Raw genomic sequence first — 57671 nt, forward strand, 5'->3', positions numbered from 1 at the left:
TAATAATTTAATTTATAATTATTCTAAATAATATTTTTTATATTGGTAATAATTTGTTAAAAAAAATAACAAGCATGAAAAAATAATATTTATACAAATAAAGCTGATATAATTATTTAAACTATGCTATTTCGCTAAATCTTTAAAAACACTATTAAGAAAAAAGCAAATTTTTATATACATGAAAGACTTGCGAGTGTTAATATTTATTAACATATTTGCGAATTAAATATATTAAAATTTGTTAATATGAATGTTAAACTACGTGTATTAAGTGCAGGTGCCTTGTTCTTTCTTGGGCAAGCTGCTTACGCACAGCAGAAGCCTGGAGATACAGCAACTACAGAAACAGCAATTGAAGAAGTTGTTGTAATTGGTTATAGCCAGGTTCCAAAGGAAACTTATGTGGGTACTGCATCTAAAGTAGATGCTAAGTCGATTGATTCAAAAAACGTATCTAGTGTTAGCCAGGCACTTGCAGGAGAAGCTGCTGGTGTTAGAGTTATTAACACTTCAGGACAACCTGGTACAGATGCAACAATTCGTATCAGAGGTTTTGGATCCGTTAGTGGAAACAGAAGTCCACTATATGTATTAGATGGAATGCCATATACAGGGAATGTTAGTGCAATCAACCCTGAGGATATTGAAAATATGGTGATCCTTAAGGATGCTACTGCAACCTCTATCTATGGAGCAAGAGGTGCTAATGGTGTTGTAGTTATTAATACTAAAAAAGGAAGATCTAATAAATCTGTTATCCAGCTTGAATCTAAAGTAGGTTTCAACATGGCATTGCTTCCAAGATATGAAACAATAAAATCTCCAGAGGAGTATATTGGATTAAGCTGGCAAGCTATGAGAAACCGTGGTAGATTATTAGGCAATGCTGATCCAACTGCATACGCAAATAATAACCTTTTTGGTAATGCGGGTATTAGCCCAAATTATAATATGTGGGGAGTTTCAGCTGCTCAGTTGATTGATCCAACTACAGGACAGGTTAGACCTGGAACTAATAGATTATACGATCCGGAAAACTGGGAAGACTATGCTTTTCAAACTTCTGCAAGAACAGAAAATAATTTAAGTATTAGTGGAGGTACAGGTAAAACAACATACTATACTAATATTGGTTACCTAAGTGATAAAGGGTATTCTATAAATTCTGACTTTGAAAGATATACCGGAAGATTAAACCTAAGCCACCAGGCAAGACCTTGGTTGAAAGGGGATTTTAACTTAGGATATGCCTATTCAAAAGCAAACAGAAATGGACAAAGCAGTGACTCAGGAAGTATCTTCTGGTTCGTAGATAACATCCCTTCAATTTATCCTTTATTCTTACGTGATGCAGCAGGAAATAAAGTTCCTGATCCTCATTTTGGAGGGAATCAGTTTGATTATGGTGAAGGAGGAAGAGGTTTTGGAGCATTAACAAATGCAATAGCAGATGCAACGAACAATCTTAACAAATTCTACAAGCACGAGATCAATGCTAACATGTTCTTGAAAGCTGACATCACTAAATTCTTAAGCTTTGAAACAAGAATTGGGGGTCAGTATTATAACAATAGTAATGATCAGGTAGATAATCCTTTCTATGGTAATGCAGCTAGTCAAAATGGGTATATCTATAAAACTAAAACAGAATTGATGTCTTATAACTGGTTACAGTTGTTAAGATTCAGTAAAAAGTTTGGTGATCATAATATTATGGCTTTTGTTGCTCATGAAAATAACAGCTGGGAACAGAAGTTCATGTCGGCAGGAAGACCAAATATTATCGATATGATTCCTGAATTAAATTTAGGAATTGGTGAATCTTTATCAAGCTCATATCTGAACAGCTATGCTCTTGAGAGTTTCTTTGGTCAATTAACATATGATTACAAAGGGAAATATTTCTTTAACGGAACAGTAAGAAGAGATGGATCTTCAAGATTCTTGAATGACAAATGGGATACATTTGCTTCTGCAGGTTTAGGATGGTTAGTAACCAAAGAAAATTTCTTATCAGATAACAAAATCATCACTAACTTAAAGTTAAAAGGAAGTTTTGGTACGGTAGGGGATCAGGCCGGAGTAGGTTACTATCCTGGATATAATGTATATAACCCTGGAAACTTTATGGGGCTTCCTGGAGCTACATATGACAGAAGTGGTTACCCTGAGTTAACTTGGGAAAAAGCTAAAATCTTCCAGGCAGGTGTGGAATTAGGATTGTTTAAAAACAGAGCAATTGAACTTGACGTTGATTACTACCACAGAACTACTGATAACCTGATTTTTGATAACAGACTTGCTCCATCTACAGGTAATGCAATTTTGAAAGTTAATGATGGAAACCTAGTAAACCAAGGTATTGAGTTTACTTTAAAAGCTCATATCATTAATAAAGAAGATATGTTCCTTGACTTTGGTGTAAATGGAGAGCTCTTACGTAATAAACTTACAAGAATGCCAATGGATGCTGGTTCAGGACAAAGAAAAATTCTTGATTTATCTGAAGCAGGCTTTGGTAGAGCTGAAGGAAAGTCTCTTTATGATTATTATATGAGAGAATATGCAGGAGTTAATTCTGCGACTGGTGCTGCTCAGTGGTATGTAAACTATACCGATAATAACGGAAATGGAACTTTTGATGTTGGTGAGCAAATTACATCACTTTATGAATACCAATCTCAAAATCCTAATGCAGATATAAGAACGGGTGTTACTGAAGTGTATTCTCAGGCGACTCAGAAATTCTTAGATAAATCTGCTATACCAGATGTAAGAGGAGCATTTAATCTTGATTTCGGATATAAATCATTTACATTAGGCGTACAGTTTTTATACAGCTTAGGAGGTTATTCATATGATGGACTATATGCTGGATTAATGGGTAACGGTGTAATCGGAACTAACAACTGGCATAAAGATATTTTAAACAGATGGCAAAATCCTGGAGATATTACTGATGTTCCAAGAATGTCTTCAAACTATGCAGCTGATGTTAATACTGCATCAAGATCAAGCAGATTCTTGGTTAAGTCAGATTATCTTGCTCTTAATAACGTTCGTTTAGGATATAATCTTCCTCAAGATTTTGTAAAATCAATCGGTATTACAGGTTTCAACTTATTTGTGAGCGGGGATAACCTATGGATTGCAAGTAAGAGAAAAGGGTTTAATCCAAGTGTTTCAGAAACTGGAAGTAGTAGTACTTACGCTTATGCACCATTATCAACTATTACATTTGGAGCAAAAATTAACTTCTAACAAGAAAATAAAATGAAAAAGATATTATTATTAAGTATAGCATTAGCGACCCTAACTGTTTCATGTCGCGAAGAATTTCTTGAAAGTACACCAACTGAGACTGTAGGAGATGCACCTGTACAAACGAAATTAAACGGTTTGTATTTGATGATGATCAATACAGGAACTGGGGGAACTGATTTGGATCATGATGATTTTGGTCAGAAAGGGTATGATATTTATAGTGACCTACTTTCACAGGATATGGCACTTGAAGCAACAAGCTACGGGTGGTATGTAAATATAGCTAATATGGCAGCTCAGGCTGACTTTACCAATACAGTAAACTATAAGCCATGGAGATATTATTACAGAGTTATTGCAGGAGCAAATGATGTAATTGATGGACTTGGTGGAACAGACTCTGTGCCAGCTAGTGATGAGGATAAGTACGCTATGGGACAAGCAAAAGCTCTTCGTGCTTATGCTTACTTCTACCTAATGCAGTTGTACACGAAAGGGTATAATCCATCGGAAGCTGCAATACCAGTATATACAAAGTCACAAATGCCAGCAGCTCCTAAATCTTCTCAACAGCAAGTATATGATCTTATTATAAGTGACTTGAATAAGGCTGTTGAATATTTGGAAGGTTTCGAAAGAGCGAATAAAGGAATGATTGATCAGGGTGTTGCCAAAGGTCTTTTAGCTTATGCTTATGCTGCTACAGGACAATCAGCACAGGCTGCTACCGTATCTAAAGATATTATTGCTAATTATGGATACCCTGTAACTTCTAAAACTCAGGCTGTAAGAATGGTTCAGGCTCCAGGTGCAACGCCTAGTGGTGGTGGATTTAACTCTTTAGAGACTCCAAGTTGGATGTGGGGCTTCGATATCGAGGTTGTTAATGGTTTAGACCTAGTAAGCTGGTGGGGGCAGGTAGATGTTTTCACATATAGTTATGCTTCTGTTGGAACTAGAAAAGGAATGGATCTAGGGTTATATAATAGCATGAGAGCTGATGATATCAGAAGAAATCAATTTGTTGTAACAAATCCAGCACAAAACTATCCAGGGAATAAATTCTTTGATCCAAACAGAGTTGTACAAGGACAAAGACAGATTACTTCAGACTATATCTATATGAGAGTTGATGAGTTCTACTTACTAGCAGCAGAATCACTAGCTAAATCAGGTCAAGAAGCTGAAGCTAAAACAATTCTGAAGAATTATTTAACAAATAGAATGACAGATGTTTCATATATTGATGCATTAAGCGGAACTGCTTTACAGAATGAGATTTATAAAAATACTCGTTTAGAATTCTGGGGTGAAGGTAAATCTTACTTAGCATTCAAGAGAAATAAAGCTACAGTTACAAGAGGATCAAACCACTTGTTCTATGTAGGTCAGTCATTCCCTTATAATGATGACAGGGTATCTTTAAAAATTCCACAAGAGGAAATTTTAAATAATCCTAACTTCTAATAAATATAAAGAGGCTGTCTAAAAGACAGTCTCTTTTTTATTTAAGTAAAAAGCAGTCTCAAAATTGAGACCGCTTTTTTTTTATTAAATTTGCCATACAAAAATGAATAATGAAGTACATCCTCTTTATAATAATCTTCTTAGGTTTTGTAGCGAAAGCCCAGGTCGTTAATAAAACAGATATTAAAAGCCCGCAAAAAGAAGAAGACACCCTTGTCATAGACACCGGTAAAAAAGATTCACTGAAAATCTTTAAGCCTACTATTAATGATTATCAGTATCAGACCCAATTTTCTGAGAAGAAGATTTTTGATACCGTACTGACTTTTGATAAGACCCATATCTTTTCACAATATAACAATACAGATAATTTTGGTCGAGCTCAGGTAGCCAATATAGGAGCAGGATTCAATCCTTTGGTGTATGAAGTGAATCCGGAGCAGAACCTGGCCTTACTTCCTTCCAACAAGTCATATATGATCATCGGAGCTGATGATGTAAAATATTATGATGTAAAAACACCTACTGCCGCCTTCATTTACCATACTGCCATGAAAAATGGTGCCGCATTGAAATCTACCTATACCCAGAATATTGGGAAAAGGTTTAATTTTGCTCTTGAGTATATGGGACTTCGTTCCCAGGGATTTTATAGAAATTCATTAGCGTCGAATAACAATACTTTATTTTCCGGACATTATGTTTCCAAGAGTGGAAATTATGAATTGTTTGCTCATTATCTTCATCAGAATGTCAACAATCAGGAAAGTGGAGGAATCACAGAAGATGAGCTTTTTCAGAATGGTGACAGCAACTATAAGAACAGGCAAAATGCTCAGGTTAATCTGGCTTCATCAAGTTCTCAGTACTCATACAGAAGATACTATCTGAGTCATCAGTTTACACCGTTCAATTCAGAAAAATTTCCATTCAGTATAAGACATACGTTGTCTCATCAGGGTAATAAATATTTTTATAATCAGGGAGCAGTAGAACCTTACTGGTATGATAACGTTTCAGAATTAACCAACGGTTTTCCTCTTACCACAAAAAAATATTCGGATAACTTCAGCAATACATTAAGTCTTGTTTTCAATAATGAAAAATTCAAGCTTGATGGTGGAGTACGTTATCAGATGCTGAAATTTGGAGTGAGAGACATTGCGATTGTAAATGGAGTTGCTCTTCCTGGCGAATTTAAAGAAAATAGAATTGGAGCGGTAGGAAATCTTCAGGTGAAACTTTGGGATAAGTTCCAGCTGAAATCCTTTTTAGAATTTTCCAATGGAAGCCAGTTCGGGAGTTATCTAAGAACTGCCAATAACATAAAGTTTGAGCCGGTGAAAGATTATTTTGTGAATGCAAAAGTAAATTTTCAAAGTGCTTATCCGTCATTTAATTATCTTTTAAATACTTCCGTTTACAATAAATACAACTACTATCTGGAGAATGCAAAGAATCAGACTGTAACAGAGATTGGGGGAAGTGTTAATCTAAAATGGTTCAAAACAGAAATTTTTGCCAACTATTTCAGAATAGATAATTACACCTATTTCAATGCTGATGGAGCGCCGGAACAAAGTAGCAATTCATTGAACATTTCCCAAATCGGGGGAGATGCTACATTTAGTTATGGTAAATTTCATCTTAATACAAGGCTTCATTTCCAAAATGCTTTGACGAATAAAGAACTTCTTCCAATGCCTAGTTTTATAGGAAGAGCCAATTTCTTCTTCCAAAGCCAGGCATTTAAAAAAGCGGCGGAAATTCAGGCAGGTTTGAAGGTATATTATTTCTCAAAATTTGCCTCAAGAGATTACTTCCCGATTTTAAACGAATATATTCTGCCAGATGCCAATTCATTTTCTATCGGAGGACAGCCTATTGTAGATCTGTATATTAACATGAAGGTTAAAAAAATGTTCTTCTATGTAGAAGGCCAGCAGATAGGAACGGTAATTTCCAATAATAAAGCTTACGCATTTCCACACTATCCGGTTTACGATTTTAGATTGAATATTGGTATTGTGTGGTATTTGTTCAACTAAAAGCAAAAACAACGTTGAAAACAATAAATAAGATATCATTTAATGATATAGAAAGCATTCCACAACTGGTAAAAGATTTCCTGAATCAGAAAATTGAAGGCTTTGAAAAAAATACCTTTTCTTTAGATCACTTTAAAGATCAGATTCATCTCAAACAGAATTCTTTTACACAGGATCAGAGAAATATTCTTTCTGATGTTTTGGAAAAGCAGCTTTCAGAACTTACCCTTTCTTCAAAACAGAAAGGAAATCTGGAAAATCTAAAATTGCCCAATACATTTACTATTACCACGGGACATCAGCTGAACCTTTTTTCGGGACCTGTTTTTTTCGTCTATAAAATTTTACAGACCATTAAAACCTGTACTTATCTTAAGGAAAATTTCCCGGATTTTAATTTTGTTCCTATATATTGGATGGCCTCGGAAGATCATGATTTTGCAGAGATCAACCATTTTAAAACAGAACACAATTATTACGAAATCAACGAGAAGTCCGGTGGACCGGTAGGTAGGATAACGATCAGCGATACATTCTTTATTTCTGAATTTGAAAAAGAATTTAAAGATTCCGTATTCGGAACAGAGCTGATTTTAATGATGAAAGAAGCTTATAAGCCTGGGAATACATTGACAGAAGCTATTAAAATTTTAGTGAACAGACTTTTTTCTGAATTTGGACTGTTGATTATTGATGGTGATTCCAAAGAACTTAAAAGCCAGATCAAAGATATTTTCAAAGATGAGCTGCTGAATTTCAGCTTACAAAAGAATTCAAAAGAAAAAGTAAGTTTTCTGACAGAAAAGTACGGAAAAGTACAGGTTAATCCCCGTGATATTAATCTTTTTTATCTTTCTGAAACCAGAGACAGAATCGATTTTGACGGTGAAAAATATATTGCAGTAGACACCAATAAAAGATTTACGCAGGAAGAAATACTTCATGAGCTGGAAAGCCATCCTGAGAAATTCAGCCCGAATGCTTTAATGCGGCCGGTTTATCAGGAAAAAATACTTCCTAACCTTGCTTACATCGGGGGAAATGCAGAAATCATGTATTGGCTGGAACTTAAAGACTATTTTGCAGCAGTCAATATTCCTTTTCCTGTTTTAATTCCAAGGAACTCCATGCTTTTCATTAAAGAAAAAACAGTTGGGAAAATTGAAAAACTGGACCTGAATATCGAAGATTTTTTTGGGAATTTCACTGCTATTACCAATCAGAAAATCCTAAAAGACAGCAATGTATTATCAATATTGGAAGAAAAAGAAAGATTTTTAGAAAAAAGCTTTTCCGAACTAAAAACGATAGCAGAAACTACAGAACGCTCTTTTGGGAACATGGTAAAAGCAGAAGAAGTAAGACAGTTGAAATCATTTAAAAGAATGAAAAAACGTCTTTTGCATGCAGAAAAAATAAAGCAAGGGGAGCTGCTCGAAAGACTGGAAAACCTGTTTTTAGATGTTCATCCTTCAAAAACATGGCAGGAAAGAGTCTATAATTTTAGCGTATTCTTTTCAGACTATGGTTATTCATGGCTTGAAAATTGTTGGGAAGAAATGGTGGTTCAAGAATCCAAATTAATAATTGTTGCCATTTAATTTTAAAGAAGTATTTTTGTAAATTATAATTATCGAGTATGATAAAAAGGTTTTTTATTTTGTCCAGTTTATGTATGGTTTTGGGGGTATCTGCCCAGAACTCGCACACCGTTGTAAAAGGAGACAATCCTTATAATATTGCAAAAAAATACGGGATTACTGTAGATGAACTGCTAAAGCTGAACCCAAAATTCAAAGACGGTAAGCTGGCCATAGGAGACGTGGTTATGGTAAAAGCTGAAAAGCATACTGCTCCGGCTGCCAAACCTGCAGTCGTGGAAAAAGCAAAACCAGGTCATGCAAATGCTCAGGTTGGAAAAATTATTCTTCAGCCTAAACAAACGATTTACGGAATTACAAAACAATACCGTATTTCTGAAACCGATTTAAGAAAGCTGAATCCGGAACTTGACGCCCATATGAAAATAGGGGATGAGATCACTTTACCTCTTGAAAGTATCAAAAAGTATGGCGGAGAACAGCAGGCGGTTCCTGCGGCTGTAGTTACTAAATCTACAGAAACTCATACAGAGACATCCGCGGCAGTTACAACACCTGCAGAAGGAGAAGCGTATGTGATCCAGTCAAAAGATAATTATTACAGAATTACAAAACAGTTTGGAATTAGCCAGCAGGAACTTTTTGTCTTGAATCCGGGATTGGAAGAAAAAGGCCTTAAGCCGGGCGAAACCATCAAAATAAAAAGAACAAATACGGATGCAGCTGTGGTTTCCGAACCCGTAAATCCGAAAACAAAAATAGATTCAGGAAGCGAAAAATCTACAGCAACTGTAACTGCTGTGGCAGATGATTACGTTACCTACACCGTTCAGCAGGGAGATACTGTATTCTCTATCGTTAATAAATTCGGTGTTTCAATCGATGAGCTGATTGCTCTGAATCCCGATCTTTCCAAAGGACTGAAAACCGGAATGGTCTTAAAGATCAAAAAGCAGGATCCGGCTTACGTGAAAAAGAGTGGAGATGCATTGAGCGTTGTTTTAATGCTTCCTTTCGGATACAGTACCAACGAAACCCAGTACAGAGCAATGGCGCTGGATTTCCTTACCGGAGCTAAACTGGCGATTGAAAGAAATGCAAGAGGCGGTCAGAAGCTTGATATCAAAATTGTGGATTCAGGAAACGAAGCCTCATTTAAAAATTCAATGGCGCAGATCAATCCGGATAATACAGACCTTATCATCGGCCCATTCTTTAAATCCAATGTGATTGATGTTCTTGATTTTACCAAAAATCAGAAAATACCGGTTGTAGCACCTTTTGCGAATTCTCCCGAACTCTACAATTATAATAACCTGATCATCGTTGAAACCAATGACCAGACCTATGCAGATAAAATTGTTGAAGAAGTAAAAGCGGTATATTCGGATCAGAAAATATATGTAGTGGCAGACAGCAAAAAAGAAATTGCAAACTACATTAAAGGAGGTCTTGAAAAAGCAGTTAAAAATCCAAATATAATGGTAGTGAACTCTCCCGCAGAAATTCAGTTGGATCAGAATATGATGACAGGACAATCCGCTCCGGTTATTGCAATTCTGGCCAGCGATAACGATGCTGCCGGAGAAGCTTTTGCCAATAAAACAATTGCTCTTTCCAAAGAAGTACAGGGAGTAAAAGCATTCAGCATGTACTATTCTCCTGTTTTCGAGAAGAAAGTAGATGAGCTGAGCCAGGCAAGCCTTGTGTATCTGATGGACAGAAAGATTAATGCAGATGGTAGTTTCGAGAAAGAAATCTTAGCTGCCTATAAAAGTAAATACTGCAAAATACCTCCAAAATATGCCATCGTAGGCTTTGATGTCGTGAATGACATGCTGACCAGAGAAAATAAAAAAGGAGAAATCTTTAAGCAGATGAATAAAGTTCAGACCCAGCTTGCTACCAAGTTTGAATTTGTAAAATCTAAAGCAAACGGGGCCTATGTAAACACCGGTTACCGAGTGATAAGATTAGTTCCTTAACCGATTTATGCCTTTTTAAAAGGATATTTTTAACATTATCTTTATATTTGCATAATATTTAATTCAATACATGAAAGCACTTGTATTTCCTGGGCAGGGTTCTCAGTTCGTAGGAATGGGAAAAGAATTGTACGATTCTAGAAAAGACATAAAGGACTTAATGGAATCTGCCAATGAAATTTTAGGTTTCGATATTCTTTCCTTGATGTTCAATGGTACGGATGGAGATCTTAAGAAAACAGAGGTTACCCAGCCTTCAATCTTTATACATTCAGTAGCTGCTTTAAAAGCAGTGAACGGTCTTGGAGCCGAAATGGTTGCAGGACATTCTTTAGGAGAATTTTCAGCTTTAGTCGCCAATGGAGTTTTATCCTTTGATGACGGCCTGAAATTAGTATTCGAGAGAGCAAAAGCAATGCAGGAAGCCTGTGATGCCAATCCAAGCTCTATGGCTGCAATTTTAGGTCTTGAAGACGCTAAAGTTGAGGAGATCTGTGCACAGATCAGCGGTATTGTGGTACCTGCCAATTACAACTGTCCCGGACAATTGGTAATTTCAGGAGAAACGCCAGCTGTAGAAGAAGCATGCATAAAGCTTAAAGAAGCAGGAGCAAAAAGAGCTTTGTTACTTCCTGTAAATGGAGCCTTCCATTCTCCGTTAATGCAACCGGCACAGGAAAGACTGGCAGCAGCCATTGAAAAAACAAAATTCAGAAAAGCAACTATTCCGGTTTACCAGAATATTACGACTACAGCCGTGATTAATCCTGAGGAGATCAAGCAAAACCTGATCGCTCAGCTTACAGGTCCTGTAAAATGGACGCAGTCTGTTCAGAATATGATCAAAGACGGAGCCTCTAATTTCGTAGAAGTTGGTCCTGGAAAAACCCTACAGGGATTGATCAAGAAAATTGACGCTTCTGTAGATGTTGCTTCTGCAATCTAATTAAAAAAATATGAGCGGAATATTTTCACCGGGAAAGCTTATGCTTACTTCAGAATATTTCGCGATAGACGGAGCTCTTGTCCTGGCGGTACCAACCAAGCTTGGACAAGAGTTTTTTTTTGATGAAAAAGACGACGAAAAATCCTTGATCTTTTGGGAAGCCCATCATCAAAACAAATTATGGCTGAAGGCCGTCATTGATTATAAAAAATGGCAGATCCTCGAAACCAATCTTTCTTCAAGCGCTGAATTTATTCTGAGAACCCTTCAAAATGTTCAGCAGCTTTCTAAATCTAAATTTAAGAGCGATCATACTTATTATCTGAAGACTAATCTTCAGTTCCCTGCAGACTACGGGTTGGGTAGCAGTTCTACTTTAATGAACAATCTTTCAGAGTGGGCGGATATTGACCCTTTCCATCTCAACAGCATAAGTCTGGGCGGAAGCGGCTATGATATTGCGGTTGCAAAAGAGAAATCTGCTGTTCTTTTCAGAAGTAAACCTGAAGTAAGCTATGAAAAAGCAGACTTTAATCCACCATTTAAAAATGAGCTGATTTTTATTCATCTAAATCAGAAGCAGGACAGCCGTGAAGGGATCAATTTTTACAAGTCAAAACAAAAGTCACAGATACTCGTTGAAGAATTTTCGGATATCACAAGAAAAGTTTTGTTATGCGATGAATTGGAAAAATTTTCTGAACTGATGATGATTCATGAGCAAAAAATTTCAAAATTCCTTGAAATACCCACAGTTAAGGAGAGGTTTTTTTCAGACTGTCCCGTTTTTGTCAAAAGTTTGGGAGCCTGGGGCGGAGATTTTGTAATGAGTGCCAAATTTCACGGCTATGAGGACTATTTTTGGGGAAAAGGTTTCAATACTGTTTTCGAATGGTGTGATATAATTGATTTATAATCAATAATTTACAATCCTGTTTTTTTATTTGTCATTCTGACTTATATCATTATATTTAAACCACCTTTAACAAATAATTAATATTAATTTTGTTGAGCCCAATAAAGAAATAGAAAATATAAGTAAAATGAAACACGCTAAAATCATCCAGGATTTAGAAAAATTAGGGATTAAAGGGAATTATGAAGTCGTCTATAACCCGTCTTACGAAGAGTTATATCAGGCTGAGGTAGCTCCTGAAAATCAAGGCTTTGAGAAAGCTGAACTTACGGAATCTGGTGCAGTATCAGTAAAAACCGGAATTTTCACAGGTCGTTCACCTAAAGACAGATACATAGTTCAGGATGATGTTACAAGAGACACAATTTTCTGGGATGGGAAAGTAAACCTTCCTACTACAGCAGAAAATTTTGATGCTTGTAAAGGATTAGTGCTGAACCAGCTTTCTGAAGCTAAAAAAATCTATGTCGTTGATGCTTTTTGTGGTACCAATACAGATACCAGATTAAAAGTAAGATTTATTGTAGAAGTAGCGTGGCAGGCGCATTTCGTTACTAATATGTTTATCCGTCCGTCTCACTATGAGCTTGAAAACTTTGGAGAGCCGGATTTCACAGTAATCAATGGTTCCAAAACAACCAACCCGAACTGGGAAGCTCAGGGACTGAATTCTGAGAACTTCATTATGTTCAACCTTACTGAAAAACTACAGATCATCGGAGGTACTTGGTACGGAGGTGAAATGAAGAAAGGGATGTTTGCCATGATGAATTATTACCTTCCATTAAAAGGAATGGCTTCCATGCACTGTTCTGCCAACGTAGGTGAAGAAGGTGATGTAGCTCTTTTCTTCGGTCTTTCCGGGACTGGAAAAACAACTTTATCCGCGGATCCTAAGAGATTCCTGATTGGTGATGATGAGCACGGTTGGGATAATAATGGTGTATTCAACTATGAAGGAGGATGTTATGCTAAAGTTATTGACCTTTCAGAAGAAAAAGAACCGGATATTTTCAGAGCAATCAAAAGGGATGCACTTCTTGAAAACGTGGTGGTAAACAACGGAATTGCTGACTATAAAGACGGATCTATCACAGAAAATACAAGAGTATCTTACCCGATTTATCATATCAACAAAATTGTCCTTCCTTCTAAGGCAGGACATGCTAAAAAGATCGTTTATCTTTCTGCCGATGCATTTGGAGTATTGCCTCCGGTTTCTATTTTAGATGAAAACCAGGCACAATACCACTTCCTTTGCGGGTATACTTCCAAACTGGCAGGTACAGAAAGAGGAATTACTGAACCGGAACCATCTTTCTCTCCTGCTTTCGGAGAAGCTTTCCTTACCCTTCACCCAACCATGTATTCTAAAACATTGATTGGGAAAATGAAGGAGCATGGAGCTAAAGCTTATCTGGTGAATACAGGATGGAATGGAACCGGAAAGAGAATTTCTCTTAAAGATACCAGAGCAATCATTGATGCAATCATTGACGGTTCTATTGAAAATGCTCCTAAAACTCAGGTTCCGATTATGAACCTTGAAATTCCTACACAGCTTCCAAATGTTTCTGAAGGCATCCTGGATCCTAGAGAAACATACAGCAGTGCTGCAGAATGGGAAGAAAAAGCAAGAGATCTTGCGACAAGATATATCAAAAACTTTGAACAGTACTGCGATACTGAAGAAGGGAAGAAGTTAATTGCTTCAGGACCACAGCTTCAGCAGCAGACTACTTAATACAGCAAAAGCCTCATCACCCGATGAGGCTTTTTATTTTAATGATATCAGAAATGTCATGCTGAGCGGAGCCGAAGCATCTTATCCAAAAACATTGCAATTCTGTTTATTATTTCAAGCTTAAAATCGCCAGTCTGTACCCATCCATTCCAAAGCCGGACAATACCGCATCCGTATTAGCTGCCGTAACAGATTTCTGACGGAATTCCTCTCTTTTGTAAATATTACTGATATGAACCTCTATTTTCAGTTTTCTGATGTTTTTCAGGCAATCCGAGATAGCATACGAATAATGAGTATAGGCTCCGGGATTAATTACCAAAGCATCAAAGTCATCTTCCTGTAACCTGTTGATAATCTCTCCTTCAATGTTGGACTGATAATAGCTTAATTCATGAGATGGAAATTCAGTTTTTAATTTTTCCAAATAATCCTCCATAGAAATATTTCCATAGATTTCAGGTTCTCTTGTTCCCAGTAAATTAAGGTTCGGGCCGTTAAGGATAAGGATTTTCATTTAAAAAATTTAATCAAAGATAAATAATTTTCTACAGAGTACTATTCACGATTATTTTTCAGATTTTTCTGAAAATATTCTGAGGGAGTGATTCCTTCTATCTGTTTAAAAACTCGGTTAAAGGTAGATTGATTAGAAAAACCGGCTTCTGTATAAATATACATTAAAGTGGTTTTTTGAAAATCAATCTCTGTAAACAGTTTTTTTACATAGTTGATTCTATAGATATTGAGGTAAGTATTAAAATTAGAATAGCCTTTGTAGCGTATGGCTTTGGAAATATAGGTGCTATTGACATCTAATGCTACACTTAATTTAGATAGATTGAACTTTTCATCTTTAAAAAGTTTATCCCTGGTCATGGTAATTTCTATTTTTTCAAACAAATTTTCCATACTTTCTCCGTCAACGTCGTCCCATGAGGGTTCAATACTCTGTACTTTTTCCTTTTGAATTCCTCCGGCTTTAAACTGAGACAATATTTCCAGTTTCCTGATTTTATCTTTATAATAAATTAATAATGAGACTACTAGGATATTCGAAATAAAGAGAATTGTATCCGTAAGCATCACTTCTTTCTGCGTATGCTCCGGAAATGTAAAGCTTAGATTATTGGCGGCAATATACCCCGTGATAATTAATACCAAGGTATAAGCAATATAGGCAAGCACTTCTTTTTTTGAGAAAAAGATATAGGCACCCAGAGGAATGGGTAAGAGCCAGCAGAAGCTTGCCACCGAATTATTCCAGAAGGCGAGCATAATATAGAAATTGTAAATAGGGGCAGATATGAAATATAAATGCACGATCTGGGCTATAGAATATTTTCTCCTTACCAGTGAATAGCTGTAGGCGAAAAAAAATAATCCTCCAATTAAATACCAGGACATCATTTTGTCATAAATAAAGAATGTGAAAATAACGGCATACAATCCTAAAACAAACATCATAAGAATAGCATATCTATCCATCAATATATGCTTTAACTTTTCTATCTGTTCATTCGTTGTATTTACTTCTGGCATCTGAAATTTGTATTAAATAAAATAAGTTAATGAATTCTGGTAATTCATTGTGTTAGTGTTTTGGTTTTCAAAGGTATATAAAATTTAAATCATTTTCAAGATTGTGATTTATCGTTTTATTTTTTGATTTAATAATCAGGATAATTTTGCGATAGAATTGTACCCGAAGATGAATCAGATGAATTCCTATGTTTTATTAAAAAAATTACCCTGTATTTTGATGCTGGCGGAATTTCTTTTTGCACAGGATGGGAAAGATGTTGGTTCTGCCGGGAACAAAAGTATTGAAAAAAATATAAAGGAAACCGTATACACCTTAGAGATAACAGTCACTTCAGGATTTGAGAAACGGGTAAATGTATATTTGATGCCTATAAAAAGGTATTGTAGGAAAATTCTCTTATGGAAAAGAGAAACTGTTTTTTTGAAAATCTTATTCTCTCATTTTTCCTTGACCGTACTTCTGTATGGAGCCTCCGCCCATATGTCCTTGAAACCATAATATTCTTATAAAACTCAAATGATAATGCTTGAAACAGAGCTCCCAAAAATCATTTGTCAACTTTTTAATTAAAAACAATTCAAAATGAAAAAAAAACTATCGGTATTTTTAATGATTATTTCGGGTTTATTTTATTCTCAGGTTGGGATTAATACTGCAAATCCACAAGGAACTTTCCATGTGGACGGCTCAAAAGATAATAATGCAACTGGGGCCCCAACGGCTGTACAGCAATCCAATGATTTTACGGTGACATCATCCGGAAGTATAGGAGTTGGCACTACAGTACCTGATGCATCTGCAATTCTGGACATTAATGTGGATGGGCTTGCGGTTGGAAGTAAAAAAGGACTTCTGGGACCGAAGGCAGCATTGACCTCTCAGACTGATCAGGTTACAATACCTTCACCGGCTGCAGGACTGCTTGTGTATAATTTAGGAACCGGAGGGCTTGGTTATGTAGGCTATGTATTCTGGAACGGTACGGAATGGAGAACATTTAACAATGGCTCTCTTGCTCCCGGAACATTAGGTGCTATTACCTGTAACGGAGTTACGCTTTCACCGGGAACCTATACTGCCGGAACACCTTATACAGGGACAATGACTGTTCCTTATACCGGAGGAAACGGTGGCGTTTATCCGGCGCAGACTGTAGGGCCTGTAAACGGGCTTACTGCAACATTAGCTGCAGGGAATTTCAATGTAGGATCGGGAATTCTTAGCTATACAGTATCGGGTGTGCCTACTGTTTCCAGTCCTACACTTACCACTTTTGCCATAAATATCGGAGGACAGAGCTGTAGTGCAACAGTGGGGGCAGGAGCAGTGATTGCTCCTGGGGAGCTGGTATATTACCATTCTTCAATTCCGCGTAAAACAGCCTCATTTCTTTTAAGCCAGTTTCTTAATGATCTTCCTATAATCAACAATACTTTTAGAGTTGATGCTTTCATTACTTCTCCCAATGCATTTGATTCCAGTGGGGCGAGTACGAATTTTGATCCCCGTCTCTATAATATCACGGCGGCCAACGCAAAAGTATGGGTTTCTGAAGTATCGACCCATACCGGTGACTCCCATGGGGGCAATCTATTGGTCTTTCCAAATAATTATGCTCAGTTTGATGATGGAGTTTATCTTACCTATGGTAGAAACGAAACAGTAACTTTTGACATTACTACTGCGGATAACAAATGGTATAGAGTCTATTATGCACTGCGTATAGATAATAAATCTTTTACCAGTGCAGGTAATGGGAATACCACTACGGATTCCAATAATTTAGATAATACGTTGGAAGTTTTTGTATCCATCCAAAGGCTGTATTAATTTGATTTAAAAGTAAAATCTAAAATTTGATTTCAAAATAAAAATGACGCTGCCACTGCCAGCGTCATTTTTATATTTCGGATACGCATCGGATAAAATATCAATTCAATTATTATTAATGATATTTCTCATATTTAACAATTATGTAATATTTGTAAGTGCTTGTTTATTGGGTTTTTAAATAAAAATTAAGTTAATTTTTGGAAATATTTCATAATAAAATTTAAAGTCTACTTGTTTTGTAGACTAATTGTTTTTAGATTTGCAAACATATTTCGATCGGCTTATAAAGAAAGATGGAGGGAACTGACCCTGTGAAATCTTAACAACCTGCCCTGAGCAAGGTGTTACATTCAGCCTATAAAGGAAAAATAAGCACTTGGTTTATCGTATTGAGCGATGCCCTTTGCTGTCTTTTCTGCAAAGGGCAAGTTTTTAATATATGATAAATAAAATTGATTATGATTAGTAGGAATTTAATTAATTCTAAAGTTTGGATTCCACCTGTTGCTGTATTTTTCTTAGGAATAATGGGCGTACAGGCTCAGACCCAAACTAAAAAGGATACGGTTAACGAAAAGGAAATCGATGAGGTGGTTGTCATTGCTTATGGTAAGGCTAAAAGAACAAGTTATACCGGTTCAGTAGCTACCATATCCAGTGATAAAATCAATAACAGACCGGTTACCAATATTACAAAAGCGCTGGAGGGGCAGGTTCCGGGAATTCAGGCAGTAAGTGCCTCCGGACAGCCTGGTTCTACTGCTTCTGTGAGAATAAGAGGGGTTGGCTCCATAAGTGCTTCAAGTGATCCGTTGTATGTGGTAGACGGAATTCCTTTTGACGGAAACATCAATTCCATCAGCCCCAATGATATTGAATCCATCAGTGTTTTGAAAGATGCAACGGCAAGTTCATTATATGGTTCAAGAGGAGCTAACGGGATTATTATCATCACAACAAAATCTGGTAAGAAAGGAGAATCAAGAATCAATTTTAATATCAGTCAGGGATTTTCCAGCAGAGCGGTAAAGGATTATAAGCAGGTAAACACGGATCAATATTTTCAGCTGTATTGGGAAGCATTGAGAAACGGATATAAATCGGGACAGATTACTTCTCAGCAGGCAGCACAGATGGCGAGTGATAACCTGACAACTGCTTTGGGAATCAATCCTTACGGAGCCGGTTTTCCCAACCCTGTAGGGACAGACGGAAAGCTTGTTCCCGGAGCAAAAGCATTGTGGAATGATGACTGGAGAGATATTCTTCAAAGAACAGCTTCCAGAAGCCAGGTGGATTTTGATATCAGTGGAGGCAGCGAGAAAAGCAATTATTTCTTTTCATTAGGGTATCTTGATGACAAAGGAATTGCTATTGAATCTGGATTCCAAAAATTTTCCACCAGGTTAAAAATTAATTCGGAAGTAAAAAAGTGGCTGAATGCAGGTGCCAATTTAAGCTATACCAACAGTATTCAGAATGCGCCGCCGTCTTCAGATTCGAGAACAGACAATATCATTAATGCGGCAAGGGTAATTCCGTCTTTCTATCCGTATTATGAAAGAAATGCAGATGGAAGCTATGTGCTGGATGCTGGAGGAAATAGAATTTATGATTTCGGGAAATACCGGCCTACAAGTGCATTGCAGAATCAAAATGCAGCGGCAACACTGCCTCTGGATAAGAACGAGAATAAAGAAGACAATTTCTCAGGAAAAGGTTTTTTAGATTTTACTTTCCTTCCGGAGCTGAAATTTAAAACCAGCTTTTCTGTTGATTTGGTGAATTATAACGGTCATTACTATTCAAATCCTCTTATCGGAGAAGGCAGTGAGATCGGTGGTTCTGTAACGAAATCAAACAGTAGAACATTATCTTATACAACCAGTAATATTCTGACTTTCGATAAAAAATTCGGGAAGCATCACCTTAATGTTTTAGGAGGACAGGAATTCTATAAATATGATTACCAGACGATATCCGGTTCCAGAAGCCAGTTTTCGCTTCCTTATTATTATGAACCTGATGCAGCAGCTCTGTTGGGAAGCTTTAGTGGTAACAGCGACAAATTCTCTTTGTTGAGCTTCCTGGGAAGAGCGGAATATGATTTTAACAATACTTACTTTTTATCAGTATCCGGAAGGGCAGACGGTTCTTCAAGATTCTTTGCAGATAACCGATGGGGAAAATTCTGGTCAGTAGGAGCTTCATGGAAAGCTTCAAATGAAAATTTTATCAAGGATTTAAATATATTCAACCAATTGACACTGCGAGCAAGTTATGGCGGACAGGGGAATGATAAATTAAGAAGACCTAACGGATCCTCTCTTTACTATGCTTATCAGGAATTGTATAAATTTTATAATAATCTTGGCGAGCCGGGAACTGTTCTGGAAAAAGTACAGACCAATGATGTGAAATGGGAAACCAATCTTAATTTAAACGTAGGTCTTGAATTTGCCGTTCTTAATAACAGGGTGAAAGGGAATATAGAATATTTTAAACGTAAGAGCCAGGATCTTTTGTTTAATATGCCGGTTGCCCCATCTCTGGGAATCAGTGATTTTCCTTTTAATGTAGGAACAATACAGAACACAGGTTTTGAATTTTCACTTTTCACAACACCGGTTAAAAATGATAATTTCCAATGGAATGTGGATGTTAATCTGAGTACCCTGACCAATAAAATAACAAAGCTTCCTAAAGGATCTGTCATTACAGGAACCAAACGCCTTGAAGTAGGTGGTTCTATTTATGATTTCTTTATTCCTGAATGGATGGGAGTAGATCCATCCAACGGAAAGCCTCTTTGGAGATACATTTACCAGGATGCGAATGGAAATACAGTGGACGGAACCACTTCCGAATATGCAAAAGCAACCAAAACAGTACAGGGATCCGCATTGCCTAAAGTAATGGGAGGGGTTACCACGAGTATTGCTTATAAAAACTTTGATCTTTCAGGATTACTTACATTCAGCATTGGAGGGAAAATCCTTGATACGGATTATACATCATTAATGTCTAACGGAAGTGCCGGCGGACGTGCATGGAGTGCAGAAATGCTGAACAGATGGACTCCGGAAAACCCCAATACCGATGTTCCTGCCTTAAGTACAACAACGAATAACTGGACTTCCACTTCTTCAAGATTTTTATATTCCGGAACGTATGCCAGACTTAAAAATGTGAGTCTGGGTTATACACTTCCTTCCGATTATTTTGAAAAGTTAGGATTAAAAAAATTCAGAATTTATGTTCAGGCAGAAAACCTTCTGACCTTCTACAAGCATAAAGGAATGGACCCGGAACAGGCACTGGATGGAACAACCTATTACAGATATCCTGCCATGAGAACGATAACTTTCGGTCTTCAGGCAACTCTTTAACCTATTTAAAATTGAAACAATGAAACAATTAAAATACATATCTTTTGCCCTGATCGCAGCATGGTCACTGACAAGCTGTGAAAACGAACTGGAAACAGCTCCTACAGATCAGGCTAACGGTGCAGAGGTTTTCAAAACGGCCGAAAGCGCAGAAACGGTGATCAATGGTGCCTGGGCAAAATTGAATGATGACGGGCCAACTTATGCCAATATTGGTTATTCAACGGTTTTGAGAACAAGTGATGCTATGGGAAGTGATGTAGCGGTTCTAACCAATAAATACGGGTTTCCGTCTGCCTATGCTTTTACGGAAATGATCAACAATACAGCTTCAAGACCGCAGTTTATATGGTCGACATTATATTCAACCATTAATAATATGAATAATGTGATCACCCGTATTGACCAGACCGAGGGAAGTCAGGAGAAAAAGAACCAGGTAAAAGGGCAGGCTAAAGCATTGCGGGCCTTCTGTTATCTGAATCTGGCCAGCTTTTACCAGTTCAGCTATTTAAAAGACAAAACAGCCCTTACAGCACCCATCTACACAGAGCCTTCAACAATCGGTTCAGTTCCGAAGAAGAGAGCAAGTCTGGAGGAAATTTATACCCTGATTAAAAGCGATCTTACGGAAGCAGATAATTTATTAGCCAATTATACCAGAAATAATAAAGATAAGATCAACAAAGCTGTGGTAAACGGACTTTTAGCCAGAACTTATCTGAATACCGGAGAGTGGAGTAAAGCGGTTGCGGCTGCAAAGGTTGCCAGAACAGGTTATCCGCTAATGACAGCTGAAAAATATAAGGAGGGTTTCAATGACATCAGCAACGGCGAATGGATCTGGGGACATGGACAGACTCAGGAACAGTCAGGGGCAAGCTATGCTTTCCACTATCTGGATGTGTCTTCTTCGGGAAGTTATTACTACAGTTTTATGGCAGATCCGTTTTTCAAAAATTTATTTGATACCAATGATATCAGATCCCAGCTGTTTCAGTGGGATGGTCTTCCAGGCAGGGAAGGTCTGTTGAGGTATTCCAAATTTAAATTTAAAACCGGCCTTATTGCAGATATTGTATTGATGAGAGCCGCAGAAATGTACCTGATCGAGGCCGAAGCTGAAGCAAGAAACGGAAATATTACCAATGCCGTTGCAGTTTTAAATGAATTGAAAACAGCTAGAAATGCCAATCCTTACACTGGATCTCTTGCCCAAAATGAGGTAGTAAAAGAAATCCTGATTGAAAGGAGAAAAGAATTGTTCGGGGAAGGATTCTCTCTTTCAGATATCATCAGAACGCAAGGGACAGTAGTAAGAAAGCCGTATGTAGATGCCAGTGGCCAGCCGATAAAAGTACAGATTACCACTCCGGACGGAACGGTAAAAACAGTGAATGGAAGAGGGCACTCGGTCTTTAATTTCCCGGACCAGTCTGCTTTTGGAGCGAATAGTAAGTATTATCTGTTTAGTATTCCGCAGAAGGAGATTGAAAATAATCCGAATTTATAGTTTATTTAGATTTGATTTTTTTTAAAGCCGTAATGTTCAAACATTACGGCTTTCCTATTAAACTAATTGGTATTAATAACTTGAAGGAGTTTTGGATAGTCATCATCTTGTCCAAAATCTTCTGTATTTGCATTGGTTCCGACGATATGCTTTTGATGACAATCAAAGCATATTTTTGCTATCCCAATAATTGCTTTTTGTTTTTTGAAAATCAAGATATCCCGATAAATAGGAACACATGCATATTCAATATTTTCACTTACAGTCTTTTCAATAAATATTTCATTGATTTTTTTAAAGTTTTGAGTTTTTATTACTGATTTTTTGAAACCAATTTTTTCCAGACTTTTTATAAACTCCGTATCATTTATATCCTTGGAAGTCTTGTTAATAAGTATGTCAAGTTTTAACTGATCTTTTTTTGAGCGATTCTGACTACTATCTAAAATCATAACTGCATTTTCATCAATACTAATATGATAATGATCTATCACATCATAATCAAAGTATAGTTTTCCATGCTTTGGAATGAATTTTTGTTCAACTAATGTATTGGACTGCTGCCCGTTATTGCCACTTTGCTCAGGGTTTTTACAACCTGAAAAAAAGCAGATAACAGTTACTAGCAAAAATCTTAAATTTGATATTGTGTAGTTTTTCATTTGTTATAACTATGCTCCATTTGCCGATAGTGAAAAGTAAAATGATAAGTTTTATATGATTAAAAGAGAGCAATAAAATAAAACTTTCTTTCCTACTTCATTGCTTAAAAGGTGGTTGAATTTCATCAATACTTAACGATTTTTTATTTTTTCCAAAAATCATTAAATATAAACTCTTCTAATTTATAAGTATCAATCTTCTCATTTTGCAAAAAAACGTTCAATTTTCATAAGTCTATCTAGATCTTTCCATAAGATCATTCTCTCCAAAATATCAGAATAATATGAAACGATATCTATTCTTAGTTGTTTAACATAGTTTTTATGGATTTTTTGTAAAAGTCCTTAATAAAGGAAGTCAACCGCTTAGTCAGTAACATCTTTTTCCGAAAGCCTCAAAAATAAGCTGTCCTCTATTACTGGTTGCGCTACAAACTTTGCTTTACCAAAATTGAACTTTGAAAATCTTCGTAAATATTCTCCTTCTGGATAATTTCCTTTTAGTACTTTATCATAAGGATAATAGTTTTGTTTAAATTTTGATGAATAGCTTTGTTTAAACATTACCATCATTGATTTAATAATTAAATCATACTTAATTTTTATTTTTGTTTTACTTTTTAAATAAAAAACTGAATTTCCATCTCCTGGTCTTTCATCTCCTATAAAATCACCATTTCCAATTTCAGTTAGATAAGCATTATGGATACTATCTAGTTTTCTCTGATATACTACTGAAGACTGTTTAGGTTTTATTATTGCATAGATATTTATAGGATAATCCTCTTCTCTACTTCCTCGTGTAGAAAAACTTTTATAATTTTCATCTCTAAACTCCAAACAATTGGGTACTAAAAATATAATGTCTTGCTTTGTGCTATTTTCTATCTGAAGATATATGTAATGATTATCTTTTATATATTCTAAATTAAATGTGTTTTTGTGTTTTTCTTTACAAGAAAAAAGAAACATAATACCTATTGAAAGAAACATGTTATTTATCATTTCAGTGTACTTTTTAAATAATTATTGAATATTGGTTTTATTTTATTCATTAATGGCTCTAAATCTTTAAATGTATTGATGACTGTATTAAATGCTCCCATATTTAAATTAAGTTTTCCCCAACCTCTAAAGATGATATATTCCTGTTCCCATCGTGAAGTATAATATTCATGCACACTTACAGTACTTTGGTCCCATATAATTCTAAATTCATTATAAAGCCCGGCATTATTTAAAATCGAATGGAAAAGCTCATGTCCCATCGTTAAATCCAATTGCTCTAAACTTACAAACGTTCCTTTAGGAAGCCAGATTCTTTGCCAAACCAGTTTTCCTTTATGGGTAAGACTTTCTGTCACTCCCCAAGCTGGTCCTCTTGGACCATCTAATAAACCAATATTTTATTTATTACTATTAATTAAAAAGCTTACTCTCAAATTTATTTTCAATATCCCAATTGTTATTGTTATTTCTAAAAAGATATATTGTATTTGAATAACCTGCATTTTGTGTAAAACTAATAACTTGCAGCAAACAAAACTTATTATCCTTAGAATAAACAGGTAATGAAATTTTTGTAAATTCTTTTTTATTATTAGATACTATATAATTTATCTTAGAAATTTTTAGTAATGTATCCTTATTTTTTTCTTTTTCTGAAAAATTATATTTTTCTAAAAATGTATTATCAAATTCTGATAATACCTCCGTCTGTGATATAGGTCTTTGATTTACGTTAATAATTGAAATCTTATTTTTATCAGTAATTTTATTAATAAAATCTTCATTATTATTACATGACAACAAAATCAATAAAGCCAAAACTGAACGTATGCGCATAATTATTTAAAATTAATATTTATTTTCTTATCGGTACCTTGTAATAACTTCCATATCTGTTCATTTCCCATTTGAAAGTTCATACTATTAAAAACTTCACTAGGAACAGTACTTTGAATATTATGCCAGCCATTATTTTCCAAGAAACTGGATCCAGATTCTTGAATATGATAATGCCCTACATTATCAAGTAAGTCACTATATTTTTGAGCAATTTTACTTGTTAATTTTATAGATTGTTCAGCAATATTTGAGAGTCCTGCATTTGCTATCCTCACATGATTAAGTTCATGTTGCATAACATAGGCTAATTGTTCTCTACTTGCAAACGCCTTATTAGAAAGAAATATTCTTATTTTCCCAACACGTTTCCCGTATTTATCTATTCTTACATCTGTAACCCCCAATGCTTTAGTTATTTTGCCTTTGTAGGTATATTCTATAGCTCCATCAGCATTCATTTTACCACCAAGACGCGAAGCATCATTATATATTGAGTTTTTATTTAATCCGTCTTGAACACCGAATTTTTCATATAAATCTCTTGCATAACTTCTGTTACCTACTGGAGTGCCTGATTCTAATGTATTTATTTCATTATCTTCCATATAAAATCTTATTGTTCTAGTACTCAACTGATTTACTACCCAACTAATCCCACTTACAATTCCAGCAGTGGCAGCACCAAAGATAGCTCCTCTATACATTCCTGTAAAGAAATTTTCTTTATTAAATAAAGCATCAACTCCTCCAGAAATAGCACCATTCATACTACCCACAATAACAGCTCCTTGGAAGCCACTGGCGGACATTCCTCCAGTCAATCCACCTGTAGCAGCGCCTGTGACCGCTCCTATCAGTAAGCTTCTGGCAAAACCACCCCAGGACCACGTTCCGTTCACTAAAGATTTTAATATAAACATTCCTGCAGCTACCATTGTTCCTACAACAGCTCCTGCAACCCATGATGCCACCAGTACACCAAATAAAGGTACAAAACATTCTCCATTAGGATCATTAAACATCAATGGATTATTCATTACATACCCATATTTATTATAATTCTGGGTATTGTAAGGATCTTGTATGTTTTCATCTGCATTCAGGAATCTTCTCAGTAACGGATCATACAATCTTCCATTCATGTGAATAATTCCAACCTCTGCAAAATGTTCGTGACTTGTATATCCTCTTTCCAATAATAGAGAAGTGTTGTCAATTATACTCTTATCAGTGATAATCGCTCCATTTCCTATTTGAAGATGTGTAAAATTACCCCAGGCATCAAAATGCCTTTGCTCCAGTTTGTTTCCTGCTTCATTGCTAATGGCCAGGATACTTCCTAAATAATCTTTATGTAAAAATTTGTAAGATCCATTGGCTTCATCATAGTTCTTCAGGTAAATGATACTACTTTCGTATGGACTTCCACCAATATAAAGAACGTGCTTTTCTTTACCCGTTGTATTGTCTTTTACGATTTCAAAACTTCCGTCTTCACTGTAGAACTTAGTAAATTTACCTTCCTGATCAGGATCAAAATTTCCTCCATAGCTGACTTTTTGTCTCATGCTTGTCAAACCATACTGGAACGCTACATCTCCTTTCATTCCGTCAATGAAAACAGGATCATTATTTTCATTATAAGCAATGCTTTGGATTAAATCATTATTATAATTCTGAGTACCTGCTGCATTCAAGGTCATTCCAGTCGGTTGGTAGATCTTGACAGAATTTTCATACTTCATAGTTCCCACCTGATCGTTTTCAAGGATTCTTCCTTTAGTGTCATAGCTATTTTGAGAATTTTGTCCTGTTCTAGGATTTGTCCAGCTGATTAATCTGTTATTGTCATCATAATCAAATGATTCAATTATATTAAAATCTCCTAAAGTTTTTCTCAACTTAAGTTCATTTTTAATAACATTGAAAGTATACTGGATATTTAGAATACTTTGTACAGGAGAGATATGTTTGATTTCTGTTAAGAAACCAGTTGCATCATTATATGTATTATTAATATCTGATACTCCTAATTTGGCTCTTACAACTTGACCTTTAACATTGGTTTCTTTAAGTTCCCATAAAACTTTACCTGAGTTTTTATCTTTTATCTGATAAAGCTCTCCATTCCAGGCACTATATACATTTTCTACAGTAACTTTGGTCAAAACACCGGAAGAATATAATTGTTTTTCGTAAGAAATCACTCTGCCTTTGTCATCATATGTAATACCTTTTCGTATAAAATATTTTCCATTACTACTTTCGGACGAAGATAATAATCTTCCCTGCTGATCATAGACCACATTCGAGCTATAAGATTTTCCTTTGGAGGTTCCGGCTTTTGAAACTACCCTACCTTTGTTATCATAAGAATAGGAAATTATTTTATTAGTTGCCTGTCCGCCATCTGTTGTAGAGATTTCTGTATGAGAAATAAGCTGACCTAAATTATTGTAAGTATATTGTTTAATCCCTTTAGGACTGATGACTTTTTTAGATTGTCCAAAAGGATCATATTCATATTTATACAATCCGTTAGACGGGTCATTGAATTCTGATTTTCTTCCCCAAGAATCATATTTAGTAGTAACTATATTTTCAGCATATTGTGCTTTTATCTGTTCTCCCGCAGCATTGTAAGAGAAATTGACTGTTCCCCCCTTATCTGTACTGGAGATAACATTATTTAAAGCATCAGTGGTTTTACTATTTGTTCTTGCATATCCGTTAACTTCTGTTACAGAGATGGTATTTCCGGAAGTAACAGTTTCTATTTGCTTGCCCAAGAATGAAGATATTTCTCCGGCATTATTTAATGTTGCTAATGCAGTTGCTGTTATCTTAGTGGGATAAAAAGTATCATTATAGGCGATGACGTTCCATAGACTTATATTTCCACCTTCAAAATAAGGTTCACTCTCTTTCGTTTTTCTGCCTAAAACATCATATTGGGTTTCCTGAGATACAAATTGACCCTGCCCAAATGTTTTTGTAGATGTTTTATAATTCTGTCCTAATTTGTTGGTGAATTTTTTTGAGACATCGCCATCAGGATCATACTGAGTAATAGTTATATTTGATTGGCTATCTTTTTCATATTGATATGTTGTTGTTCCTTCGAGATTGGTTTTGGATTTCATTAACTTGCCCCAAGCATCATAGGTGTTGGCGAGCTTATTATCCAATGGATCGGTCTGTGTAACAATTTGTCCTCTATCATTATATGTGTAGCTAGTCGCTAGTCCGAGATTATCCGTATTCTTTTCGACAAATCTTCCTGTAGATTCATATTTAGATATACTGGTTTGGGTTTGAGAATCTACACTGTTACTGATAACCTTTTGAATAATATTTCCATATCCGTCATAAGTATAAGTTTCCTGTAAATATTCGGTGTTATCTCTGTTCCATGTTTTAAGCGTTTTTAAAAGGTTACTTTCATAAGCATATTCCTCTTTTGTAGATTTTGTATCACCATAGGCTTGATTTACGGTAGTTTTAGATTTCGGGCGCCCAATGTAATAGTTTGATCCAACTCCTGCCGGGTTATGAATGTATTCAAAAGTGGTATTTATCGTTGAAAAATTATTATTGACATTAAGCTGGGTTGAAGCTGGTAAATAGTAATTGTCATAAGTTACCGATTTTGTTAAAGTAATGTTTTTTAAGAAATCTTTTTCAATAATGGTTTCAGGAAGAATTACATCCACTTTGTTAGGCAATTGTTGAATAGAATAGTTACTTTGCTTAAATGATAACAGCTGAGTATTATTAACAGAAATATCTGTCGGGAAAATTAGATTTTCGTCGTTAGTTCTGATTGACCATTCTTTTACCGGTTGACCGAATTTTTGAGCATCAATTTCAACACCGCTCCATATTTTTGTATTTTCAAAACCATCTGCATACCATGAAGATCGAGCCATTTGGTAATACCCAATACTTCCTCTTCCTTGCAAATGCCCTGTCATTCCTCTGTATCGGAAATCCTGCTTTCTGCCTACCTGCTGAAGTTGAGAAACAACGAATGTCTGATCGACTCTTTCTAATGAAAAATAAGGGTAAAGCTCTTTCTTAACTTTCTTATAAATATTAGTTCCATTAGGAACCGCTTCCAAGTAACTAACCCCCGTTATGACACTCCCATTTCCTTGGTTAATTGATTTAATCCTTGCCAGCTCTGAAAGTGGTGTAGGTGCTTTTATTCTGTGCAGATGCTCCTTCCAATATAGAAATACGTTATAATAGTTATTATTTGCTTTTATTGGGTTTGTTAATGGTGTGAATAACGTTAAATCCTGTACATCCTGCACTCCATAAGTCGGACTTACAAAGGATGGGATGGGTTGGAAATTCAGCGTACCGTCAGAAGCTGTACCATTAGCAAGTCTCGTACTTATAACATAGCCGAAATCTCTATAGCTTTGGTTAAAATTATTGATCTGGTTATACGAGAAAACCTGAATCACATCAGATTTACCATCCTTATTCATATCAGCGATGGAGAAGAAATACTGTTTTGCAAATTTATTATAATTACCCGTAGTCTCTGTCTGACGTTTTCTATAAGAGAAAAATTCTATTTTAAGAAAGTTATTGAATCCTGTCCCAGTTCCTATATAGAATCTCCAATTATCTGCTTTTCCAATGGCAGTATCTGTAACAGGTATGGTAAAGTCTAATTTCCCATCCCCATTAAAATCCCCAAATAATATAGGAAACTCAGGATCTTTGGTTTCAACTAAACTGCTTGTAAACCTAATCTTTTTCAGATATTGATTCGGAGCCGTTTTTACAAATTCAAATACTTTGTAATCATTATTGGAGACATTGATGATTTCAACTTTTCCGTCTCCATCTATATCCATATATTGCTGGTTATAAAGAATGTTTTCATTAATTCCTGCATCAATTATATAAGTAGCAACTGGATTATTCTGATTTTTTAAATCCACAATAAAGTTTCCTACATCATATGTGGCACATCTGAGAACGGTACACGGAGCAGGGCGGTTCGTAGTTTCATTTGGTGTAATATTATTACAAGCAGGATCTGGCACCCATTCACAAACTCTTTTTTTTAAAGTCAAAAAAATGTCCGAGATACCATCTCCATTAATATCACCTTCATTCAATGAGGGAACCTCTATGTTACAACCCGCAGGTGGAGGTTCATTACCTGTCACACAATCGGATTCATCATATACTAATTTTTCAAATACTTTGACAAAAATGTTATTTCTGAAGATATAACCTACAATTTTACCTTCTTCATATTGTACAATCCCGTTCCCGTTATAGATTTGTCCTTCTTCGTCCAGTAATGTGCTCACTACTTTCGCATTAGTGTCGAAATATTTATTAGTGTTTATGGTCGTAAATGTATCGTTATTAAATGCTCCCAATTTTACAGTACCATTTGACATAACAAAATCAATATAGGAATCCCCGTTGAAATCTCCTGTCAGCTTTACGCCACTAAATGGATCACTATTGGGTAAATAGTCCAGGTCTACCGAAGAAGGAACTGGCTGGGGATACTCGAATGCTATAGGATTAGCAGCTGCTCCCTCAGCATTATATTCCGTAATTTTATTAACAAACTGGTAGCTTGTACCATTGTTGCCATATTCAATAGTATATTTTTTATAGGAACTGTTGTTCGTTTTCACAACAACATTATCCAATATCCTGTCCTGAATCAATGAAACTCCACCAACATAATATTGCTCAGACAAAGTTCTAGGCATATAGTTAAATGTGATTTCATTGATTGCAGGAGTATTTAATACTTCGTTTCCTCCCCATTGAATGCTGGAAACTGAAGCTACATTTTTAGATGCAGTTTGTACATAGTTATACACAATATAATTTCCCTGAGCATCTCTCCATTTAACAATATTGTATTCTATAGGGGTTCTGGCTAAACTTGCTCCCGAAGTAGTGCCACCATACCAAGCCTGTGAGCCATCTTCAAAAGTCACTTCCCAGTATTCGGGACCTTGCCATGCCTGTCCTGTGATCGCTCCAACTGATTTTATTTTGATATTTGAATACTTTTCAGTTACATATTCTGCACCATCTTTACCATATTCTCCTGATTTTAAAATCAATCGTTGTCCGTTAAAATTATAATAGTCTGAATAGTCTAATTTTACACTGGTTAACTCTCCGTCTTTCTCAATATTTTTTCCACTTCTTGAAATCGTAGTAACACCTGATAAAGCCCAACCAAAACCAGCAATTCCATTTCCGGAATTACTCAGATAGATTAAGCTCATATTGGGAGAAACATTTTTCACACCTTGAGGTAGATCAATCGGCAGGGTAAATTGCAGCTGCCCTGCTCCAGTTACTTCAATATTTCCTTTGGTATCGTGGAAACTTTGTCCTGATGGTGCTGTAGTTCCGGTTGGATTACCCGCACCGGCTCCTGAATCAATTGGTCCTCCCCCCGGATTTTCAGTACCCGGCCCAATTTTAGCAATAAAAGGATTAGATACGTTGGATGTTGCGTGAAATCCCTGTGCAAGTACTACGGTCTGTGGATCCTGAACCGTTCGCGAGGTGCTTTCAGCTTGGTATAATATAGTTTGTGAATACCCTAATATTGAGAGACAGGATATTATGAATGAATAGAAAATTTTCATATTCTTTTTCTTTGTATTAATAAATTGTTAGATGACGAATCAGATAAATTGCTTATCGTTTTGTAACATTTCGGCTAAACACTCTGCCGTCTTTTAATGTAAAACGTAGAATATAAACACCCCAGTCATACCCAGTCATATTAATCTTCAACTGACGGTTTAGCCCCGGAATATTCTGTTGCTGAAATTTCCAGTGTACCGTACTGTGCTGATACAGTGAAACGGATTCTATAAGATCATCTGCTTCTTCAGTCCAGTCTATGGTAAGAACGTCATTAACGGGTACAGGATAGAGCCTTATCTGTTTCAAGAAGGTTTTTTCATCCATAGCAAGAGCTTCTTGCTGTTGCAGGGGAGCTACTGTTTTAGTTTCTTGTTTTGCTGTGTCAGTGGGAGCTGTTTTTCCTGCAACATTAGGGCCTCTGTATCTTTGGTTTCCGGCTTCGTCATATTTGAAATAGACTTCAGTTTGTGAAAAGCCTAAAAAGCCTATAAACAATGAGAATATAGAAAGTAATTTTGTTTTCATTTGTGATTTTATTTTTTAGTGGAAAGAAGTTGTTGGACTTGTTTTTTTAGTTCTTTAATTTCTTCGGATTGAGATTTATTTTCTTTATCCTGCTCTATAGTATACAAAGTCAATTCCTCAATCTTTTGCAACAGTTTGATCTGGAATTCTCCCACATTTACTCCTTCTTTTTTCATAACTTTTGCAGAAGCAATTTCCGGCAAATGTTTTTTCTCTTTAATATGTTTTTCAACATCTTCAAGTTTAGGCAGGCTATAGTTTTCTTCAAATACAAAATCAGCAGTTGGTGTAAGAGTTACTTTTATTTCTTTGGCTTCAAATTTACCTTGCAATGATGCATTGCCGTTGGAATGTAAAGCCAAAGTCTGTTGCTTGATTCCTGTATTAGATACTAAATTAAAATTAATCTCATTATCTAACAATCGAATATATGAGCCTCCTTTTGAAGGGTTTATTCTTTCCATACTGCCCCCATTCAAAAAATTTTTTATATTATTTCCAATACCTACCCCGGAATAGGTTAATCCCGGTTCAGAAGCCCAAATCATTAAATCAGCAGGAGCATTACCATCATTGTCTGCATGCAATAGGATTGTAGAAGTGAAATGTTTCCCATAAATGGAAAGTTTTTCTTGGGGTGAGCTTGTATTTATACCTATATTGCCATCGTCTGCTAAGAATAAAGGTACGTCACAAATTCCCCCCGCACAGCGGTTGACTGCATCATATCTCATGAATCCCAACCCTTTTGCCCAAGTATTTCCTTTCCATATACTCCATTCCTTTACCTGACCGGATTGTGTATATGAATCATCAATAAACCTCAGTCCGGTCGGTATATAGGTCCCATTACCTCTAATGATAGGAATACCGCTGTTTGCATTAATATCAAGACTCGCTTCAGGTGCATTGGTTCCGATACCAATATAATTATTTGAAGAGGCTTGTATTGCACCAGCAGGAGTGTATAACTGTGCAAATGTGAAAGATGATGCCAATAAGGCCAGTGATAATAATTTAATTTTCATCTGTTTATAGTTGTTTATTTTTTGTTCAATTAAATAAATTAGGTAAGTTTCTCTGCGTTACTAAATGTCTTTCATCAATATTTTCCATGTATTTTGCAGTGGCATTACTAAAAGAATGACGGTTACGCATTGTGGATTCATTAGTCCATCCTTATGAAAAGGATCGGTGTGACTTTTGTATTGTTGGCCTTAGAGATGAACAATTGTTTCTGTAAACTTGTTCGAAGGAGTAGCACTTGAGCTATCTGTATTCCGGTTCTGTGCAAATTGTGATGAGGCTGAAAAGCTCAGAATAATTAATAAAGATTGTTTCATAATTTTTTTTTCAGTAAAAGTGTTTTTAAAAATGGTTATGTAAAATGTCAGTAGGTGAGTAACTGAAGGCTGTGTTTTTTAAGTAATAAGGTTATGTTTTTTCAGCAAAAATAAAAAATATTTAAATCAAAAACTGACAATAATGATACAAATCATTAAAATGGGAATTATATGATGGCAAATTAAAAAAAAGCATAATAATTTTAGTTAAAAACTTTTTTAAATCAAAAAATATTAAGTGAGAAAAATCAAAAAATACCGATTTTGAACTTGTAAATAGTTGTTTATCAGTATTAATTTATTTTTGAAAAATTTAATGCTCCTTAGAAAGAAATTAGATGCTAAAAATATAATAAATCACTCTATGGTCTTTCCTTTTTAGAAAAAAACTTTACCTTTGTCCATATGAACCTGTTAAGATGGATACTTGCATTCTATTTCATGGCATTATCACTGATGCCCTGCGAAGATGTGCACAGTCCTGCAGGGCCTTCAGAAATCAAACTGTCATTCAATATTCAGGAATCCCATTCAAAAGATAAAGGAGATATCTGTTCACCAATGTGTACATGCAGTTGCTGTCAAATGACGGTATCTTCTTTCAAAATGGATTCATTGTTTGAAATTCCAAGCCATGTTCAGGCTTACTTTTCAAAGAAAATTCTTTTCCAGAAAAACAATTTTGCTTACCAGATGTACGACCATATCTGGCAACCTCCTAAAATTTAATTTTTATTGATTATTAGAAAGTTAGGCTTTCTATCTATTGAACTTTGCAATACCATTGCAGAGGTCTCCGTGATATTTTTGCAACGGCATTATCGTCGTATGCAGTTATTACCAATAAAAAATTAAATACAGATCGTGTTAGATAAAATCATAAAATTCAGTATCAAAAACAAGGTGGTAGTGGGTATCATGACCCTGCTTCTCATTATCTGGGGAGTATGGAGTGCTACAAGGCTACCCATAGATGCGGTTCCTGATATTACCAATAATCAGGTGCAGATCATCACAGTATGTCCTACACTTGCAGGACAGGAAGTAGAGCAGCTTGTTACCTTTCCCATAGAGCAGAGTATTGCCAATGTCCCAGACATCGAAGAAACCAGAAGTATTTCAAGATTCGGGCTTTCCGTGATCACTGTGGTATTCAAAGAAAATGTAGACGTTTATTTTGCCAGACAGCTGATCAATGAACAGTTGAAGCTGGCTGTTGAAGAAATCCCCAAAGGAGTGGGAACGCCGGAACTTGCCCCTGTAAGTACAGGTCTTGGGGAAGTGTATCAGTATATTCTCCATCCGAAAAAAGGCAGCGAAAAAAAATATTCTGCCAAAGAGCTTCGCACCATGCAGGACTGGATTGTCAAAAGACAGCTGAACGGAACGCCGGGCGTTGCAGAAATCAACAGCTTCGGAGGAGAATTGAAACAATATGAAGTAGGGGTAAATCCTGACCGCCTTAAAGCAATGGGCGTAAGCATTTCCGATATCTTTACAGCCTTAGAAAAAAACAACCAGAATACCGGTGGGGCTTATATAGACAAAAAACCGAATGCCTATTTCATCCGTGGAATCGGTTTTGTAACCTCATTGGAGGACATTAAAAATATTTCCGTTAAAAATGAAACAGGAAGCGTTCCGATTTTTATAAAAGATGTTGCAGATGTGCGTCTTGGAAGTGCAGTACGTTACGGAGCACTGACCTACAATGGTAAAGTAGATGCGGTAGGCGGTGTTGTCATGATGCTGAAAGGAGCCAACAGTAACGAAGTGGTCAGCCGTATTAAAGCTAAAATTCCGACTATTCAGAAGTCCCTTCCCGATGATGTGGTGATAGAACCATTCTTAGACAGAACAGATCTTGTAGGAAGAGCCATCAATACCGTAGAAAAAAATCTTATTGAAGGTGCATTGATCGTTATTTTCGTCCTGGTGGTTTTCCTTGGAAATCTGAGAGCAGGATTGATTGTAGCGTCTGCCATTCCATTATCCCTTCTTTTTGCTTTGGGAATGATGAATGTTTTTGGAGTGAGTGCCAATTTAATGAGCCTCGGGGCCATAGATTTCGGATTGATTGTAGACGGCGCTGTGATCATTGTGGAAGCCACTTTGCATCACTTAGGTGTAAGAAAATCTGTACGGAATCTTACCCAAAATGAAATGGACGAGGAAGTTTTCCTTTCCGCATCAAAGATCAGAAGCAGTGCGGCTTTTGGAGAAATTATTATCCTTATCGTTTACATCCCGATCCTAACATTGGCTGGAGTAGAAGGGAAAATGTTTACGCCAATGGCTAAAACAGTAGGATTTGCCATTTTAGGAGCGTTAATCCTTTCACTGACTTATATTCCGATGATGAGCGCCCTGTTCTTGTCCAAAAAGATTTCGCACAAAGAAACCTTTTCAGATAAGATGATGAACTTCCTGCAAAAGATCTATCAGCCGATGCTGCAAAAAGCTGTTAAAGTAAAATACATCATTGTTTCGGTCACGATTTTTATTTTCGTCATCAGTGCCTTTATTTTCAAAAATATGGGTGGCGAATTTATTCCGCAGCTGCAGGAAGGAGATTATGCATTCCACTGTATCCTGCCGCAGGGAAGTTCACTTAGCCAGAGTATCGAAACCTCCATGCAGGCTTCAAGACTTATCAAACAGTTTGATGAGGTGAAAATGGTTGTGGGAAAAACCGGTTCTGCTGAGGTTCCTACCGATCCTATGCCTCCCGAAGCCTCCGATCTGATTGTCGTTTTAAAACCACAAAAAGAATGGAAATCAAAAAAATCATACACAGAACTCGCCGATGAGATCAGTGAGAAATTAGAAACTATTCCCGGAGTGTTCTTTGAAAAGAACCAGCCGATTCAGATGCGTTTCAATGAGCTGATGACGGGGATCAGACAGGATGTTGCCGTTAAAATTTTCGGTGAAAACCTGGATTCACTCTCTATTTATGCAGATAAAGTAGGAAAGATCATCCAGACCGTTGACGGTGCGACGGCTCCGCAGATTGAAAGAATAAGCGGACTTCCCCAAATCAACGTAGAATACGACAGAACGAGAATGGCCAATTATGGTTTAAATATAGAAGACGTAAACAATGCTGTAAGTACAGCCTTTGCCGGAAAAGCAGCCGGACAGGTTTTTGAAAACGAAAGGCGTTTTGATCTTGTTGTCCGTCTCGACAGCCTTCACAGAACGAATATCGATGATGTGAATAATTTAATGATCTCTACCGGGACAGGAGCACAGATTCCGCTTTCCCAGGTGGCTAATGTCAGCTATAAACTGGGTCCTGCACAGATCAGCCGTGAAGAAGGAAAAAGAAGAATTGTGATCGGTTTCAATGTAAAAGACCGCGATGTACAAAGTGTGGTGAAAGATATTCAGGCGAAATTAGATAAACAGATCAAGTTACCTTCCGGATATTATTTTACCTATGGCGGACAGTTTGAAAATTTGCAGGAAGCCAGCAAACGTCTGATGATTGCTGTTCCGGTTTCCCTCTTTCTGATTTTTATGCTTTTATATTTTACTTTCCGTTCCTTCAAGCAGGCTGCATTAATCTTTACAGCTATTCCAATGAGTGCCATCGGAGGTATATTTGCTCTTCTTTTAAGAGATATGCCGTTCAGTATCAGTGCCGGAATCGGGTTTATTGCTCTTTTCGGAGTCGCAGTTCTTAACGGGATTGTTTTGATCGGAACTTTTAACCAACTTGAAAAAGAGGGTGAGACGGATGTACTGAAAAGAGTATATGAAGGAACGAAGACCAGATTAAGACCCGTTCTGATGACCGCAACTGTAGCTTCATTGGGATTCCTGCCTATGGCGATTTCTACAGGAGCAGGAGCTGAGGTACAGAAACCATTGGCGACTGTAGTCATCGGAGGATTGGTTACCGCTACATTCCTTACCTTATTTGTTCTGCCGATGCTCTATATTATTTTTAATTCAAAGATCCCACGAAAGATGAATAGAATTAAGCCCATCACAACAGTTATTGTTCTTGGATTTCTGATGTTCGGACAGACATTCAATGCGCAGACCAGACAGATTTCCGTTGATCAGGCCGTAGAAATGGCTGCCGAAAATAATCTGGTTTTAAAATCAAAGGATCTCAATATAAAATCTGCCGAAGCTTTGAAAGGCACAGCAAAAGAACTTCCCAAATTAAATTTTGAAGCACAGCTTGGGCAATACAACAGTCCGAAATTCGACCAGTCATTTGCCATTTCGCAGAGTATTCCTTTTCCTACGCTGTTCAAAGCAAGGAGAGAATTGATCACTGAAAATATAAAAAGCAGGCAGATCGATAAAGAAGTTTCGGCGAACGAGCTGACCAAACAGGTGAGAACCTATTATTATCAGATCGAATACCTTCAGTACAATAAATTTAAACTGAAAGATCTTGACAGTCTTTATCAGGATTTTATCAGGATCGCGACCGTAAGATTTAAAGCAGGAGATATCAAGAAGATTGAAATTAACACGGCAGAAACCCAAAAAGGAGAAATTAACCTATTGCTGAAACAGAATGAAGTGTATTTAAACAATGCCTATAAAAATTTAAAGACATTACTAAATACCTCTGAGAACCTTGAAGTTCCGTTTAAAAGCGATTATGAACCTTTGAAGACAGAAAATATTCTGGACAGTTCATCGGTAGCCAACAATCCAACGGTCAAAGCTTTTTATCATGAAATGGAAATTGCTGAAAAGAATAAAAATGTGGAGAAATCACAGGGGCTTCCTGAATTCAGTCTTGGTCTGACGAGCCAGTCATTGATAGGTTTACATACCAAAAACGGACAGGAGAAATTCTATAATGCCGGAGACCGTTTCAATTCCTTTTCTGTAGGGGTTGCTATTCCTTTAACATTTGGAGCAACAAAAGCAAGAATACAGGCTCTGGAATATGAAAAATATGCCGCTGAAACCAATGCGAAGATGCAGCAGAAACAACTTTCGACACAGCTCGAAAATGCTTTCGGACAGTATCAGCAGGATATACAGCAGTATGAATATTATGTAAATCAGGCCATTCCGAACGCGGAAAAAATTGTTAAAGCTGCCCAGTTAGGCTACAAAACTGGGGAAATCTCTTACGTAGAATATCTTTTTGCCCTGCAGACTGCCACCAATATTCAGTTGAAATATTTAGAATCCATTCAGCAGGTCAACCAATCTGTAGTTACCATTAATTCAATTATCAATAAATAACATGAAAATAAAGCACAATATCATATATCTGACCGTCACGGCACTTTTACTTATAAGCTGCGGAAAAAAAGAAACGCCGGCAGAAAACCCCGAAGTAAAGACTGAAAAAGCTGAAGCCGGTCATGAAGAAGCAATGCAGATTATCGCTTCATTAACGGAAGCGCAGATCAAATCGGTCGGAATATCTTTAGGTCCCATAGAAATGAAGGAACTTACGTCCACTGTGAAAGCCAACGGACTTCTGAGAGTTCCCAATAATAATAAAGCCACCATCACCTCTCTGTACGGCGGTGTGATCAAAACCCTGAATGTACAGGTAGGAAGCATCGTAAAAAAGGGACAGGTGATTGCAACCATTGCGAACCCTGAATTTATCCGGCTACAGGAAGAATATTTAACAACGAATAGCAGAATTATCTATGCAGAACAGGAATACAGAAGACAACGCGAGCTTTTTGACAATGATGCAGGTGCCAAGAAAAACCTGCAGAGTTCAGATGCCGAGCTTAAAACCCTGAGAACGAAAAAAGCTTCCCTTCTGAGACAGCTTCAGATGATGGGAATCAGTCCGGGAAAAGTAAATAATGGGAATATGAGATCCGGATTGGTCATTACCGCACCAATCAGCGGAACCGTCAGCAGTATTTCAGCACAGATCGGAAGCTATGTAGATGTTTCGTCACCTGTAGCGGAGATTATTGATAACAACTCGATTCATCTTGATCTGCAGGTTTTTGAAAAAGATCTTCCTAAAATGAGAGTAGGGCAGATCGTGCATTTCAAGCTGACCAATAATCCTGAAACAGAATATGATGCCATGGTGTACAGTGTAGGCTCTTCTTTTGAAAACGAAAGCAAAACCGTTTCAGTACATGGCACAGTGACCGGAAATAAAGCGGGTCTGATCGACGGAATGAATATCACCGGAATTGTCAGTCTTGATAAAAACACAACACCTGCCGTTCCTAATGAAGCTATCGTAGAGGCAGACGGAAAATATTATGTCTTCATCCGTACAGATAAAAAGCCGGAGGAGCATGAAGAAGAAGAATCCGGAGATGATAACAAAAATGAGAAAGGAGAACCTGTCCAACATCAAAGAACCTTGAATTTTGAAAAAGTAGAAGTGATAAAAGGGACATCAGATATGGGCTATACAGCCATTACACCTGTAAAAGGAATTCCTGCTGATGCCAGAATTGTAGTGAAAGGAGCTTTTTTCATTAATGCTAAACTTTCCAATTCCGGTGGGCATGAGCATTAAAATAAGGAAATGCTCATCGATTTATAGAAACCGGCCTGAAGAACTACCGATTTTTATGCCTAAATTAGAGGTGTTTACGGTACATTTTCAGGGTAAGAATAAGAAACATTCTAATACATCATTCAGTTATGCTGTTAAACAAGAAAATATCCATCTGGTATTTCATCCGTGAAATAAAAAATCAAATTCTGTATATGGGAATATTTGCCGTGTCCATAGGATTATTAGATCTTCTCCCATGGTTCCGGAAAATTTCACTTCCCCTTAATATTCCGGCCCTTTTGGGAACGGCTGTTTCATTGCTGCTGGCGTTCCGGACTTCCCAATCCTACGAAAGATGGTGGGAAGCCAGAACAGTCTGGGGTGCCATAGTGAATGACTCAAGGACGTTGATGAGGTTGATCATCCAGTTTTTTCCGGCAGGAGAAGATAAGATCATAAAAGAATTTGCAGAAAGGCAGATCATCTGGACCTATGCACTTGGTGAATCTCTGAGAAGACAGCCTTTTTCAGACAGAGTTCAGAACTATCTGGATGAACATCAGATCAAAGCGACGAATATTCCGAATGCACTTCTGGATGTACATTCCCAACGGCTCAGAAATATTGCTTTTTCGAAAGGTTTAACAGAACTTCATCAGCTAAATGCTGTCATCATGAGGCTCTGTGACAATATGGGAAGATGTGAAAGGCTAAAGAATACAGTTTTTCCAAGATCTTATAGTATTTTACTGCATACCCTAATCTATGTTTTTGCAGCCATCCTTCCGTTTGGACTGGATGATTCTCAGCTGGCTGTTGAAATATTAATAACCTTCCTTATTCCGGTCATGTTTCTTGCAATTGAGAAAACATCCATTATCATGCAGGATCCTTTCGAAAATGGACCTGTAGATATACCTGTGACCGCATTGGCACAGACCATTGAAATTAATATTAAAGAAATGACAGGAGATCAGAATATTCCTGTTAAAAAAGATAATTCTTTGTATTACGAAATGTGATCCATTAAAATAATCGTACAAATGAAAAAAGATATAGAAACCAAACTCATCGATAAAAATACCAAGCCCACCAGCATGCGGATTCTGGTGTATGATTTTTTGAGTACACAGGAAGCGGCACTCTCCCTTTCAGAAGTGGAAAATCATTTTGATCATGCGGACAGGACTACCATTTACCGTACCTTGAAAACCTTCGAAGAAAAAGGAATTGTCCATAGCATTCAGGAAAATGCCACAACAAAATATAAATTATGCGATGACGGCTGTGATGAGAAAACACACAAAGACTGGCACCTGCACTTTTACTGCAAAATATGCAAGCAGACCACCTGCAGGGAAGATATTTCCTTTCCTGAAAATGTTCAGACCAATTTCAGAATAGATGAGATAAGACTTTTTGCCAAAGGAATCTGTGAGAACTGCCTCGAAAGTTTGCAATAGTATTGCACTGAGTATAACCTTAATTTTACATTAAAATAGTATTTATGGAAGAATGTTGTAGCACAAAGCCTAAAAATAAAGAACCTCATACACACAATCATTCCGAAGGAGACGGACATGATCACTCCCATGATACAGGAGATAAAACACCTTTTCAGATGTTTCTTCCTGCCATCATCTCTTTCGTACTGTTGCTGATAGGAATAGCATTGGACAATTATATAAAAACAGAATGGTTCACGGGCTGGGTACGTTTGATATGGTATCTGGCAGCCTATGCTCCCGTAGGTCTTCCGGTTTTAAAGGAAGCTTATGAAAGCATCATCAAGGGAGATGTATTCTCCGAATTTTTCCTGATGGGAATCGCTACAGTAGGAGCATTTGCAATCGGGGAATATCCCGAAGGTGTTGCTGTAATGCTGTTCTATTCCGTAGGAGAAGTATTCCAGGGAATGGCCGTTTCGAGAGCCAAAGGAAACATCAAAGCATTGCTGGATCAGCGTCCTGATGAGGTGACGATCATTGAAGCCGGCCAGCCAAGAACCATTAAAGCCAAAGAAACCAAAATAGGAGATGTCATCCAGCTGAAGCCTGGAGAAAAACTGGCTCTTGACGGTGAATTGATGACTGAATCCGCTTCATTCAACACCGCAGCGCTTACGGGCGAAAGTAAACCGGATACTAAAACAAAAGGTGAGACCGTATTAGCTGGGATGATCAATATGAACAGCATCGCTCTGGTAAAAGTGAATACCGCTTACGAAGACAGCAAACTGAGTAAAATTCTGGAACTGGTTCAAAACGCGACTGCACAGAAAGCCCCGACCGAATTATTTATCAGGAAATTTGCAAAAGTATACACCCCGATTGTTGTATTTCTTGCCATAGGAATCTGTCTTTTGCCTTATTTCTTTGTAAGTGATTATCAGTTCAGAGACTGGCTGTACAGAGCCCTGATCTTCCTGGTGATCTCATGTCCTTGTGCATTGGTGATCTCCATTCCTTTAGGATATTTCGGAGGAATTGGAGCAGCGAGCAGAAATGGGATTTTGTTTAAAGGAAGTAATTTCTTAGACAGTATCGCAGAGATCCAGAATGTGGTGATGGATAAAACCGGAACCATGACGGAAGGTGTATTCAAAGTACAGGAAGTAAGCATTCAGCCCGAATTCAATAAAGAAGAGATCCTGAAATTGGTCAATGTCCTGGAAAGCAAAAGTACACACCCTGTAGCCACAGCAATCCATAATTATGCAGGAGAGATTGATCATTCTCTTCCCCTGGAAAATGTGGAAGAAATTGCAGGACATGGCTTAAAAGCTTCAGTCAATGGAAAAGAATTGCTGGTCGGTAATTTTAAGTTGATGGATAAATTCAATATCAGCTACGATACCAACCACGCCAATATTGTGTACACGCTAATTGCCATAGCTTATGATAAAAAGTTTGCGGGCTACATCACCATTGCAGACAGTATAAAAAGCGATGCGAAAGAAACTGTTGACAACCTGCATAGAATGGGCGTAAAAGCCACTATGCTGAGCGGCGATAAAAGTACTGTTGTTAAATATGTGGCAGACCAACTGGGTATTGACAGTGCTTTTGGAGATCTCTTACCGGAAGACAAAGTCAATAAAGTAAAAGAAATCAAAGCCAAAAATCAAACCGTAGCCTTTGTAGGCGATGGCGTAAATGATGCTCCGGTAGTAGCACTCAGTGACGTAGGAATCGCTATGGGAGGACTCGGAAGCGATGCCACGATTGAAACCGCAGATGTCGTTATCCAGGATGATAAACCGAGCAAAATCCCAATGGCGATCAATATCGGTAAGCAGACTAAAAAGATCGTTTGGCAGAATATTGTTTTAGCCTTTGCAGTAAAAGCTGTAGTCTTAGCGTTGGGGGCTGGAGGCCTTGCAACGATGTGGGAAGCCGTATTTGCAGATGTGGGAGTAGCGATGCTGGCTATTTTAAATGCGGTGAGGATTCAGAGGATGAAGTTTAATTAGGGAGTAGGGATAAAGGAGTAGGTTGCAGATAGTAGGTAGCAGGTGCTAAATAAAGGTTTTAGGCTGTAAGATAATTAGCATCCAAATTTTATCGGAGATAAAATCCTAGCGCCTTAAAACAGTCTTTTTGTAATCTCTTTCGCGCCTTTGCGATTAAAAACAATACATCATCCATTAAAAAAATATGAAACGCCAAACCTTATAGGTTTCCAAAACCTATAAGGTTTTTATTACAGCAAAAAATCTGCGAAATCCCATAATCCGCGAGAGGAAAACTATCACAACTACAAGAAACCTTATTTTCCCTAATCCCTAATCCCTAATCCCTAATCCCTAATCCCTAATCTAAAAATAATCAATGACATTCATCATAAATAATCCATAAACCCAATTTGAGTAGTATATTTGTAGAACAGAACTGATCATTGAGACTTTTTATTTCCATATTCATCATTTTTACCATTGCATTACGCCCAGTTTTGCCATTGGTGAACTATGCCGTGAACTATGATTATATTGTAAAAAACCTCTGTGAGAACAGAAATATTCCTCAGTCAACGTGTAAAGGAAAATGCTACGTCAGCAAAGAACTGGCGAAAACGGAAAAGCAGTCCAATAATTCCCAGGTCATCAAAATATCCGTCCTGGATGTTTTTGTTTCCCACGATACCCTTTCATTTTTAGGACAGAAAGAATCTGAGCCTGAAGGTAAGGCTATACACTCAGATTATAGTATTGGTCATGCTTCGGAATACTTTTCCAGGATATTCCATCCTCCTTTAGCTTAATTTCAACTATTCTTTTAGTTTTTAATCAAAATATCCTCGGATTTTATTGCCTAATTATGTTTTTTTTAAACAATCTGCAGTAGAAACGGGTGGTTAGCTTTGTATTAAAAATTAATTTACACATTCATCATACTATCAATTTCAATTTACCATTAAAATGAAATCAAAAATTATTTTGACTGCACTATTGTCAGTTTCATTATTCGCCTGTGGCCAGGAAACCCCTAAAGTAAAACATAAAAAGAGCACTGCCTCTTCAAAATCGACGGTTAAAAAAGTAAAATTTGCCAATGCGGAAGATCCTATCTGTCACATGAAAACAGAAGATGATATGAAAGATACAGCAGTCTATAAAAATAAAACGTACGGTTTTTGCAGTAGCCTATGTAAAGACGAGTTCAAAAAAAATCCTGAGAAATATGCCCAAAAATAATAAGACCAAAAACGGAGCAAAAAGAAAGGTAATCATTCCGATTGCGATTTTCGCTCTTCTGTTTCTGGGAATAGGTGTTGGAATGGGATATTTTAAGAAGAACCTGTATACCGTAATGAAGGTTCCCGATTTTGAACTCACCGACCAGAATAATAAAAAGATCACCAATAAAGACATGCTGGGAAAAGTATATCTGGTAGAGTTTTTCTTTAGCAGATGTCCTACGATTTGTCCTGTGATGAACCGGAATATGAGATTTATTGAAGATGAGGTAAACAGTCCTGAATTTGGGATTATTTCAATAAGTATAGATCCGGAAAATGATACACCTGCCGCATTGAAAGAACATGCTAAAAGTGTAGGAGCCAAATCCCCGGACTGGCATTTTCTTACCGGAAACAGAGATTATATCGGAAAACTGGCAGACCAGTTCAATATCTATGTGGGAGATAAGGAAGACGACAGCGAAAGCCTTAACCACAGCGGAATGATCGCCTTGGTGGATAAAGAAGGAAATATCCGTTGCAGATACAATAAAGATAATATGCCAATCCTGTATTACTCAGGATTGAATTATGAAGATCCTGAGGGAAAAACCCCTAAACTTAACGGGAAGTATCATCCAGACCGGGAAATATTGATCGAGGATATTAAGAAATTATTGAAATAGAGTAGGGAAAGGAAGATGGAAGAATGAAGCTGGAAGTTAATGATGCGGATAATGATGAATGATGGTCATTAATGTAAATGATTAAAAGACCAATGAAATTGTGGTCGTGGAGTAGAGGAGTCTTAATGTAGAAAGTTAATGACTGGAATAATGATTGGTGAAAGTCATGAATGCAGATGATTAAAAAGATAAGATGAAGAAGTGTAGATGAAGTATAGTCGTCTTCAGGCAGAAATAGCTTCCCTTTTCCATCCTCCTGCTTTCCTTCTATAAGTATAAAAATATTGTTAAACCATAAAACAAAACGTTATGAAGATTTTGAAAATAGCAGCTTTAAGTGCCGTATTCGCCGCACAGTTTGCTTTTGCGCAGTTTAAGCAGACACCGCTTCCTTATGCATACAATGCACTGGAAGGTTCGGTAGACGCACAGACAATGGAAATTCACTATTCAAAGCATGCTGCAGGTTATGTTGCCAATTTGAATAAAGCAATTGCGGGAACACCTCAGGAGAAGCAAACCCTCTTCCAGATCCTTTCAGAAATTTCCAAACTTACGCCGGCAGTAAGAAACAATGCAGGAGGGCATTACAACCACGAGCTTTTCTGGACCGTTCTTACACCTGTAAAAGACACCAAGCCTTCTGAAAAGCTGGCTAAAGCGATCACGGAAACTTTCGGAAGCATGGATGCGTTCAAAGAAAAGATCAGTAAAGCAGGTGCAGACCGTTTCGGTTCAGGATGGGCATGGCTTTCTGTGGATAAAAACGGAAAATTATTCGTTTCTTCTACAGCGAATCAGGATAACCCTTTGATGGATGTAGTAGAAGAAAAAGGAACTCCGATTTTAGGAATTGACGTTTGGGAACACGCTTATTACCTGAAATACCAGAACAAAAGAGCAGACTATCTTACTGCCATCTGGAATGTGCTGAACTGGAAAGAGGTAAGCAGAAGATATGATGAAGCCCTAAGCAAGAAATAACAGATGAATTTAATTTGCAGCATATTCCTCACTCTTTATATGGCGTTCAGACCTCTGATCCCATTGGTGGAGTATGCTGTAAATTATGATTATATTTCCACCGTTCTCTGCATCAATAAAAGCAAGCCGGAGCTTCACTGTAACGGTAAATGCTACCTGAGCAAAGAACTCGCAAAAACGAATAATTCAGATTCTTCACCTTTAAACAAAACCAAAAATTCAGGACAGAAAATTCTCGATATCTGTACGCTTCCTGAAATTACAGGAATAAAAAAAGCTGAAAGTTTCCTTTCTGTAAACTTCAATTTTCTCTACGAAACAGCCTATTCTTTTCTGTTTCTCAAACACATTTTCAAACCACCGGTTTTTTAAGTTCAATTTTAATCTTTATCAACCACAAAGAACCGAAGATTTTAAAAGCTTAAGCGTTCTTCTATGCAGTTTTCAATACACTTTAAATAATTAAGGTGTCAAAAAACTTTTGTGCCTTTTGTGGTTAAAAAAAATGAATGTTACCCATTCAAAAACATTTCTATTTTAAAAATTCAACTTAAAAAATCAAAATGAAAATTTATAAATTTTTATCATTACTCTTTATTGCCTTTAATTTATTCACTTTATCATCATGCCGAAACAGCGATGATGACGATCCACAGGATACTTCAACCGGAAACCTTCAGATCAAATTTGAAAACGGATTCAATAACCTGGGGAATATCGTACTTAACCAAACTGTACAGACTTCAGCTGCCGGGCAGAAGCATAACTTTTCAGCCCTGAAATATGTCATCAGCAATATCACACTGATTGACGAAGGCGGAAATGAATTCAAATACAATGAAAACAATCCCGACAAAGGCGCTTTCATCATAGATCAGGCAGATGCCGTTGCAGGAGTTGTCTATCTCGATCTGAACGGAATTCCGAAAAACAATTACAAGAAAGTAAGATTCGGACTTGGGATCAGTCAGAAGGCTTATCTGTTGGGGCAAAACGGGCAGGCAGAATTCTGGACGAAAGCCAAGCAGAAAGGGATGTCATGGTCATGGGCAGCCGGTTACGTCTTTGTAAAACTGGAAGGTAAATACGGAACTGCCTCCGCAGATACGGAATTCATGAATCACACCGGAAACATGGGAAATGTAACGGCTAATAATACGCCGGATCTTTACCGGGAAATTACGTTGAATCTTCCGACAACCGCCAGAGTAACGGCTCAGGTAAGACCTTCCATTCACATCCTTGCAGATTTAAATCAGTTTCTGAGTGGAAGTAAAACACTTTCCCTAAATACAGAAAACAATGTGATGATGGGTTCAAGCCAGCATTTGGTGGATGTTACCAATAACCTTACCTCGATGTTTAAAGTAGATCATGTTCATAATGATTAGGATTTTATTAAAAACAATGCTGCTGGTCATTACTTTTCTGAGCTGTTGGTCCTGTTCAGATGAGGTAATGCAGCCGCTGGAAAAAGATGAGGCCTATTCATTGCAGTTTCCGTCGTACTTTCCGGAAATGACGTTCGATGCATCCGGTAATCCGGTGACGAAAAACGGAGTAGAGCTGGGCAGAAATTTATTTTATGAGGGCAGGCTTTCCAGAAATAATACCATATCATGTGGTTTCTGTCATATTCAGGAAAATGCTTTCACACACCATGGCCATACCGTGAGCCATGGAGTGGACGACAGAATTGGAATCCGTAATGCACCACCCATTCAAAACATGGCATTCCTGAAAAGATACATGTGGGACGGCGTAATCCATAATCTGAACGAACAGCCGATCATTCCGATCACGGATGCCAATGAAATGGACAGCTCCATGCCTGAGGTGATTTCTAAATTAAAGGATGATCAGAAATATAAAAAACTCTTCATGGCAGCTTATGGTGACGAAAATATAACCGGTGAAAGAGTCTTGAAAGCTCTGTCGCAGTTTATGGTCAGCATGATTTCCGCAGATTCAAAATATGATAGGGTTAAACAGGGAAAAGAAAATTTTACCTCTGAAGAATCCCAGGGAATGGCTCTATTCAGTCAGAAGTGTGCTTCCTGCCACAGCGGAGAACTATTTACCGACGAGAGTTTCAGGAATACGGGAATGTATTACAATGCCCAGTTCAAAGATGCGGGCCGCCATCGTGTAACCCTTGATCAGAATGACTGGATGAAATTCCGTGTACCGAGTCTTAGAAATGTAGAATATACCGCACCTTATATGCATGACGGAAGGTTTTACACGCTGGCCGCAGTTCTTAATTTCTATTCAGATAATGTGGAAGACAATCCCAATCTGGATCCGCAGCTGAAACAGAACGGACATATCGGAATTGCGATGAATGCGCAGGAAAAGCAGTTTGTCATTGCCTTTTTGAAAACCTTATCTGATCAAAACTTTATTTCTAATCCAAAATTTGCAGAATAAACAGAATGAGCATGAAAAAAATAATTTTTATACTGAGCCTGACATTATCTTGGGCCTGTCAGGCTAAAACCATCAACGACAGTCTGTATATCGCAGATCCTATAAACAGGATTGTATTTGATGACTGTGATGCTTGTGGCTGTGCGGCAGGAAACGGTTCTTCCGGTTTTGAGTCTTTACTGAATCCTCAGTTTATCGGGATCAAATATTTTGCCCAGCATTATAAAGCCAAAGAAAACCTTTTTGTAAAAGATCTTACACAGGATCAGTATTTCAATACCCTGCAGGTTTGGGGAAAAATTCCATTGACAGAAAAGCTGAGTGTATACGCCAGCCTGCCCTTTCATTTTCATGAGAAGAGAACAATGCAGGGCGATATCAACATTAATGGAATCGGAGATCTGAACCTGATGGGAATTTACCGGATCCTCAGTTCCAAAAATCATTTCCATCAGCTCAACGGTGGTTTGGGGGTGAAAATTCCTTTGGGAAAATTTGATGAAAAAGGAGCTTCAGGAGTCAATCCAAGTTTTCAACTGGGAACGGGAAGCTGGGATTATCAGGCTGCTTTGAACTATAAGTTTCAAAAGAATAAGCTGGCTGTGTTGATCAACACAGATTACACTGTAAAAACCGAAAACAAAAAGAATTACCGTTTTGGAAACCAGTGGAATTATGCCGCAACAGCTTTTTATCAGCTTGCAGGAAATGAAAAAACTATTTTCTCTGCCAAAGCCGGACTTCAGGGCGAAGTCTATGATCAAAACAAACAGTTTGATGAGGTATTGCCTAATACAGCAGGAAGCGCTTTATATGGAAAGCTTGGTTTTGAGGCTTCGTATAAAAAGTTCAGCCTGGGTGGAGAAGTCATGCTGCCTGCTTATTCCAATCTGGCAAGCGGGGACATTGAAGCAAAATCCAGGTTCAGTGTTTTTATCAATTTTGGAATTTAATATAATGGCCAAAGCCACCAGGTACAGATTGTTCAATCTTTAGTCTCGTAAAAATTTCAAACTTTAATCTAAAAAACAGGTGGCTGAGATTCCCGAGCCACCTGTTTTTAATACATCTTCTTAATATTTTCTTTTTTTCATAGTGTTGAGAATTAATTTATTATGCTGTTATTGCATATATTAAGTTATTTTCTATCTTTGCCGCAATCTGGTGCGCTGTAAAAAGCACTTAAAAGGGAACCTGGTGAAAATCCGGGACAGACCCGCTGCTGTAAGCTCCACATCAAAGTTTTTGAAGAATATATCCACTGTTTTTTTTAATGGGAAGGATTTCAAAAACGGAGTAAGTCAGAAGACCTGCCAGAAGATAAACGTTTGATGCTTTCGTGGAATAAAGCTTAGGACAACAAGGATTCTGTGCAGTGACAGCTGTGCTTTATCTTTGCTATCTTATATCCATTAGCGTCAGCATTATTCTCAATGAGCTAATGGTCAGAAAATATACTGCTTCACAGTTTAAAAAAGGCGTTATCACATTATTTGTGGCAGCATCTCAACTTCTATTCTCACAATCTGGAGACACTATCAGGGAGAAAACGATTCTTCCGATCCAGATTTACAAAAAAGATTTTAAAGAAATTCTTCCTGCACAGGTCCTTTCCGGGGAACAGCTTGAAAGGCTGAACAGTCAGTCGGTGGCTGATGCCTTACGGTATTTTTCAGGAGTTCAGATCAAAGACTATGGTGGAATGGGTGGTCTGAAAACAGTGAATATCCGGAGTATGGGAAGCCAGCATGTGGGTGTTTTCTATGACGGTATCCAGCTGGGGAATATTCAGAACGGGATCGTGGATCTTGGAAAGTTTTCACTGGATGATCTTGAAGCGATTTCTTTGTATAACGGTCAGAAAAGTGAAATTTTTCAGCCGGCAAAGGATTTCGGATCTTCCGGATCTATTTATCTTCAGCCTAAAATACCAGTTTTTAAAAGGAATCAGAAGACCAACTTAACGGTGAAGCTGAAATTAGGCTCCATCAGTTTATTTAATCCTTCCTTCCGTGTGGAGCAGAAGATTTCGGATAAAGTTTCGGCAAGTTTCAGCTCGGAGTTTGTACAGAGTGACGGATTGTATAAGTTTAAATATGAAAAGAAAAATTCTGACGGATCTGTTGCCAATGATACCATTGCCAGAAGATACGATTCTTACATCCGTGCAAAACGTTTTGAAACTGCTTTAAACGGAACCATTAATGATGGAAGCTGGAGCGTACGCGGCTACGGCTATATTTCCGATCGTGGAGTTCCCACAGCCATTGTTAATAATAATTTCACGCCTAAAGGTCAGCAGATGCTGGATGAAAACTATTTTGTTCAGGCCAGTTTCCGCAAAAAACTGTTTCCAAAATTCGAAACACAGTTCAAAGCGAAATTTGCTTATGACTACACCCGGTTTTTAGATACGGTGAATGTGGCAACAACCGTTCTTCCGATAGATAATTCGTATGTTCAGAGAGAGCTTTATTTTTCCAATTCCAATCTCTATTCTATTAATCAAAACTGGGATGTAAGTGCGAGCTTTGACTTTCAATATAATAATCTGAATACCAGTCTGAGAGATTTTTCATATCCTACACGATATACTTCGCTCGTTTCTTTTGCCACGACCTATCAATGGAACCGTTTTAAGTTTTTGGGAAGTATTCTTGGAACTTTTGTTCATGAAAACGTAAAAATGAATGCGAAGTCTCCTGATAAAACCGAATGGGCCCCTTCCGCTTTCCTGAGCTATCAGCCTTTAAAATCCAAAGAGCTTACCGTAAGGGCCTTCTACAAAAGAGTCTTCAGGATGCCTACTTTCAATGATCTGTATTACACCATGATCGGAAATGTCATGCTGAAACCTGAATACACGAATCAGTACGATGCAGGTTTTACCTACGAGAAGCTCTTTGACCATCAATTTTTTAAAGGTATTTATGTGAAAGTGGATGGCTATTATAATGAAGTTGAGAACAAGATTATCGCTGTTCCTACCACCAATCTTTTCAGATGGATGATGGTGAATTTAGGTGAAGTGAAAATCATCGGGGCAGACGTGAATGTGCAGGCTGAATTTGACATTAATAAAGTGAAACTGAAACCTTTGGTAAGCTATACCTATCAGCGTGCCGGGGACTATACTGATAAAAGTGACGACTATTACGGTGACCAGATCTCCTATGTGCCATGGCATGCATTGACTTTTACCCTAATGGCAGACTATAAAAACTGGAGTTTCAATTACAGTTTTATGTACACCGGAGAACGCTATGATGCCCAGCTGAATAATATCAAAGCCAATTATCGCCAGCCATGGTACACGCATGATTTATCCGTTCAGAAAAAATTCAACTGGCATTCTCACCAGATTAAAGCCGGTTTTGAGGTCAACAATGTCCTTAATCAATACTATGACGTGGTCAGGAATTATCCGATGCCCGGAAGAAATTTTAAACTTATTGTAAGCTTTACATTATGAAAAAACTAAACTTTTGCCTGCTGGCTTTTACTCTTTTCTTTCTGTTCTCATGTAGGACGGATGACAATATAGTTCCTTCGGAAACGAAAGAGGTAAGCAACGGAGAAGATACACCTATTAAAGGGTTTTATCTTCTGAACGAGGGAAATATGGGGAGCAACAAATGTACGCTCGATTATTTCGATTATGCGACAGGAACGTACCGTAAGAATATTTATGGAGAAACCAATCCTTCCGTGGTTAAAGAGCTTGGTGATGTGGGAAATCATATCATGATCTACGGAAGTAAAATGTATGTGGTGGTGAATGTTTCCAATAAAATTGAAGTGCTGGAAGCAAAAACGGCCAAACGAATCAAAACCATACAGCTGCAGAACTGCCGTTATCTGGCTTTTAAAGGCAATAAAGTCTATGCCAGCAGTTACGCAGGTCCCGTTGAATTGAATCCAAATTCTCCTCCGGGAAAAGTAGTGGAAATTGATACGACATCCCTGAACATCGAAAGACAGGTAGTAGTCGGGTATCAGCCTGAAGAGATAGAAGTGATGGGAGATCAGCTTTTTGTAGCCAATTCCGGAGGGTACAGATTTCCGAATTATGATAAAACCGTTTCTGTCATCAACCTCAATACATTCACGGAAACAAAAAAAATTGATGTAGCCATTAATCTTCACCGTATTAAAAAGGACAACTACGGAGATCTGTACGTGAGTTCCAGAGGGGATTATTACAATATTCCATCCAGTCTTTTCCTTGTGGATGCGGCTACAGGAACCGTGAAAAAAGATTTTCATGTCGCTGTCAGCGGAATGACGATCGTGAATGACAAGCTGTACTATTACGGAAATGAATTTAATTACAATACCCATACATACGTCAAAACCTTTGGAATCATCGATGTCAAGACAGAGCAGGTGATTTCCAACAAAATTATTGACCAGCAATATGTGGACGAGATCAAAGCACCTTACGGAATTGCTGTAAATCCCTATACAGAAGATATTTATCTAACGGATGCGAAAAACTACGTGACCACCGGCTATGTATACTGTTTTGATAAGACCGGAAAATTCAAGTGGAAAACAGAAGGCGGGAATATCCCTGCTCACTTTGCTTTTTTATATAAATAATCAGATCAGAAAAAATGGAAAGAAAAACAAAACATATTTTAAAAACGATACTGCTCTCTTCAGTCCTGCTGGGAGCTGCAGCCTGTAAAAGCGACAGCGAAGAAGTGGTAGAGGAAGTAACTTTTCCTGCTGAAGTACTTAAAGAATCTTATACGATCGACAGGCTTAAACTTTTGATGATAGACCCTAAAATTGAAGGTAAACTGACCTGGAGCATTAACGATTCTGTGATTTCCGATCATCTGCAACTGGATTTTGTCAGTTCCACTGTACAAAATTATCCTTTGACCCTGAAAGTAGAGGTAAAAGGAGCAGCGAAGATCTATAAGTCCACGATCATTGTGAATAAAGAGCTGACCCCTTACAGTAAATATATATCAAATGTTTTTGATTTCCGTCCGGCCACGGGCCAGTTCATCAATGAGATCCCTGAATATGTAAACGGAAACACAGAGGCTGATATGATCAAAAGGGCCAAAGAATCCTTAGTAGGCGAAAATGCTACCATGATTACGCTGGGAGGTTTCGGCGGTTATGTTGCTTTTGGCTTCGATCATACCATTCCTAATCTTGAAGGAAGAGATTTTAAAATTCTGGGAAATGCTTTTTGGGGAAACAATGCCAATGCCACCCGGTCAGGATCATGTGAGCCCGGAATTATCATGGTGGGCTACGACAAGAATAAAAACGGCAAACCGGATGAAGATGAATGGTATGAAATTGCGGGCAGCGAATATTTTAAAAATTCAACGACAAAAAACTACACTATAACTTACTTCAAGCCCAATGAGAACAAGCCCCCCGTTCCCGGAAGTGAGTTTTGGCAGACTGATGTGGAGTACATCAAATGGCAGGATAATTTTGGGAATTCAGGATTTAAAACTAAAAATACCTTCCATGCACAAAGCTATTATCCTTTGTGGCTTTCCGGTGCTTCTTACAGCCTTACGGGAACCAGATTGAAGGATAATTTTTACGACCAGAGCGGGACGGGGGCTTATTGGGTAGGAACATCTTACGATTACGGCTATGCAGACAATGCGCCGAACAATGATGAGGCTTCCAACATCGACATTTCCTGGGCTGTAGATAAAAGCGGGAATTATGTAAAGCTTCCCGGCATCGATTTTATCAAGGTATATACTGGAATCAATCAGGAAGCAGGATGGCTTGGGGAAGTTTCTACAGAAGTGGCAGGAGCTTACGATCTGCATCTTAAATAAAATAAATTTTAATATATAATTCGAAAAAATGAAAAAGTTTTACCTTTTGACCATGCTGTTCTTTTTTGCGTTCTTTACGAATGCACAGGTGGCAGTACAAGGAGTGCCCAGAAATGATATTCAGGGTATCGGCGGCAACCAGCTGAATACAACAGTAACCACCAATATCAACTTCTCCGATATTCAGTATTGGGTAGGGAGTGGTACTAATGAAGCGGCTTTTGTGGTTCAGTGGAACGACAGCAAGAATCCTGATGCCTTGGTATGGGGCTTCCGATGGAACGGAAATGCTACCGGAGAAGATATGCTGAAGGCAATTGCAAAGGCAGATCACAGATTTTTTACATTGTTTTATCCGGGAACCCAGTTCGGAACAGCCATCGGAGGAATGGGGTTTGACCTAAACGGTCAGAATACCAACGCACTTTATAAAAACGGGAATATAACCTATCCTCTTTACCCTGTAAATGGCATTGTAAATACAGGTGCATATGATTTCGATGATTTTACGGCTGCTGATGCCGGGGATCATTGGGGATCAGGATGGTACAACAGCTACTGGTCTTATTGGGTAAAAGATCCTACGGATGCTGATTTTGGATATTCAGGAGTAGGGGCTTCTTCCCGTGTGCTTCAGAACGGTTCATGGGATGTATGGAATTTTAGCCCAGGGTTGGCTTCTTTTCCTATTTCTTCAACGCTGACACCCGTATCTGTTTATGCTGCTTCTGCTTCTTCTGTTTCTACCAATTTTACTGACGGTTACTTTATGGTCAATGAAGAATGGTTCGGGCATACCAACGGTTCTGTAAATTTCATCGGCAATAATGGGCAGGTTAATTACCGTGTGTACAGCAATGCCAATAACAATCAGGCCTTTGGTGCTACAACGCAATACGGAACAATCTACGGAGATAAATTCTATTTTATTTCGAAGCAGGCTGCAGATGGCGGAGATACTCAGTATACCCCGGGAGGAAGACTGGTAGTAGCGAATGCACAAACGATGCAGAAAATTGCAGGATTTAATAATATTGGCGGTGGCGACGGAAGATCCTTTGTAGGAGTTAATGAAAACAAAGGATACATCGGAGCTTCGAATGGTATTTTTGTATTCGATATCGCGAATATGCAGGTTGGAAGCCTGATAACCGGAACAGGCGGAGGCGGTCAGTATGCCGGCCAGATCGGAAATATGATCCGTTCTTCAAAATATGTATTTGCCGTGAAGCAATCTGCAGGAATTTTAGTCATTGACCCGGCGACAGATACGCTGGTGAGTACGATTCCGGGAGCTTTTCATTCTATTGTTCAGGCTAAAGACGGAAGTATCTGGGCGATCCAGGATCAGAAAGTAGTGAATATTCATCCTACGACTTTTGCAACCACTTCTTATAATATTCCTACGACCAAATATTTAGGTTCATGGGGAGCGTGGAATGCAGGAAGCTTTTCAGCGAGCAGCAAACAGAATGTTTTATACTGGATCAACTCAGTTAACAGTTTTGTTTCAGGTACACAGATTGTAAAATTTGATGTAACGACAAAAGCATTTAACGAAAGCTTTGCAACCATTCCGGGACAGACAGGTACTTACAAACAGATTCCTTACGGAGCAGGACTCCGTGTGAACCCAACTACTGATGAGCTGATTCTGAATACTACTGAAAGCGGTTTTGGAGCACACTATCAGAAAAACTGGATCCATACTATTGGCGTTAACGGAACCATTACCAATACAAAAACACTTAATGATTACTATTGGTTCCCTGCTATGGCAGTATTCCCAGATAATACGCTTCCTACGGTGAGCAGTACATTTCCATCTCAGGTTAATGTGAATAATGCTTCTGTAATAGACCTGAAAACAATAGTTTCTGACGAAGACAATCTTTCATCTGCTATTGTAAAATCAATTAAGTCAAACTCAAATCCGGCTGCAGTTTCTGCAGTGATCAATGCGAATGACGAACTGGTTCTAACTCCGGTTGCCTCAGGAACGGCTGATATTAAGATCAGTTTTAATTCAAATGGAAGGGTAGTAGAGAAACTGCTTACTGTCAACAGTACAACTTCTACTTTGGCCACGGCAGAAGTGAAGAAAATTGAATTCAGTATTTACCCGAATCCGGTGACAGATATTTTAACTCTTAAAACTCAGGAAAAGATCCTGAATGTTACCATTTACGATGCCTCTGGTAAAATAATAAATGCACCGCTGAACAATGGCCAGATCAATGTAAGTATGCTTCCGAACGGAGTATATATTCTAAAAGCTGTAACTGATAAAGCAGCATATCAGCAGAAGTTGATCAAGAAATAACCATCACAGTCTATATATTTCAATGAACCGGCGGCCCATTTGGGCCGCCGGTTTTTTTACTTTAAAGCAGGTAGTAAAAGATTTCGGCAGGCTGAAAGCCTGCCGAATCTTTAATATGTATTATTATTTAATTATTGATTCTGATCTTACGGGAATAAGTTTTTTTATCTTTCGTTTCTATCGTCAGTATATAAATTCCTTCAGGCTGTGGAGAAGACAGTTCAAAAGTTTTGGAAGTAAGGGTAGAGCGGTGTACCTCTTTGCCGGAAGTATTTCTCAGGGTAACTTCAGACCCTTCCAATGGAACAGTACCACTCAGAGTAATCTGTCCGGCCCTGCTGTAAGCCATAATGGTGGCAAGAGGATCCTGATAAGCATAATACACCCTGAATCCGCCACCCAGACTTAGTACACCACCACTCAGCCTTATTTTAACTGCGTTATAGGAGCTGACGGGAACAAATTCAATAGTTGCTCTGGAAGGATTGTCGGAAAGCTTCAGTAAGTTTCCGGTTATCATTTGACTGTCATTGTTAGCTGTGGTTCCGCTCATCGTCTCTATGTATATGCCGCTTAGGAGCTGAACAGTGAGAGGAATGTCATTGGTACCGATACCAATGACTAATTTAGTATTGATTCTCACTTCAGGGAATCTCAGGGTCTGTTCAACACCACCTAATAAAACGGTGCCCATAACCATAGTAGAATAGTTGTCTTCGTTATCGCCCACGGCATTCAATGGATTTTGAACGGCACATCCCAGGCATACTCCATAGACATTGGAGAGTTGATCATGGGCATAGATTCTGTTTTGCGCCTGTGTATTGCCTGATTGGAATAAAAAAGCTAAAAATAACGCGGCCTGAAAAAGACGGCCCTTTGAAAGTAAAATGGATTTCATGCTATAGAGATTTTTGGTTAATGCTTTATCCAAATTTAAGCATAAAAGTGAAGGTGGGCAATATTATTTCTATTTAATGTGAA

At 37.5% G+C, this 57671-nt stretch carries 39 protein-coding genes and 2 riboswitches; of the genes, 29 read left to right on the plus strand and 10 right to left on the minus strand.

Annotated features, from left to right (window positions below; all coding sequences use genetic code 11):
* Positions 1–249: 249 nt before the first annotated feature.
* The 8 genes from DRF61_RS10950 (at position 250) to pckA (ending at position 13974) form a co-directional block, all read left to right on the plus strand.
* Complete coding sequence (locus DRF61_RS10950) at positions 250–3264, plus strand: SusC/RagA family TonB-linked outer membrane protein (RefSeq protein WP_111956923.1); 3015 nt, start codon at positions 250–252, stop codon at positions 3262–3264.
* A 12-nt stretch (positions 3265–3276) separates the two neighbouring features.
* Positions 3277–4734, plus strand: a complete 1458-nt coding sequence (locus tag DRF61_RS10955; protein ID WP_111956925.1) for a RagB/SusD family nutrient uptake outer membrane protein — start codon at positions 3277–3279, stop codon at positions 4732–4734.
* 110 nt (positions 4735–4844) lie between these two features.
* A complete protein-coding gene (locus tag DRF61_RS10960) occupies positions 4845–6782 on the plus strand; it encodes a putative porin (protein ID WP_111956927.1) in 1938 nt (645 codons plus the stop codon).
* A 14-nt stretch (positions 6783–6796) separates the two neighbouring features.
* The gene (gene bshC / locus DRF61_RS10965; protein WP_111956929.1) at positions 6797–8383 is read left to right on the plus strand and encodes a bacillithiol biosynthesis cysteine-adding enzyme BshC; all 1587 of its coding nucleotides are present in this window, start codon (positions 6797–6799) and stop codon (positions 8381–8383) included.
* A 38-nt stretch (positions 8384–8421) separates the two neighbouring features.
* Entirely contained in the window at positions 8422–10368 is a 1947-nt protein-coding gene (locus DRF61_RS10970) for an amino acid ABC transporter substrate-binding protein (RefSeq protein ID WP_174772314.1), read from the plus strand.
* A gap of 70 nt (positions 10369–10438) precedes the next feature.
* Positions 10439–11314, plus strand: a complete 876-nt coding sequence (gene fabD, locus DRF61_RS10975) for an ACP S-malonyltransferase (RefSeq protein WP_111956933.1) — start codon at positions 10439–10441, stop codon at positions 11312–11314.
* A gap of 10 nt (positions 11315–11324) precedes the next feature.
* Positions 11325–12230: a GYDIA family GHMP kinase gene (locus DRF61_RS10980; protein ID WP_111956935.1), complete on the plus strand. Its 906-nt coding sequence runs from the start codon at positions 11325–11327 to the stop codon at positions 12228–12230.
* Positions 12231–12357: 127 nt separating this feature from the next.
* Entirely contained in the window at positions 12358–13974 is a 1617-nt protein-coding gene (gene pckA, locus DRF61_RS10985) for a phosphoenolpyruvate carboxykinase (ATP) (protein ID WP_111956937.1), read from the plus strand.
* Between the two features lie 109 nt (positions 13975–14083).
* Here the strand turns inward: pckA and DRF61_RS10990 are convergent, their stop codons facing one another.
* A complete protein-coding gene (locus tag DRF61_RS10990; protein ID WP_111956939.1) occupies positions 14084–14491 on the minus strand; it encodes a type II 3-dehydroquinate dehydratase in 408 nt (135 codons plus the stop codon).
* 41 nt (positions 14492–14532) lie between these two features.
* Positions 14533–15516 carry a helix-turn-helix domain-containing protein gene (locus tag DRF61_RS10995; protein ID WP_111956941.1) on the minus strand — a complete coding sequence of 328 codons (984 nt, stop codon included), beginning with the start codon at positions 15514–15516 and terminating at the stop codon, positions 14533–14535.
* 586 nt (positions 15517–16102) lie between these two features.
* On the opposite strand from DRF61_RS10995, the gene DRF61_RS11005 reads away from it, so the two are divergent.
* The 3 genes from DRF61_RS11005 (at position 16103) to DRF61_RS11015 (ending at position 22255) form a co-directional block, all read left to right on the plus strand.
* Complete coding sequence (locus tag DRF61_RS11005) at positions 16103–17350, plus strand: hypothetical protein (protein ID WP_111956945.1); 1248 nt, start codon at positions 16103–16105, stop codon at positions 17348–17350.
* Positions 17351–17631: 281 nt separating this feature from the next.
* A riboswitch (SAM riboswitch) is annotated at positions 17632–17728 on the plus strand.
* A gap of 83 nt (positions 17729–17811) precedes the next feature.
* Positions 17812–20742 carry a SusC/RagA family TonB-linked outer membrane protein gene (locus DRF61_RS11010; RefSeq protein WP_111956947.1) on the plus strand — a complete coding sequence of 977 codons (2931 nt, stop codon included), beginning with the start codon at positions 17812–17814 and terminating at the stop codon, positions 20740–20742.
* Positions 20743–20761: 19 nt separating this feature from the next.
* Positions 20762–22255, plus strand: a complete 1494-nt coding sequence (locus DRF61_RS11015; protein ID WP_111956949.1) for a RagB/SusD family nutrient uptake outer membrane protein — start codon at positions 20762–20764, stop codon at positions 22253–22255.
* 62 nt (positions 22256–22317) lie between these two features.
* Here the strand turns inward: DRF61_RS11015 and DRF61_RS11020 are convergent, their stop codons facing one another.
* The 7 genes from DRF61_RS11020 to DRF61_RS11050 all read right to left on the minus strand — a co-directional run bounded on the left by DRF61_RS11020 (position 22318) and on the right by DRF61_RS11050 (position 32969).
* Positions 22318–22917, minus strand: coding sequence for a hypothetical protein (locus DRF61_RS11020; protein WP_111956951.1), 600 nt, complete (start codon positions 22915–22917; stop codon positions 22318–22320).
* A gap of 366 nt (positions 22918–23283) precedes the next feature.
* Positions 23284–23922, minus strand: coding sequence for a hypothetical protein (locus DRF61_RS11025; RefSeq protein ID WP_111956953.1), 639 nt, complete (start codon positions 23920–23922; stop codon positions 23284–23286).
* Positions 23919–24281: a hypothetical protein gene (locus DRF61_RS11030; RefSeq protein ID WP_111956955.1), complete on the minus strand. Its 363-nt coding sequence runs from the start codon at positions 24279–24281 to the stop codon at positions 23919–23921. The genes DRF61_RS11025 and DRF61_RS11030 overlap by 4 nt, the downstream gene beginning before the upstream one ends.
* Positions 24282–24336: 55 nt before the next feature.
* A complete protein-coding gene (locus tag DRF61_RS11035; RefSeq protein ID WP_111956957.1) occupies positions 24337–24762 on the minus strand; it encodes a hypothetical protein in 426 nt (141 codons plus the stop codon).
* Positions 24763–24764: 2 nt separating this feature from the next.
* A complete protein-coding gene (locus DRF61_RS11040; RefSeq protein WP_111956959.1) occupies positions 24765–31418 on the minus strand; it encodes an RHS repeat-associated core domain-containing protein in 6654 nt (2217 codons plus the stop codon).
* Between the two features lie 52 nt (positions 31419–31470).
* Positions 31471–31947: a hypothetical protein gene (locus DRF61_RS11045; protein ID WP_111956961.1), complete on the minus strand. Its 477-nt coding sequence runs from the start codon at positions 31945–31947 to the stop codon at positions 31471–31473.
* 8 nt (positions 31948–31955) lie between these two features.
* Complete coding sequence (locus DRF61_RS11050) at positions 31956–32969, minus strand: hypothetical protein (RefSeq protein ID WP_420866793.1); 1014 nt, start codon at positions 32967–32969, stop codon at positions 31956–31958.
* A 726-nt stretch (positions 32970–33695) separates the two neighbouring features.
* Here DRF61_RS11050 and DRF61_RS11055 point away from each other — a divergent pair.
* The 18 genes from DRF61_RS11055 to DRF61_RS11140 all read left to right on the plus strand — a co-directional run bounded on the left by DRF61_RS11055 (position 33696) and on the right by DRF61_RS11140 (position 56687).
* A complete protein-coding gene (locus DRF61_RS11055) occupies positions 33696–34019 on the plus strand; it encodes a DUF6660 family protein (RefSeq protein WP_111956965.1) in 324 nt (107 codons plus the stop codon).
* A gap of 135 nt (positions 34020–34154) precedes the next feature.
* Complete coding sequence (locus DRF61_RS11060; protein ID WP_111956967.1) at positions 34155–38516, plus strand: CusA/CzcA family heavy metal efflux RND transporter; 4362 nt, start codon at positions 34155–34157, stop codon at positions 38514–38516.
* A gap of 1 nt (position 38517) precedes the next feature.
* Positions 38518–39780, plus strand: a complete 1263-nt coding sequence (locus tag DRF61_RS11065; RefSeq protein ID WP_111956969.1) for an efflux RND transporter periplasmic adaptor subunit — start codon at positions 38518–38520, stop codon at positions 39778–39780.
* A gap of 128 nt (positions 39781–39908) precedes the next feature.
* Positions 39909–40784: a bestrophin family protein gene (locus DRF61_RS11070; RefSeq protein WP_111956971.1), complete on the plus strand. Its 876-nt coding sequence runs from the start codon at positions 39909–39911 to the stop codon at positions 40782–40784.
* 21 nt (positions 40785–40805) lie between these two features.
* The gene (locus tag DRF61_RS11075; protein ID WP_111956973.1) at positions 40806–41225 is read left to right on the plus strand and encodes a Fur family transcriptional regulator; all 420 of its coding nucleotides are present in this window, start codon (positions 40806–40808) and stop codon (positions 41223–41225) included.
* A 356-nt stretch (positions 41226–41581) separates the two neighbouring features.
* A complete protein-coding gene (locus tag DRF61_RS11080; RefSeq protein WP_420866794.1) occupies positions 41582–43234 on the plus strand; it encodes a heavy metal translocating P-type ATPase in 1653 nt (550 codons plus the stop codon).
* A gap of 425 nt (positions 43235–43659) precedes the next feature.
* Positions 43660–44022 carry a hypothetical protein gene (locus tag DRF61_RS11085; RefSeq protein WP_111956982.1) on the plus strand — a complete coding sequence of 121 codons (363 nt, stop codon included), beginning with the start codon at positions 43660–43662 and terminating at the stop codon, positions 44020–44022.
* Positions 44023–44179: 157 nt separating this feature from the next.
* Entirely contained in the window at positions 44180–44455 is a 276-nt protein-coding gene (locus DRF61_RS11090; RefSeq protein ID WP_111956984.1) for a YHS domain-containing protein, read from the plus strand.
* On the plus strand, positions 44442–45125 hold the full coding sequence (locus tag DRF61_RS11095) for an SCO family protein (protein WP_111956986.1): 684 nt from the start codon (positions 44442–44444) through the stop codon (positions 45123–45125). The genes DRF61_RS11090 and DRF61_RS11095 overlap by 14 nt, the downstream gene beginning before the upstream one ends.
* Before the next feature lie 309 nt (positions 45126–45434).
* Positions 45435–46109 (plus strand): superoxide dismutase, encoded by a 675-nt coding sequence (locus DRF61_RS11100; RefSeq protein WP_111956988.1) that lies wholly within the window; start codon positions 45435–45437, stop codon positions 46107–46109.
* Between the two features lie 3 nt (positions 46110–46112).
* A complete protein-coding gene (locus tag DRF61_RS11105; protein WP_111956990.1) occupies positions 46113–46481 on the plus strand; it encodes a hypothetical protein in 369 nt (122 codons plus the stop codon).
* Between the two features lie 191 nt (positions 46482–46672).
* Complete coding sequence (locus DRF61_RS11110) at positions 46673–47500, plus strand: MbnP family protein (RefSeq protein ID WP_111956992.1); 828 nt, start codon at positions 46673–46675, stop codon at positions 47498–47500.
* A complete protein-coding gene (locus DRF61_RS11115) occupies positions 47493–48539 on the plus strand; it encodes a cytochrome-c peroxidase (protein ID WP_111956994.1) in 1047 nt (348 codons plus the stop codon). Before DRF61_RS11110 ends, DRF61_RS11115 begins: the two co-directional genes overlap by 8 nt.
* A gap of 11 nt (positions 48540–48550) precedes the next feature.
* Entirely contained in the window at positions 48551–49492 is a 942-nt protein-coding gene (locus DRF61_RS11120; RefSeq protein WP_111956996.1) for a transporter, read from the plus strand.
* Between the two features lie 192 nt (positions 49493–49684).
* A riboswitch (cobalamin riboswitch) is annotated at positions 49685–49871 on the plus strand.
* 109 nt (positions 49872–49980) lie between these two features.
* The gene (locus DRF61_RS11125; RefSeq protein WP_111956998.1) at positions 49981–52011 is read left to right on the plus strand and encodes a TonB-dependent receptor plug domain-containing protein; all 2031 of its coding nucleotides are present in this window, start codon (positions 49981–49983) and stop codon (positions 52009–52011) included.
* Positions 52008–53141, plus strand: a complete 1134-nt coding sequence (locus tag DRF61_RS11130) for a YncE family protein (RefSeq protein WP_111957000.1) — start codon at positions 52008–52010, stop codon at positions 53139–53141. Before DRF61_RS11125 ends, DRF61_RS11130 begins: the two co-directional genes overlap by 4 nt.
* A 14-nt stretch (positions 53142–53155) precedes the next feature.
* Complete coding sequence (locus DRF61_RS11135; RefSeq protein ID WP_111957002.1) at positions 53156–54364, plus strand: cell surface protein; 1209 nt, start codon at positions 53156–53158, stop codon at positions 54362–54364.
* Positions 54365–54392: 28 nt separating this feature from the next.
* Positions 54393–56687 (plus strand): DUF5074 domain-containing protein, encoded by a 2295-nt coding sequence (locus DRF61_RS11140; RefSeq protein ID WP_111957004.1) that lies wholly within the window; start codon positions 54393–54395, stop codon positions 56685–56687.
* A 127-nt stretch (positions 56688–56814) separates the two neighbouring features.
* On the opposite strand, the gene DRF61_RS11145 is transcribed toward DRF61_RS11140, so the two are convergent.
* Positions 56815–57588, minus strand: a complete 774-nt coding sequence (locus DRF61_RS11145; protein WP_111957006.1) for a T9SS type A sorting domain-containing protein — start codon at positions 57586–57588, stop codon at positions 56815–56817.
* Between the last annotated feature and the right edge of the window lie 83 nt (positions 57589–57671).

It is taken from the genome of Chryseobacterium lathyri (assembly GCF_003290185.1).
Taxonomy (GTDB): Bacteria; Bacteroidota; Bacteroidia; order Flavobacteriales; family Weeksellaceae; genus Chryseobacterium; species Chryseobacterium lathyri.

Bases quoted from the DNA above. Each gene is read 5' to 3' on its own strand.
- DRF61_RS11145 (WP_111957006.1), bottom strand. From the start codon at position 57,588: ATGAAATCCATTTTACTTTCAAAGGGCCGTCTTTTTCAGGCCGCGTTA.
- DRF61_RS10970 (WP_174772314.1), top strand. From the start codon at position 8,422: ATGATAAAAAGGTTTTTTATTTTGTCCAGTTTATGTATGGTTTTGGGG.
- DRF61_RS11095 (WP_111956986.1), top strand. From the start codon at position 44,442: ATGCCCAAAAATAATAAGACCAAAAACGGAGCAAAAAGAAAGGTAATC.
- DRF61_RS11025 (WP_111956953.1), bottom strand. From the start codon at position 23,922: ATGATAAATAACATGTTTCTTTCAATAGGTATTATGTTTCTTTTTTCT.
- DRF61_RS11105 (WP_111956990.1), top strand. From the start codon at position 46,113: ATGAATTTAATTTGCAGCATATTCCTCACTCTTTATATGGCGTTCAGA.
- DRF61_RS11140 (WP_111957004.1), top strand. From the start codon at position 54,393: ATGAAAAAGTTTTACCTTTTGACCATGCTGTTCTTTTTTGCGTTCTTT.
- DRF61_RS11110 (WP_111956992.1), top strand. From the start codon at position 46,673: ATGAAAATTTATAAATTTTTATCATTACTCTTTATTGCCTTTAATTTA.
- DRF61_RS11130 (WP_111957000.1), top strand. From the start codon at position 52,008: ATGAAAAAACTAAACTTTTGCCTGCTGGCTTTTACTCTTTTCTTTCTG.
- DRF61_RS10995 (WP_111956941.1), bottom strand. From the start codon at position 15,516: ATGCCAGAAGTAAATACAACGAATGAACAGATAGAAAAGTTAAAGCAT.
- DRF61_RS11020 (WP_111956951.1), bottom strand. From the start codon at position 22,917: ATGAAAAACTACACAATATCAAATTTAAGATTTTTGCTAGTAACTGTT.
- DRF61_RS11090 (WP_111956984.1), top strand. From the start codon at position 44,180: ATGAAATCAAAAATTATTTTGACTGCACTATTGTCAGTTTCATTATTC.
- DRF61_RS10955 (WP_111956925.1), top strand. From the start codon at position 3,277: ATGAAAAAGATATTATTATTAAGTATAGCATTAGCGACCCTAACTGTT.
- DRF61_RS11120 (WP_111956996.1), top strand. From the start codon at position 48,551: ATGAAAAAAATAATTTTTATACTGAGCCTGACATTATCTTGGGCCTGT.
- DRF61_RS11015 (WP_111956949.1), top strand. From the start codon at position 20,762: ATGAAACAATTAAAATACATATCTTTTGCCCTGATCGCAGCATGGTCA.
- DRF61_RS11035 (WP_111956957.1), bottom strand. From the start codon at position 24,762: ATGCGCATACGTTCAGTTTTGGCTTTATTGATTTTGTTGTCATGTAAT.
- DRF61_RS11045 (WP_111956961.1), bottom strand. From the start codon at position 31,947: ATGAAAACAAAATTACTTTCTATATTCTCATTGTTTATAGGCTTTTTA.
- DRF61_RS11125 (WP_111956998.1), top strand. From the start codon at position 49,981: ATGGTCAGAAAATATACTGCTTCACAGTTTAAAAAAGGCGTTATCACA.
- pckA (WP_111956937.1), top strand. From the start codon at position 12,358: ATGAAACACGCTAAAATCATCCAGGATTTAGAAAAATTAGGGATTAAA.
- DRF61_RS11055 (WP_111956965.1), top strand. From the start codon at position 33,696: ATGAACCTGTTAAGATGGATACTTGCATTCTATTTCATGGCATTATCA.
- DRF61_RS11115 (WP_111956994.1), top strand. From the start codon at position 47,493: ATGATTAGGATTTTATTAAAAACAATGCTGCTGGTCATTACTTTTCTG.
- DRF61_RS11075 (WP_111956973.1), top strand. From the start codon at position 40,806: ATGAAAAAAGATATAGAAACCAAACTCATCGATAAAAATACCAAGCCC.
- DRF61_RS11070 (WP_111956971.1), top strand. From the start codon at position 39,909: ATGCTGTTAAACAAGAAAATATCCATCTGGTATTTCATCCGTGAAATA.
- DRF61_RS11065 (WP_111956969.1), top strand. From the start codon at position 38,518: ATGAAAATAAAGCACAATATCATATATCTGACCGTCACGGCACTTTTA.
- DRF61_RS11100 (WP_111956988.1), top strand. From the start codon at position 45,435: ATGAAGATTTTGAAAATAGCAGCTTTAAGTGCCGTATTCGCCGCACAG.
- DRF61_RS10950 (WP_111956923.1), top strand. From the start codon at position 250: ATGAATGTTAAACTACGTGTATTAAGTGCAGGTGCCTTGTTCTTTCTT.
- DRF61_RS11010 (WP_111956947.1), top strand. From the start codon at position 17,812: ATGATTAGTAGGAATTTAATTAATTCTAAAGTTTGGATTCCACCTGTT.
- DRF61_RS10960 (WP_111956927.1), top strand. From the start codon at position 4,845: ATGAAGTACATCCTCTTTATAATAATCTTCTTAGGTTTTGTAGCGAAA.
- DRF61_RS10980 (WP_111956935.1), top strand. From the start codon at position 11,325: ATGAGCGGAATATTTTCACCGGGAAAGCTTATGCTTACTTCAGAATAT.
- DRF61_RS10990 (WP_111956939.1), bottom strand. From the start codon at position 14,491: ATGAAAATCCTTATCCTTAACGGCCCGAACCTTAATTTACTGGGAACA.
- fabD (WP_111956933.1), top strand. From the start codon at position 10,439: ATGAAAGCACTTGTATTTCCTGGGCAGGGTTCTCAGTTCGTAGGAATG.
- DRF61_RS11080 (WP_420866794.1), top strand. From the start codon at position 41,582: ATGGGAATCGCTACAGTAGGAGCATTTGCAATCGGGGAATATCCCGAA.
- DRF61_RS11005 (WP_111956945.1), top strand. From the start codon at position 16,103: ATGAAAAAAAAACTATCGGTATTTTTAATGATTATTTCGGGTTTATTT.
- DRF61_RS11135 (WP_111957002.1), top strand. From the start codon at position 53,156: ATGGAAAGAAAAACAAAACATATTTTAAAAACGATACTGCTCTCTTCA.
- DRF61_RS11040 (WP_111956959.1), bottom strand. From the start codon at position 31,418: ATGAAAATTTTCTATTCATTCATAATATCCTGTCTCTCAATATTAGGG.